This window comes from Pseudoclavibacter sp. VKM Ac-2888 (assembly GCF_015351285.1).
Taxonomy (GTDB): domain Bacteria; phylum Actinomycetota; class Actinomycetes; order Actinomycetales; family Microbacteriaceae; genus Pseudoclavibacter.
On sequence record NZ_JADKSM010000003.1, the window covers coordinates 1 to 56367 of the forward strand.

Annotated in this window: 52 protein-coding genes (1 of these 52 only partly in view); 19 read left to right on the plus strand and 33 right to left on the minus strand. The window is 68.6% G+C overall.

The annotated features are described in order from the left end of the window. Positions 1-630 precede the first annotated feature (630 nt). A complete protein-coding gene (locus ITJ61_RS17365; RefSeq protein ID WP_194686961.1) occupies positions 631-2241 on the minus strand; it encodes an L-lactate permease in 1611 nt (536 codons plus the stop codon). 233 nt (positions 2242-2474) lie between these two features. Here ITJ61_RS17365 and ITJ61_RS17370 point away from each other — a divergent pair, with 233 nt between their 5' ends. Continuing rightward, a complete protein-coding gene (locus ITJ61_RS17370; RefSeq protein ID WP_194686962.1) occupies positions 2475-2990 on the plus strand; it encodes an O-acetyl-ADP-ribose deacetylase in 516 nt (171 codons plus the stop codon). Positions 2991-3011: 21 nt separating this feature from the next. Here the strand turns inward: ITJ61_RS17370 and ITJ61_RS17375 are convergent, their stop codons facing one another. Further along, positions 3012-4163 carry a glycerate kinase gene (locus ITJ61_RS17375; protein ID WP_194686963.1) on the minus strand — a complete coding sequence of 384 codons (1152 nt, stop codon included), beginning with the start codon at positions 4161-4163 and terminating at the stop codon, positions 3012-3014. A gap of 101 nt (positions 4164-4264) precedes the next feature. On the opposite strand from ITJ61_RS17375, the gene ITJ61_RS17380 reads away from it, so the two are divergent. The 4 genes from ITJ61_RS17380 (at position 4265) to ITJ61_RS17395 (ending at position 8705) form a co-directional block, all read left to right on the plus strand. Further along, positions 4265-5302 carry a LacI family DNA-binding transcriptional regulator gene (locus ITJ61_RS17380; RefSeq protein ID WP_104341596.1) on the plus strand — a complete coding sequence of 346 codons (1038 nt, stop codon included), beginning with the start codon at positions 4265-4267 and terminating at the stop codon, positions 5300-5302. A gap of 150 nt (positions 5303-5452) precedes the next feature. Then, positions 5453-6610, plus strand: coding sequence for a Gfo/Idh/MocA family protein (locus ITJ61_RS17385; protein ID WP_194686964.1), 1158 nt, complete (start codon positions 5453-5455; stop codon positions 6608-6610). 14 nt (positions 6611-6624) lie between these two features. Next, positions 6625-7830 carry a dihydrodipicolinate synthase family protein gene (locus ITJ61_RS17390; protein WP_416366862.1) on the plus strand — a complete coding sequence of 402 codons (1206 nt, stop codon included), beginning with the start codon at positions 6625-6627 and terminating at the stop codon, positions 7828-7830. Next, positions 7827-8705, plus strand: a complete 879-nt coding sequence (locus ITJ61_RS17395; RefSeq protein ID WP_194686966.1) for a sugar phosphate isomerase/epimerase family protein — start codon at positions 7827-7829, stop codon at positions 8703-8705. The genes ITJ61_RS17390 and ITJ61_RS17395 overlap by 4 nt, the downstream gene beginning before the upstream one ends. A 258-nt stretch (positions 8706-8963) precedes the next feature. Here the strand turns inward: ITJ61_RS17395 and ITJ61_RS17400 are convergent, their stop codons facing one another. From ITJ61_RS17400 to ITJ61_RS17410, 3 genes are all read right to left on the minus strand, one after another. Then, positions 8964-9788, minus strand: a complete 825-nt coding sequence (locus tag ITJ61_RS17400) for an ABC transporter ATP-binding protein (RefSeq protein ID WP_104240556.1) — start codon at positions 9786-9788, stop codon at positions 8964-8966. Continuing rightward, on the minus strand, positions 9785-10834 hold the full coding sequence (locus tag ITJ61_RS17405) for an ABC transporter substrate-binding protein (RefSeq protein ID WP_104240555.1): 1050 nt from the start codon (positions 10832-10834) through the stop codon (positions 9785-9787). The genes ITJ61_RS17400 and ITJ61_RS17405 overlap by 4 nt, the downstream gene beginning before the upstream one ends. 62 nt (positions 10835-10896) lie before the next feature. Continuing rightward, the gene (locus ITJ61_RS17410) at positions 10897-11745 is read right to left on the minus strand and encodes an ABC transporter permease (RefSeq protein WP_104240554.1); all 849 of its coding nucleotides are present in this window, start codon (positions 11743-11745) and stop codon (positions 10897-10899) included. Between the two features lie 238 nt (positions 11746-11983). Here ITJ61_RS17410 and ITJ61_RS17415 point away from each other — a divergent pair, with 238 nt between their 5' ends. Further along, positions 11984-13294, plus strand: coding sequence for an NAD(P)/FAD-dependent oxidoreductase (locus ITJ61_RS17415; protein WP_194686967.1), 1311 nt, complete (start codon positions 11984-11986; stop codon positions 13292-13294). Positions 13295-13393: 99 nt separating this feature from the next. Here the strand turns inward: ITJ61_RS17415 and ITJ61_RS17420 are convergent, their stop codons facing one another. The 3 genes from ITJ61_RS17420 to ITJ61_RS17430 form a co-directional block, all read right to left on the minus strand. Then, positions 13394-13576, minus strand: a complete 183-nt coding sequence (locus ITJ61_RS17420; protein WP_104240552.1) for an antitoxin — start codon at positions 13574-13576, stop codon at positions 13394-13396. Positions 13577-13672: 96 nt separating this feature from the next. Next, a complete protein-coding gene (locus ITJ61_RS17425; RefSeq protein ID WP_194686968.1) occupies positions 13673-14443 on the minus strand; it encodes an NADPH-dependent F420 reductase in 771 nt (256 codons plus the stop codon). Further along, positions 14436-15524: an LLM class flavin-dependent oxidoreductase gene (locus ITJ61_RS17430; RefSeq protein ID WP_194686969.1), complete on the minus strand. Its 1089-nt coding sequence runs from the start codon at positions 15522-15524 to the stop codon at positions 14436-14438. The genes ITJ61_RS17425 and ITJ61_RS17430 overlap by 8 nt, the downstream gene beginning before the upstream one ends. Positions 15525-15620: 96 nt before the next feature. Here ITJ61_RS17430 and ITJ61_RS17435 point away from each other — a divergent pair, with 96 nt between their 5' ends. The 5 genes from ITJ61_RS17435 to ITJ61_RS17455 are packed head-to-tail and all read left to right on the plus strand — an operon-like array spanning position 15621 to position 18441. Then, positions 15621-16112, plus strand: a complete 492-nt coding sequence (locus ITJ61_RS17435) for a MarR family winged helix-turn-helix transcriptional regulator (RefSeq protein WP_104306163.1) — start codon at positions 15621-15623, stop codon at positions 16110-16112. Further along, positions 16105-17247, plus strand: coding sequence for an NAD(P)-binding domain-containing protein (locus tag ITJ61_RS17440; protein ID WP_194686970.1), 1143 nt, complete (start codon positions 16105-16107; stop codon positions 17245-17247). Before ITJ61_RS17435 ends, ITJ61_RS17440 begins: the two co-directional genes overlap by 8 nt. 37 nt (positions 17248-17284) lie before the next feature. Next, positions 17285-17473, plus strand: a complete 189-nt coding sequence (locus ITJ61_RS17445; protein ID WP_194686971.1) for a hypothetical protein — start codon at positions 17285-17287, stop codon at positions 17471-17473. Between the two features lie 40 nt (positions 17474-17513). Continuing rightward, positions 17514-17816, plus strand: a complete 303-nt coding sequence (locus tag ITJ61_RS17450) for a cupin (RefSeq protein ID WP_194686972.1) — start codon at positions 17514-17516, stop codon at positions 17814-17816. A 22-nt stretch (positions 17817-17838) separates the two neighbouring features. After that, positions 17839-18441 carry an LppP/LprE family lipoprotein gene (locus ITJ61_RS17455; RefSeq protein ID WP_194686973.1) on the plus strand — a complete coding sequence of 201 codons (603 nt, stop codon included), beginning with the start codon at positions 17839-17841 and terminating at the stop codon, positions 18439-18441. Here the strand turns inward: ITJ61_RS17455 and ITJ61_RS17460 are convergent. The 4 genes from ITJ61_RS17460 to ITJ61_RS17475 all read right to left on the minus strand — a co-directional run bounded on the left by ITJ61_RS17460 (position 18438) and on the right by ITJ61_RS17475 (position 20746). Then, positions 18438-18845 carry an SdpI family protein gene (locus ITJ61_RS17460; RefSeq protein WP_194686974.1) on the minus strand — a complete coding sequence of 136 codons (408 nt, stop codon included), beginning with the start codon at positions 18843-18845 and terminating at the stop codon, positions 18438-18440. The two genes, ITJ61_RS17455 and ITJ61_RS17460, sit on opposite strands and share 4 nt — an antisense overlap. A 10-nt stretch (positions 18846-18855) precedes the next feature. After that, entirely contained in the window at positions 18856-19017 is a 162-nt protein-coding gene (locus ITJ61_RS17465; protein WP_194686975.1) for a hypothetical protein, read from the minus strand. 353 nt (positions 19018-19370) lie between these two features. After that, positions 19371-20156 (minus strand): SDR family oxidoreductase, encoded by a 786-nt coding sequence (locus ITJ61_RS17470; RefSeq protein WP_194686976.1) that lies wholly within the window; start codon positions 20154-20156, stop codon positions 19371-19373. Continuing rightward, positions 20153-20746, minus strand: a complete 594-nt coding sequence (locus ITJ61_RS17475; RefSeq protein ID WP_104240542.1) for a TetR/AcrR family transcriptional regulator — start codon at positions 20744-20746, stop codon at positions 20153-20155. Before ITJ61_RS17475 ends, ITJ61_RS17470 begins: the two co-directional genes overlap by 4 nt. Before the next feature lie 149 nt (positions 20747-20895). Between ITJ61_RS17475 and ITJ61_RS17480 the strand changes: the two genes are divergently transcribed. After that, complete coding sequence (locus ITJ61_RS17480) at positions 20896-21267, plus strand: zinc ribbon domain-containing protein YjdM (RefSeq protein WP_194686977.1); 372 nt, start codon at positions 20896-20898, stop codon at positions 21265-21267. A 16-nt stretch (positions 21268-21283) separates the two neighbouring features. Here ITJ61_RS17480 and ITJ61_RS17485 read toward each other — a convergent pair whose 3' ends face one another. The 4 genes from ITJ61_RS17485 to ITJ61_RS17500 form a co-directional block, all read right to left on the minus strand. Then, positions 21284-22366 (minus strand): PLP-dependent cysteine synthase family protein, encoded by a 1083-nt coding sequence (locus tag ITJ61_RS17485; protein WP_104240540.1) that lies wholly within the window; start codon positions 22364-22366, stop codon positions 21284-21286. Positions 22367-22397: 31 nt separating this feature from the next. Continuing rightward, a complete protein-coding gene (locus ITJ61_RS17490) occupies positions 22398-23168 on the minus strand; it encodes an ABC transporter ATP-binding protein (RefSeq protein ID WP_104240539.1) in 771 nt (256 codons plus the stop codon). After that, the gene (locus ITJ61_RS17495; RefSeq protein WP_104240538.1) at positions 23168-24007 is read right to left on the minus strand and encodes an ABC transporter permease; all 840 of its coding nucleotides are present in this window, start codon (positions 24005-24007) and stop codon (positions 23168-23170) included. Before ITJ61_RS17495 ends, ITJ61_RS17490 begins: the two co-directional genes overlap by 1 nt. Before the next feature lie 95 nt (positions 24008-24102). Further along, positions 24103-25107 (minus strand): ABC transporter substrate-binding protein, encoded by a 1005-nt coding sequence (locus tag ITJ61_RS17500; protein ID WP_104330635.1) that lies wholly within the window; start codon positions 25105-25107, stop codon positions 24103-24105. 207 nt (positions 25108-25314) lie between these two features. Here ITJ61_RS17500 and ITJ61_RS17505 point away from each other — a divergent pair, with 207 nt between their 5' ends. After that, positions 25315-26943 (plus strand): amidohydrolase, encoded by a 1629-nt coding sequence (locus tag ITJ61_RS17505; protein WP_194686978.1) that lies wholly within the window; start codon positions 25315-25317, stop codon positions 26941-26943. On the opposite strand, the gene ITJ61_RS17510 is transcribed toward ITJ61_RS17505, so the two are convergent. The 9 genes from ITJ61_RS17510 to ITJ61_RS17550 all read right to left on the minus strand — a co-directional run bounded on the left by ITJ61_RS17510 (position 26928) and on the right by ITJ61_RS17550 (position 36763). Next, positions 26928-27869, minus strand: a complete 942-nt coding sequence (locus ITJ61_RS17510; RefSeq protein ID WP_194686979.1) for a LysR family transcriptional regulator — start codon at positions 27867-27869, stop codon at positions 26928-26930. The two genes, ITJ61_RS17505 and ITJ61_RS17510, sit on opposite strands and share 16 nt — an antisense overlap. Before the next feature lie 56 nt (positions 27870-27925). Then, positions 27926-28870, minus strand: a complete 945-nt coding sequence (locus ITJ61_RS17515) for an ADP-ribosylglycohydrolase family protein (RefSeq protein ID WP_194686980.1) — start codon at positions 28868-28870, stop codon at positions 27926-27928. Between the two features lie 79 nt (positions 28871-28949). Then, positions 28950-29633 carry a deoxyribose-phosphate aldolase gene (gene deoC, locus ITJ61_RS17520; RefSeq protein ID WP_194686981.1) on the minus strand — a complete coding sequence of 228 codons (684 nt, stop codon included), beginning with the start codon at positions 29631-29633 and terminating at the stop codon, positions 28950-28952. 32 nt (positions 29634-29665) lie between these two features. After that, the gene (locus ITJ61_RS17525; RefSeq protein ID WP_194686982.1) at positions 29666-30679 is read right to left on the minus strand and encodes an ABC transporter permease; all 1014 of its coding nucleotides are present in this window, start codon (positions 30677-30679) and stop codon (positions 29666-29668) included. Beyond that, positions 30676-32187, minus strand: coding sequence for a sugar ABC transporter ATP-binding protein (locus ITJ61_RS17530; protein ID WP_194686983.1), 1512 nt, complete (start codon positions 32185-32187; stop codon positions 30676-30678). Before ITJ61_RS17530 ends, ITJ61_RS17525 begins: the two co-directional genes overlap by 4 nt. Continuing rightward, complete coding sequence (locus ITJ61_RS17535) at positions 32184-33131, minus strand: sugar-binding transcriptional regulator (RefSeq protein ID WP_194686984.1); 948 nt, start codon at positions 33129-33131, stop codon at positions 32184-32186. The genes ITJ61_RS17530 and ITJ61_RS17535 overlap by 4 nt, the downstream gene beginning before the upstream one ends. Continuing rightward, on the minus strand, positions 33128-34651 hold the full coding sequence (locus tag ITJ61_RS17540) for an FGGY-family carbohydrate kinase (RefSeq protein WP_194686985.1): 1524 nt from the start codon (positions 34649-34651) through the stop codon (positions 33128-33130). The genes ITJ61_RS17535 and ITJ61_RS17540 overlap by 4 nt, the downstream gene beginning before the upstream one ends. 41 nt (positions 34652-34692) lie before the next feature. Continuing rightward, positions 34693-35736 carry a galactitol-1-phosphate 5-dehydrogenase gene (locus ITJ61_RS17545; RefSeq protein WP_228497185.1) on the minus strand — a complete coding sequence of 348 codons (1044 nt, stop codon included), beginning with the start codon at positions 35734-35736 and terminating at the stop codon, positions 34693-34695. A gap of 55 nt (positions 35737-35791) precedes the next feature. Beyond that, positions 35792-36763: a substrate-binding domain-containing protein gene (locus ITJ61_RS17550; RefSeq protein ID WP_219820181.1), complete on the minus strand. Its 972-nt coding sequence runs from the start codon at positions 36761-36763 to the stop codon at positions 35792-35794. Positions 36764-37198: 435 nt separating this feature from the next. Between ITJ61_RS17550 and ITJ61_RS17555 the strand changes: the two genes are divergently transcribed. Then, positions 37199-37501 (plus strand): hypothetical protein, encoded by a 303-nt coding sequence (locus ITJ61_RS17555; protein ID WP_146080493.1) that lies wholly within the window; start codon positions 37199-37201, stop codon positions 37499-37501. A gap of 153 nt (positions 37502-37654) precedes the next feature. Here the strand turns inward: ITJ61_RS17555 and ITJ61_RS17560 are convergent, their stop codons facing one another. The 6 genes from ITJ61_RS17560 to ITJ61_RS17585 all read right to left on the minus strand — a co-directional run bounded on the left by ITJ61_RS17560 (position 37655) and on the right by ITJ61_RS17585 (position 48284). After that, complete coding sequence (locus ITJ61_RS17560; RefSeq protein ID WP_194686986.1) at positions 37655-38494, minus strand: DUF4352 domain-containing protein; 840 nt, start codon at positions 38492-38494, stop codon at positions 37655-37657. 96 nt (positions 38495-38590) lie between these two features. Further along, on the minus strand, positions 38591-39988 hold the full coding sequence (locus ITJ61_RS17565) for an APC family permease (protein WP_194686987.1): 1398 nt from the start codon (positions 39986-39988) through the stop codon (positions 38591-38593). Positions 39989-40708: 720 nt separating this feature from the next. Then, positions 40709-41521: a hypothetical protein gene (locus ITJ61_RS17570; RefSeq protein ID WP_146081307.1), complete on the minus strand. Its 813-nt coding sequence runs from the start codon at positions 41519-41521 to the stop codon at positions 40709-40711. A 283-nt stretch (positions 41522-41804) separates the two neighbouring features. Beyond that, the gene (locus tag ITJ61_RS17575; protein ID WP_194686988.1) at positions 41805-45212 is read right to left on the minus strand and encodes a helicase-related protein; all 3408 of its coding nucleotides are present in this window, start codon (positions 45210-45212) and stop codon (positions 41805-41807) included. Further along, positions 45209-47077, minus strand: a complete 1869-nt coding sequence (locus tag ITJ61_RS17580; protein ID WP_194686989.1) for a phospholipase D family protein — start codon at positions 47075-47077, stop codon at positions 45209-45211. Before ITJ61_RS17580 ends, ITJ61_RS17575 begins: the two co-directional genes overlap by 4 nt. Beyond that, positions 47070-48284, minus strand: coding sequence for a DUF6361 family protein (locus ITJ61_RS17585; protein ID WP_194686990.1), 1215 nt, complete (start codon positions 48282-48284; stop codon positions 47070-47072). The genes ITJ61_RS17580 and ITJ61_RS17585 overlap by 8 nt, the downstream gene beginning before the upstream one ends. A 70-nt stretch (positions 48285-48354) precedes the next feature. On the opposite strand from ITJ61_RS17585, the gene ITJ61_RS17590 reads away from it, so the two are divergent. Continuing rightward, positions 48355-49266, plus strand: coding sequence for a restriction endonuclease (locus ITJ61_RS17590; protein ID WP_194686991.1), 912 nt, complete (start codon positions 48355-48357; stop codon positions 49264-49266). Positions 49267-50150: 884 nt separating this feature from the next. On the opposite strand, the gene ITJ61_RS17595 is transcribed toward ITJ61_RS17590, so the two are convergent. Both ITJ61_RS17595 and ITJ61_RS17600 read right to left on the minus strand, forming a co-directional pair. Continuing rightward, positions 50151-50819: a hypothetical protein gene (locus ITJ61_RS17595; RefSeq protein WP_146081306.1), complete on the minus strand. Its 669-nt coding sequence runs from the start codon at positions 50817-50819 to the stop codon at positions 50151-50153. 189 nt (positions 50820-51008) lie between these two features. Continuing rightward, entirely contained in the window at positions 51009-52457 is a 1449-nt protein-coding gene (locus ITJ61_RS17600; protein ID WP_194686993.1) for a hypothetical protein, read from the minus strand. A 584-nt stretch (positions 52458-53041) separates the two neighbouring features. On the opposite strand from ITJ61_RS17600, the gene phnD reads away from it, so the two are divergent. The 4 genes in view from phnD to ITJ61_RS17620 are tightly spaced (each overlapping or abutting the next) and all read left to right on the plus strand, a layout consistent with a single transcriptional unit that may run on beyond the window. Further along, complete coding sequence (gene phnD, locus ITJ61_RS17605) at positions 53042-53935, plus strand: phosphate/phosphite/phosphonate ABC transporter substrate-binding protein (protein ID WP_194686994.1); 894 nt, start codon at positions 53042-53044, stop codon at positions 53933-53935. Then, the gene (locus ITJ61_RS17610; protein ID WP_194686995.1) at positions 53932-54780 is read left to right on the plus strand and encodes a phosphonate ABC transporter ATP-binding protein; all 849 of its coding nucleotides are present in this window, start codon (positions 53932-53934) and stop codon (positions 54778-54780) included. The genes phnD and ITJ61_RS17610 overlap by 4 nt, the downstream gene beginning before the upstream one ends. Beyond that, on the plus strand, positions 54761-55603 hold the full coding sequence (phnE, locus tag ITJ61_RS17615) for a phosphonate ABC transporter, permease protein PhnE (RefSeq protein WP_194686996.1): 843 nt from the start codon (positions 54761-54763) through the stop codon (positions 55601-55603). The genes ITJ61_RS17610 and phnE overlap by 20 nt, the downstream gene beginning before the upstream one ends. Further along, positions 55600-56367: the 5' portion of a tyrosine-protein phosphatase gene (locus tag ITJ61_RS17620; protein ID WP_104298398.1), read on the plus strand. The gene runs 6 nt beyond the window's last position; only the first 768 of its 774 coding nucleotides appear in the window; the start codon lies at positions 55600-55602; its stop codon lies off the right edge, out of view. The genes phnE and ITJ61_RS17620 overlap by 4 nt, the downstream gene beginning before the upstream one ends.

A 56367-nucleotide genomic window follows, 5' to 3' on the forward strand; every position in this document is an offset into this window, starting at 1 on the left:
CACAACCCTGCGCGCGGGGACACGCACTCGCCCGCGCAACGCGCGCCCGACCGCACACCGAGGCTGGCTCACCCCGCACCGGATACCGCGCCCGCACCGCCGCGCACCCGCCACCACCGCAGAGTTGTGGCAAAACGCTCCTTGGGAGCTCCGCAACCGCACCCAGCCACAACCCTGCACACCTCCTGCACCACCGCGCGCCGGGCACCACCGCAGAATTGTGGGCAAACGCTCCTCGCAAGCACCGCAACAGCACCAAGCCACAACCCTGCGCGCGGGGACCCACGCACGCCGCCCAACGCGTGCCCGCACCGCCGCGCCCCGGCGCCATCGCAGAGTTGTGGGGAAGCGCTCCTTGGGGGCTCCGCGACCGCACCAAGCCACAACACTGTGTACGTCCCGGCACGCGCCGACCGACACGCACCGGACCAGGCATCGGACCAGGCGCCGAGGCCGGCTCACCCCGCGCGGTCGCGCACCAGACCGGACGCCACACCCGCTCACCCCGCTCACCCAGTAGCGCCGCAGAGTTGTGGCAAAACGCTCCTTGGGAGCTCCGCAACCGCACCCAGCCACAACCCTGCGCGCGTCCCGGCGCGTCCCCGCTCGCGCCAGCGGGCGCCAGCGCACTCAGGAGGGCAGCAGCATCGAGAGGGTGAAGCTCCAGACGCAGATGAAGGCGAGCATCCCGAGGCTGTAGCCGATGGAGCTGCGGAGGATCTCTCCCTCGCGGCCCGAGAGACCGACGGCGCCCGCGGCGATGGCGATCGACTGCGGCGAGATGACCTTCGCCGTCGTGCCGCCTGCCGTGTTGGCGGCGACGAGCAGCGAGGGCGCGACGCCGATGCGTCCGGCCGTCGCGACCTGCAGGGGCCCGAAGAGCGTGTTGTTGTTGACGACCGATCCGGTGAGGAACACGCCGAGCCACCCGATGATGGGCGCGAGGAGCGGGAAGACGGGGCCGACGGCGGCGAGCGCGCTGCCGATGCTCGCGGAGCCGCCCGAGTAGTTCGCGATGTTCGCGAGCACGAGGATGAGCGCGATGAGCACCAGCGCCTGCCAGAGCTCGCGGAACGTGGCGGCGAGCTGCCCCCACAGGTCTGCGGCCTTGAGGCTCGGCGTCGTGAGGAACGACACGATGACGGCGAGCAGGATGGCGGTGCCGGTGGCGCTGATGGGGGCGAAGTCCCAGGTCGTCGCGACGGGGTCACCGCTCGAGAGCGCGATCTCGCCGGTCAGGCCCGGAATCGGGAACTTGATGACCGCGGCGGCGAGCGGCCCGTCGACGGCGAAGAGCTGCTTGAACGCGGGGATGCTCCACACGAGGATGAGGCCCGTGAGGATGTAGAAGGGGCTCCAGGCGACCGCGATCTCGCGCACGCTGTGACGTTCCACGGCCGGCGCCTCCCCTCCGCCTTCGCGGAAGATGCGCTTCGGCTGCCAGACGCGGCCGAACACGAAGAGCGCGAGCATCGCCGCGAGGCCCGACCCGAGGTCGGCGAGTTCCGGCCCCAGGAACCACAGCACGGACGCCTGCACGCCGCTGAAGACGACGCTCACGACGAGGGTCGCCGGCCAGGTCTCGCGGAGGCCGCGCCAGCCGTCGAGGATCATGACGAGCAGGAACGGCACGAGGAATGTGAGGGGCTGCAGGAGCAGCATCATCATGCGGGACATCTCGAGCACCTCGACGCCGGCCACCTGCGCGCCGACGATCACGGGGATGCCGATCGCGCCGTATGCTCCCGCCGCGACGTTCGCGACGAGGGACAGCATGGCGGCCTTCACCGGCTTGAAGCCGAGCTGCACGAGGAGGGCCGCGCAGATCGCGATCGGCACCCCGAAGCCCGCCGCGCCCTCGAGGAACGCGCCGAACGCGAAGCTGATGAGCAGCACCTGGATGCGCTGGTCCGGCGAGATGCCCGAGATGGAGGCGCGGATCACGTCGAAGCGTCCGCTCGCGACGGCGAGGCGATACAGCCAGACGGCCATGACGATGATGTATGCGATGGGCCAGATGGCGGTGAGGACGCCGAGGAGCCCCGACCCTGCGACGGCGGTCCCCGGCATCCCGAACGCGACGAGCGCCACGAGGATCTCGGCGACGACGGCGATGCTGGCGGCGAGGATGCCCTTCATCTTGAGCGCCGTGAGGCAGATGAAGAAGATGGCGATCGGGATCACGGCGACGAGCGCCGACAACCAGGGATTTCCGAACGGGTCGATGTCCTGCATCCACATGAGAAGCTCCGTCCATCGTGGGCTCGAGAGCGCTGGGGAGCGTGCGCTGAGCTCTGCTCGTCACAGTAGCGGGCATGGGTCTCGCGGGGCGAGCGTTTCACCGGCGAAGTGCCGCCCGATCTGCTGCCGCCGCCTCGGCCCCGGCCTCTGCGTTCGCCGCATTCGCCGCGCCCGGCGCTGAGCTGTCACCGCATCCGCCGTTTCATTCGGCGCCGCTGCGACAGACTGCTCTCATGACGCGAATCGTGGCAGTTCTCGGAGACATCACTGAGCAGGCCGTCGACGCGGTCGTGAACGCGGCCAACAACGGGATGCGCGGGGGCGGCGGGGTCGACGGCGCCATCCACCGTGCGGGCGGACCCGCGGTGCTCCGTGAGTGCGTAGCCAGGTTCCCGGACGGCCTTGCGACCGGGGATGCCGGATATACGACCGCCGGGGAGCTGCCAGCCCGATGGGTCATCCACACCGTCGGGCCCGACTACGGCTCGGGCCAGCGCGATCGCACGCTGCTCACCTCCTGCTACCGGCGCTCGCTCGAGGTCGCCAACGAGCTCGGCGCCACCTCGGTCGCGTTCCCTCTCGTCAGCGCCGGCATCTACGCCTGGCCGCTCGAGGACGCGATCGCCGCCGCCATCGACACCATCTCGGGCTCGGGGTCGCAGGTCGAGGAAGTGCGCATCGTCGTGCGCGACCCCGAATTCCTCGCCCGAGTGGAGCGCGAGCTTCGCGATCGCGCCGCTGACGCCTGACGCCCTTCCCGGGCAGGTGGGTCAGAACTCGAGCGTGCCCGCCATCCGCTCTCCCGCGACCTCGACCCAATCGAGCGTCTCGTCCATGGCGCGCTGGCCGGAGCCGGCGAGCTCCGACAAGGACACGATGCTGACCCCGTCCCGCGCAAGCACCGCCCGCTCCTCGCCGCCGAGGCCCACACGGCCAGCGATCACCCCGAAGCGTGCGCCTTCCTCCTGCGCGAGCTTGCGCACGAGCGAGGGGACCTTGCCTGCCTCGGACTGCGCATCGAAGCTGCCCTCCCCGGTGATGACGAGGTCGGCCCCGCGCAGCAGCTCCCGCAGGCCGACCGCCTCGGCGACCGCCACGGCGCCCGCCGAGACCTCCGCGCCGACCGCGAGCAGGCCGAATCCCGTGCCGCCCGCCGCACCAGCACCGGGATGCGCCGCGAGCGCGAGGACATCGCCGCTCGCCTCCGGCGCCCCGTCGAGCACCTGCGCGAGCCGCGTGAGCCCGGCCTCGAGCAGGGGAACATCGTCGGCGGATGCGCCCTTCTGCGGCCCGAACACGGCGGCGGCCCCGGCCACCCCGAAGAGCGGATTCACGACATCGGTCAGCGCGACAAGGCCGTCGGCGGGGAGCCGGACGAGCCCGGAGATATCGACGCTCTCGAGCGAGTGCAGTCCGCGATTCCCGAGCGGGATGTCAGCGCCAGCGGCGTCGAGGAACCGCACGCCGAGCGCCGACAGCATCCCCGCGCCGCCGTCGGTCGACGCGCTGCTCCCCAGCCCCACGAGCACTCGCCTCGCGCCGTGCTCCGCCGCGAACCTGATCGCCTGACCGAGCCCGATGGTCGACGCTCGGGCGCACGACTCGCGGTCCACCCCGTCGAGCAGCGCGATGCCGCTCGTCTCCGCCAGCTCGACGACCCAGGTGCCGTCCGGGAGCTCCACGAGCTCAGCGTCAACGGGGGCACCGAGCGGCCCCTCGACGCGCACCGATGCCACTCGCGCGCCTGGAACCGAGCCGGCGATGGCCGCGGTCGTCCCCTCGCCGCCATCGGCCATCGGCACCTCGACGCACTCGTCCCCGGGCCTGGCGCGAAGCCAGCCCCGCCTGATCGCCGCGGCGACCTCGGCCGCCGAAGCGGTGCCCTTGAACGAATCCGGTGCGATGACGGTGCGGCGCTGCATGCCCCCAACCTACCGACCGGAACGCGCCCGAGGAAAGCGTTTCCCGCTAGGCTCCAGATATTCAGGGCGGCGCGCACCGTCGCGCGCCGGGGAGGAGACACGTGAGTCGACACGGAAACCACGTCACGCTCGGCGAGGTCGCGCAGGCGGCCGGCGTCTCGATCGCAACCGCCTCGCGCGCCATCAACGGCAGCGCTGGCAGGCGCGTGAACGAGGAGATCAAGAAGCGCGTCCAGGAGACCGCCGACCGGCTCGGCTACTCACCCAACCTGAGCGCGCAGGCCGTCGCGAGGGGCGCTTCCTCGACCATCGCCGTGGTCGTGAGCGACATCGCCGACCCGTACTTCAGCGCCATCGCGGCGGGCGTCATGCGCGGCGCCGAGGAAGCCAACCTCATCGTGACCATCGCCGCGGCAGAGCGGAGCGTCACGAACGAGCTCGAGATCGTGCGCACCCTGCGCGGGCAGCGCCCCCGCGCCATCATCCTCACCGGGTCCCGGCGCATCGACGACCCGCAGCAGGCGGCCCTCGAAGAGCAGCTGCTCGCGTACGACGCCTCCGGCGGGCGTGTCGTGCTCGTCGCCCAGGCCCCGTCCCCCTTCGACGTCGTCGAGCTCCGCAACCGCGACGGCGCGCAGGAGCTCGCGCGTCAGCTCGTGAACCAGGGCGGCCGGAGGTTCGGGATCATCACCGGGCCCCTGGAGCTGCTCACCAACCGAGACCGAGTGGATGGCTTCACCGAGGGGCTCGCGGAGTCGGACCTCGGCATCGACGACGACGCCGTCATCTCCACCTCCTTCACCCGCGACGGCGGCTACGAGGCGCTGCGCACGCTCCTCTCCCGCTTCCCGGACACCGACACCATCTTCGCGACCAGCGACCTCATGGCCACGGGCGTCCTCACCGCCCTCCGAGACCTCGGCAAGGAACCCGGCCGCGACGTGTCCGTCGCCGGCTTCGACGACATCGCGCTCGTGCGCGACGTGACTCCTCCCCTCACGACCGTCGTCGCACCCCTGAGCGACATGGGCTACCGCGCCGTGCGCCTCGCCCTCGCGGAGCGCGGCACGGACGGCCCCGTCGTGCTGCCCGTGAACACGGCCGTCGTCATCCGCGAGAGCACTCCGCGCCGCGGCTGACCCGTTGGCGGGCGCGCCTTGGAGACCGCCCTCGATCCGGGCCACAGACCAGGCCGGTACCCCCCGCTTCGATCTCGCGCTTGTTTCGGTAAGCGCTTTCCAATACGCTGGTCGAAGTCTCAACGCCGAGACTCAGACGAGAGGATGGATATGACCACGGACAAGCTCGGGATCATCGTCAACGGCGCGACGGGGCGCATGGGCTACCGCCAGCACCTCGTCCGCTCACTGCTCGCCCTCCGCGACGAGGGCGGCATCCCGCTGTCGGACGGCACGCGTCGCCCGATCGAGCTCTACCTCGTCGCCCGCAACGAGGAACGCCTCCGCGAGCTGGCCGCGAAGCACGGCATCGACAAGTACACGACCGACCTCGACGTCGCCCTCGCCGACGAAGACTTCCCCGTCTACTTCGACGCGCTCATCACGCGGCTGCGCGTCCCCGCGATCCGCAAGGCCATCGCCGCCGGCAAGGCCATCTACACCGAGAAGCCCACGGCGGAGAGCTACGCCGACGCGCTGGCCCTCGCCGAGGAGGCGGAGGCGGCCGGCGTCAAGAACGGCGTCGTCCACGACAAGCTCTACCTGCCGGGCCTCATCAAGCTGCGCCGCCTCATCGAGAGCGGCTTCTTCGGCGAGATCCTCTCCGTGCGCGGCGAATTCGGCTACTGGGTCTTCGAAGGCGACTGGCAGCCGTCGCAGCGACCGAGCTGGAACTACCGCTCCGAGGACGGCGGCGGCATCGTCGTCGACATGTTCCCGCACTGGAACTACGTCATCGAGAACCTCTTCGGCGAGATCTCCTCCGTCTACGCCGAGACGCGCACCCACATCCCCGAGCGCGTCGACGAGGCGGGAAAGCGCTACACGGCAACCGCCGACGACGCGGCGTACGCGATCTTCGACCTCGCCGACGGACCGATCGTGCAGTTCAACTCGAGCTGGACCGTGCGCGTCAACCGCGACGAGCTCGTCGAGATCCACGTCGACGGCACGCACGGGAGCGCCGTCGCCGGCCTCTTCGGCGCCAAGGTGCAGCCCCGCAACGTCACCCCGAAGCCCACCTGGAACCCCGACCTGCGCGACGAGCACGACTACTCCGCGGACTGGATCGAGGTGCCGCAGAACGACGCCGTCGACAACGGCTTCAAGCTGCAGTGGATCGAGTTCCTCCGCTACGTGCTCGAGGACGGCACCCACGACTACGACTTCCGCTCGGGGGCCAAGGGCATGCTGCTCGCCGAGGCCGCACTCGAGTCGAATGCGTCTGGCCGCCGCGTGTCGCTGGCAGATCAGGCGGGTGCGAAGTGACGGTGACGCAGGTGATCGACAGCACGCGGACGGCGACCGGCACTCGTCTCGCCCTGCTCTCCCCCGCTGGCGAGTCGTCGCGGGTCGAGCTGCTCGAGGCCCCCGCCTTCCAGCGCCCGACGGGCGCGCTCCGCTCCCGCGAGCTGTACGCGGCGGCGCACGTCATCCCCCGCGCGACGGCCGACAACGTGCCTGGCGCACCTGCCGACATCGACTGGGATGCGACGCTCGGCTACCGGCGGCAGCTCTGGTCGTGGGGGCTCGGCGTCGCCGATGCCATGGACACGGCGCAGCGCAACATGGGACTCGACGCTCGTGCGACGCGCGAGCTCATCGCCCGCAGCTCCGCGGCCGCGCGCGAGGAGGGCGGCAGTATCGCCGTCGGCGTCAACACCGACTCCCGCACGGAGGAGGTGCTGACCCTCGACGAGATCGAGCACGCCTACCTCGAGCAGCTGGCGTTCGCGGAGGAGCAAGGCGCACTTCCCGTCATCATGGCGAGCCGACACCTGGCCCGCGCGGCGCAGTCCCCCGCCGACTACGCCCGCGTCTACACGCGCGTGCTCGGCGCCGTCTCGTCGAAGGCGGTGCTGCACTGGCTCGGCACCGCGTTCGACCCTGCTCTGCGCGGCTACTTCGGCGCCGACGCCTGGCAGCAGGCGTCCGACCTTGTCATCACCCTCATCGAGGAGCACGCCGATAAGGTCAGCGGCATCAAGATGAGCCTCCTGGATGCGGACGCCGAACGGGCCGTTCGCGCACGCCTCCCCGAGGGCGTCACGATGTTCACGGGCGACGACTTCAACTACGTCGAGCTGATCGAGGACGACGCGGACGGCATCCACTCCGACGCCCTCCTCGGCGCGTTCAGCGTGCTCGCGCCGAGCGCATCCGCCGCCGTACAGGCCCTCGACGCGGGCGACCCCGCTGGGTTCCGGCGCATCCTCGAGCCGACGCAGGAGCTGTCGCGGCAGGTCTTCGCCGCACCCACCTTCTACTACAAGACGGGCGTCGCGTTCCTCAGCTGGCTGAACGGCCACCAGGATGCGTTCCAGATGGTGGGCGGGCTGCACGCGGCCCGCAGCCTCCCGCACCTCTCGCGCATCGTGGAGCTCGCGAACACGTCCGGGGCGCTCGAGCGGCCCGAGCTCGCGGCCGAACGCTGGCACGCGATGCTGCGCCTCAACGGCGTCGACGCCACCTCGGGGGTGCTCGCATGAGCGCGCACCCCCGCCTGTCGATCAATCAGGCGACGATCAAGCACGCCTCGCTGCGGCAGGCCGTCGATGCGACCGTGCGTCAGGGCGTGCAGAGCATCGGGCTGTGGCGGGAGCCGGTCGCGGACGTCGGCCTCGCGGACGCGGCGCGCATGCTCGCCGACTCCGGGCTGCGGTTCTCCAGCCACTGCCGCGGCGGGTTCGTGACGATGCCGGAGGGCGCTGAGCGTCGGGCGGCCATCGACGACAACCGCAGGGCCATCGAGGAGGCGGCAACGCTTGCCGCAGCCGGCGCTCCAGGGTCGTCGGCGTCGCTCATCATCGTCGCGGGAGGCATCCCGGAGGGAAGCCGCGACCTCGCGGGGGCCCGCGGCCGCCTCGAGGAGGCCATCGCCGAGCTCGCGCCCGAGGCGCAGGCGGCGGGCGTCACGCTTGTGCTCGAGCCCCTGCACCCCATTTACGCGTCCGACCGGGCGGTGCTCTCGACCCTCAAGCAGGCGCTCGACCTCGCCGATCGTGTCGGGAGCCCCGCCGTCGGCGTGGTCATCGACTCGTTCCACGTCTGGTGGGATCCGGATGCCCAGGAGCAGATCGCCCGGGCCGGGAGAGACGGCCGAATCGCCTCGTACCAGGTGTGCGATTGGGCAACTCCCCTCCCCGCCGACGTGCTGCTGAGCCGCCACCTCCCCGGCGCCGGCATCATCGACTTCGCCGAGCTCACGAGCTGGGTCACCGATGCCGGCTACACGGGCGACGTCGAGGTCGAGGTGTTCAACGCCGAGCTGTGGGCGAAGGACTTCGACGAGGCGCTCGCCGACACGGTCGAGGCATTCGGAACGCACGTCGGCACCCACCTCGCGCTGCCGGTGCGCGGCTGAGGCCAGACCCGCACGAGCGAGCAGAGCGCCTGCCCCGATCCGGGGCAGGCGCTCTGCTGTGTGCCCGCGCTGTTCTGCCGGGGCCCGGGCGCGGGCGTGCCGGCGCTGCTCCGCCGGGACCCGGGCGCGGGCGTGCCGGCGCACGGTGCCCGCGCTGCTCTGCCGGGAACCGGGGCGGGCGTGCCGTCGCACGAAGAGGCCCGCCCACCTTGCGGTGAGCGGGCCAGGTGCTTCGATGGTCGCGGTTCGGCGGGGCGTTCAGTCGCCGCCGAGAGGGCTGCCGAGGAGTTCGCGGATGCGCCCGGCGACCTTGTGGAAGCGCGGGTCCTCGAGCGTCGGCTCGTACTCGCGTTCGCGCGGCAGGTCGACGTCGAACTCCTGGATGATCGTGCCGGGGCGCGGCCCCATGAGCACCACCCTGCTCGCCAGGTAGACAGCCTCGGGCACGGAGTGCGTCACGAGGAGCACGGTCAGGTCGGTCTGCGCCCAGAGGCGCTGGAGCTCGACGTTGAGGTGCTCCCTCGTGAGCGCATCCAGGGCCCCGAAGGGCTCGTCCATGAGGAGGACATCGGGGTCATGCAGGAGGGCCCGGCACAGCGAGACGCGCTGTTGCATGCCGCCGGACAGTTCGTGCGGGAGGGCCTTCGCGAAGTCGGTGAGGCTCGTGAGCTCGAGGAGCTCGTCGCACCGTTTCGACGCTGCCGCCTTGTCGAGGCCTCGCATCTCGGCCTGCAGCAGGATGTTGCCGCGCACGTCTCGCCACGGCAGCAGGGCCGGTCGCTGGAAGACGAACCCGACGTCCTGCCGCGGCGAGGTGACTCGGGAGCCGCGCAGCTCGATGGTTCCCTCGGTCGGCACGGTGAGGCCGGCGACCGCCCGCAGCAGGGTCGACTTCCCGCATCCCGACGGCCCCACGATGGAGACGAACTCCCCCTTGCGGACGTGCAGGTCGACGTCGCGCAGCGCCTGCACGCTGCGTCGCTTCGTCTCGAAGCGGATGCCGACGTCGTCGATGCCGAGCAGGTAGTCCTGGTGGCCGCCCGCCGAGGAGGGCGCCGTGCGCTCGTTGACCGTCATGCTCATTCTGCCGCTCCGCTCGGCTCGAAGCTCGCGTCGAAGTAGTCCTCGACGGGCTTCGCCTCCTCGATGAGCCCGGCCGTGGAGAGCACCTCGATGGTCGCCTCCCAGTCTCCGGTCGTGTTGACGCCGGGCGCGTTGCCGTCGCTCTCGGGGGATGTGAGGAGCGGGATGGTGTTGTTCCACTGCTCGATGAGCACTTCGGCCGCGGGCATCTGCGGGTCCTTGCCGTCCATGGCGGCGACGGCATCCTCAGGCGCCTCGGTGGCTGCCGCGTACGCCTCGGAGGTCGCGGCGACCATGTTCTCGACGAGGTCCGGGTTGCTCTCGATGAGATCGGTGTTGGCGATGAGGCCGTTGCTGAAGAAGTTCAGTCCGACGTCGGAGTACTTCAGGTAGGTGACGTCCTTGCCGCTCTGCGCGGCGATCGTCGGGCCCTGGTCGTGGGCGAAGCCGATGAGCCCGTCGACCTGCTCGTTGATCATCGCGGCCATCTTGCCGGCGGCGTCGAGGTTCTGCTGCGTGACATCCCCCTCTTCCAGGCCGGCGGCTTCCAGGTAGAGCGGGAACGTCGTCGTCGGCGCGTCTCCCGCGGAGGTCGCGATGGTCTTGCCCTTGAGGTCGGCGGGCGTCGAGATGCCGGAGTCGGTGAAGACCTGCACGGCGGACGGCGTGGTCTGCAGGAAGACCCCGACGCTGCGGATGCTCACGCCCTTGTCGATGTTGGCGAGCACGGCCGGGGTGTCTGCCCAGCCGAAGTCCACCTGCCCTTGGCCGACGGCCTGGGCGGTCTTCGTCGACCCCTGGCCCGCCTGGATCGTGAGGTTGATGCCGTGCTCTTCGAAGATGCCCTGTTCGACCCCGTAGTAGAAGGGGGCGTGCTCGCCGTACGGGTACCAGTTGAGCATGAGCGTCACGTCGGTGAGGCCGGCTTCGCCGTCGGCTCCGGCGGCTCCCGGTTCGGGGGATGCGTTTCCGGAGCACGCGGTGAGGAGGAGCGCGCTGGCGGCGACGGCGGTGACGAGCCCGTTGCGGATTGTCTTCTTTGACATGAGGGGCCTTTCCAGTTGTGGGTCGAGGCGGTGGGGGTCGAGGGGGTGGGAGGTGGCTGCTGTCAGCTCTCGAGGTTGCGACGCGACGCGTGCCAGGGCACGAGGAAGCGCTCGGCGACGAGGATGACAGCGAAGAGGAGGATGCCGAGGAGGGACATGATGATGAGGGCGGCGAACAGCATGGCGGTGTCGACGTTGCCGTTGGCCTGCAGGATGACGTAGCCGAGGCCGGCGTTGGCGCCGACGAACTCGCCGACGACGGCTCCAGTGACGGCGAGCGTCGCGGCGACCTTCATGCCGGAGAGCAGCTCCGGCAGCGCGGCGGGGAAGCGCACCTTCACGAACGTCTTCCATCGTGAGGCGCCCATGGTGCTCGTGAGCTCCAGGATCTCGGGGTCGATCGTGCGGAGGCCGCTGATGCCGGCGATGACGATGGGGAAGAAGGCCATGAGCACGGCGACGAGGATCTTCGGTTCGGGACCGAACCCCATCCACACGATGAAGAGCGGCGCGATGGCGATCTTCGGGATGACCTGCGCGAACAGGATCAGCGGGTAGAAGGTGCGCTCGAGGGTGCGGGAGTAGACCATGATCACGGCGACCGCGACGCCGAGGACCACGGAGAGGGCGAAGCCGATGACGGTCTCGACGGTGGTCACCCACGTGTTGTCCCACAGGTACTGCGGGTTGTCGGTGAACGCCGCGAGGGTGTCGGCGGGCGAGGGCAGGATGTAGGAGGCGACGGTTCCGGTCTCCGTCACCGCCCACCAGGCCGCGAACGCGACGATGAGGAAGATGGCCGGGTAGGTGTAGCCGGAGAGTCCCTTGGCGATGGAGCGTCGCTTCACGGGTGGGGGCGTTGCGTCAGTCGGCGAGCCGATGACTGGGGTGTTGGTGGTTGCGCTCGTCATGCGGAGCTCCTTACAGCGTTGTAAGAGGGGACTCGGTCGAACGCGGCACCCGGTTGAGCTCTCACGGTGGGTAACCGCTTTCCCGATTGCTCCAACATAACGTGGAATGATCCGCGAGACAACCGTCAGTGATCCAGGGAGCGCTTTCCGATTCGCCGCACGCGCGAGCCCGGGCAGCGGGCAACTCCCCGCCCCCGCTCCCAGGCGCCACCCGAGCTCGGTTCGTAGCGTGGAGCACATGAGCGCTTACGACTACTTGATCATCGGCGGAGGAATGGTCGCGGATGCGGCCGCCCGCGGCATCCGCGAACGAGACGACACGGGCACCATCGGCATCCTGAGCGCCGACGTCGACGAACCCTACGCGCGGCCCGCGCTCTCGAAGAAGCTCTGGGTCGACCCCGACTTCACGTGGGAGCAGACGCCGCTCGGCACGAGCGACGCGACGGGCGCCGAGATCACGCTCGGCACGCTCGTGACGGGCATCGACCGCGAGGCGAAGACCGTCACGACCGACACCGGCGAGACCGTCAGCTACGGCAAGCTGCTGCTCGCGACGGGCTCCAAGCCCGTCGAGATCGACGTGCCCGAGAGCACGCGCATCCTCTTCTTCCGCTCGGCGAGCGATTACCGACGCCTGCGCGAGCTCAGCGAGGGGAACACCCACGCGGTCGTCGTCGGCGGCGGGTACATCGGCACGGAGATCGCGGCGGCCCTCGCGCAGAACCACGTGGAGGTCGACCTGGTCTTCCCCGACGAGGTGCTCGGCGCATCCACGTTCCCGCCGTCGCTCGCCGAACGATTCCAGGAGCTGTTCGTGGAGCACGGCGTGGGGCTCGTGCCCGGGCGCCGCGTCGAGCGCGTGCGCGCCGAGGTGCGGGCACCCTACGACGAGGCGACCGCGGAGGCAGCCGAGGCAGCCGAGGCCGTGGAGACCGTGGAGACCGCGACTGGCGCCCCCTCCCCCGACACCACCCCGGATGGTGTGACCGTCGTCTTCGACAACGGAGCGGAGACGGAGGCCGACTTCGTCGTGTTCGGCCTCGGAGCGAAGCCCGTCGTCGACCTGGCGGAGGACTCCGGCCTCGTGGTCGACGACGGAGGCGTGGTCGTCGACGAGCAGCTCCGCACCATCGACCCGTCCATCTGGGCGGCCGGCGACATCGCCGTCTACCCGGACCCGGTGCTCGGCCAGACGCGCGTCGAGCACGTCGACAACGCCACCGAGATGGGGGCGGCCGCGGGCCGTTCGATGGCGGGTGCCGCCGAACCGTACTCGCACACCCCGTACTTCTACTCGATGGTGTTCGGCACGCGGTGGGAAGCGGTCGGCACCCTCGACCCGGAGCTCGACGTGCTGGACGCGGCGCTGCCCGAGTCCGGCGAGTCCGACCAGAGCCGAGTCACCTACTTCCGCGACGAGTCGGGGGCACCCGTCGGCGTGCTGCTCTGGGATGTCGGCGAGAGCGAAGCGCTGCGCGACGCGGCCCGAGCCGTGATCGACGACGGCGTGACGTCGACCGAGGAGCTGCGCACCCGCATCCGCTGACGCCGTCCCACCAGCGCCAGCGACTGCCCGCCAGCAGACGCCGAAGGCCCGCCACCTGGGCGGGCCTTCGTGGTCTGCGGCAGCGCCGCGACGGCAGTGCTACTCGGTGCCGACTGCCGCGTCGGCGCCGTCGCGCATCTTCTGGATGTGCTCGTCGTGCTGGTTGCCGATCGCGGTGTCCGCGTGATCTCCGGCCGCGTCGAACGCGTGGTCGGTGAACTGCTCACCCTGCTCGCTGTTCGCCGCCTGCGCTGCCTTGTCGCCGATGTTCTCGAATACCATTCGGTCTCCTTCACTTCGTCGGTTCGGCGCGATTGCGCCATGCGACGAGTCCAGCATCCGCACGTGGATGCGCGGTGTGCGGTAGCTTGGCGCGACTCAGGCTCGCGGTTGCCCGGCTGGTACCGTGCCCATACGTTCCTCGCGGAGGGCCTCGAGTTCGAGGCCCCGCTCGGTGCTCGGGAAGCGCGCGGCGGTCGAGCGCACCAACGCTGCGGCGAAGTTCGCGCCGAAGAGCTCGCTGCCCGGCTGCAGGGAGAAGCTGTCGTGCAGGGTGCCGACGAGCACGGGGTCGAAGCCGGCGGCATCCACGAGCAGCGAGGCGCCGGCGATGTCCGCGGGGTCGTCGCCCGCGATGCCGATCCCTCGCCTGCCGACAGCGCCTGCGGGCTTCGGCCCCTCGTCGAGGTCGTGGTAGCCCATGTGGTTGAAGGCCTTGACGACTCGCGACTCGGAGAGCAGCTCCTGGATGAGCTCGCTTGTGGCCGTGAACGGGTCGTTGAGGTCGTCGCGCACGCCGTCGATCTCCCACCAGTAGTTCATGGCGTCGATGACGAGCTTCCCGCGCAGCTCGTCGCGGGGAATCGCCTCGTGCCGGTCGAGCGGCAGGGCCTTCCCGAGCGGCAGCGCGAGGATGACGACGTCGGCCTGCCGGGCCACCTCGGCGCTGGTGCCCGTGGTGGCGCCGGGCACGAGCACATCGATGATGAGCTCGATCTTGCTCGGGGAGCCGGAACCCGCGATGAGCACCCGGTAGCCGCTCGCGATGAGGAGGCGAGCGAGGACCGTGCCGACCTTGCCGGCCCCCAGGATGCTGATCGTGGGCAGGCTCGCTGCCGTCCGGCCCGGGGTGGGCTGAGCGTCAGACATCGATGGACTCCTTCGCGAGCAGGGCGCGCACGCGGGGTGCGACCTCGGTGCCGAGCAGGGTGATGGTCTGCGAGCGTGCATCCACCGGCAGGCCGATGACGTCGTACTTGAGGTCGAAGCGGCTGATGCGCAGCGCCTCGACCATGCGCACGATCTTCTTCGCGACCGTGTCCGGGGAGCCGACGAAGAGGGCGCCCGTCTCGAGCTCCTGAAGGTAGCGGTCCTTCGTGGGCGGGTAGAAGCCGCGCTCCCTGCCCATCATCTCGACCATGGGCTTCCACGACTCCCACCAGGTCTCGGCCGCTTCCTCGTCGGTCTCGGCCACGAGGCCGAGCGCGTGCTGGCCGACGCGATTCGCTGGCATCCCGAACTTCTCGAGCGCGCGATGGTAGAGGTCGACGTGGCCGGCGAATCGCTCGGGCTGGCCGCCGATGATTGCGAGCATGAGCGGCAGACCGTAGCGGGCCGCCCGCACGACCGAGTCGGGGCTGCCGCCGACGCCGACCCACGTGGGGATGCCACCGGGGCGCATCGTCGGGTGCAGGGTCTGGTCGACGAGCGGCGCGCGGACCGTGCCAGACCAGGTCACCGAGGAGTTGCGCTGCAGCTGCATGAAGAGGTCGAGCTTCTCCTCGAAGAGCTGCTCGTAGTCGGCGATGTCGTAGCCGAAGAGCGGGAACGATTGGGTCTGGGACGCGCGCCCCACGACCATCTGCGCGCGCCCGTTCGACAGCGCATCCAGGGTCGAGAACTCGGTGTAGAGGCGCACGGGGTCGTTCGTGCTGAGGACGGTCACGGCAGAGCCGAGCCCGATGCGCTCCGTCGCCGTGGCGATGCCCGCGAGGATGACGGGGGGCGCGGAGTCGACGAAGCCCTCCCGGTAGTGCTCGCCGATGCTGAAGACGTCGAGACCGACCTGCTCGGCGAGGCGCGCCTCGTCGACGAGCAGGCGCACCGTCTCGGCGTCGGACATGGGACGGCCGTCGACGTTCGGCACGTCGCCGAACGAGTTGAGGCCGATCTCGAATCCGAACTGGGCTGCATCCACTGCGCTCATCTGCGTGCCCTTCTGCGTGCTCATGGGTCCTCCAGGTAGTTGACGCGTCAATCATGCATCCGAGTAGTTGATATGTCAACTACGTGGCATGATGGGGGCGACACGAACGACGGAGGACCCATGGGCACGCAGAAGCGAACGCAGATCAGCGCCGAGGAGCTGCGGGTCTGGCGCGGGTTCATCGAGACCACGAGCGTGCTGAACTCGCGCCTCGCGAGCCGCATGCAGAGCGAGTCAGCGCTCTCTACGGGCGACTACAGCGTCCTGCTTGCACTGCGCGAGGCGCCCAGCCGCTCACTGCGCTCGTCGGAGCTCGCGGCGACGATCGGCTGGGAGCGCAGTCGCCTCTCGCATCAGCTCGGCCGCATGGAGAAGCGCGGCCTCCTGCGCCGCGACCCCTGCGCCGACGACACTCGGGGTTCGGTGGTGAGCCTCACCGAGGAGGGCGCCGCCGCGTTCCGGCGCGGCTCGGTGCCCCACCTCAAGGCCATCCAGGAACTCTTCCTCGACGCCCTGTCGCCCGAGCAGCTGACCCAGGTGGCGTCGATCACGGAGGCCCTGCGCGAGCACCTGGGGCTCGACGAGGCGGAGGGCGGCGCCGACCGTGTCTGAGGCACCACGCTCCGCGACGGTCGTCGTCATCGGCGCCGGCCAGGCGGGCCTCTCGGCCGGCTTCCACCTGTCGCGGCGCGGCTTCGCGAGCGCCCTCGACGAGCCGAACGCCGAGCGCACCTTCGTGCTGCTGGATGCGAACCCCAAGCCGGGCGGCGCATGGCAGCACCGCTGGGAGTCCCTGACGATGGCGACCGTGAACGGCATCTTCGACCTGCCCACGTTCGCGCGCACCCCTGGCAGCGAGGACGAGCCGAGTCGCGACGCGGTGCCCCGGTACTTCGCCGAGTTCGAGCGCGCGAAGCCCCTGCCCATCCTGCGCCCCGTTCGGGTGCTCGAGGTGTCGCGCATCGATGACGACCCGCAGGGAGCGCTCCTCGTCGCGACCGACGGCGCCGGAGGGTGGCGCGCCGACGCGATCATCAACGCGACCGGAACGTGGAACAACCCGCTGCTGCCGAGCATCCCGGGCCAGGACTCGTTCCGCGGCACGCAGCTGCACACGCGCGACTACGTGTCGGCGTCGGCGTTCGAAGGCCAGCGGGTCGCGGTCGTCGGCGGCGGCATCTCGGCGGTGCAGCAGCTCGAGGAGATCTCGCGCGGGGCGCAGACGTTCTGGTACACGCGACGCGAGCCGGTCTTCCTCGAGAACGGCTTCAACCCGGAGGTGGAGGGGCGCAGCACCATCGCGAAGGTGACGGCCGACGTCGAGGCGGGCAAGCCGTCGAGCAGCGTCGTCTCGTACACGGGCCTCGGCTGGTCGACCTACGCGGTAGCGGCCCGGGATCGGGGCGCGCTCGAGCGGCGGCCCATGTTCACCGCCATCGAGCCGGACGGCGTGCGCGAGGCCGACGGGTCCTTCACGCCGGTCGACGCGATCCTGTGGGCCACGGGGTTCCGCGCCGACCTCGCGCACCTCGACGGGCTCGGGCTGCGCAACCCCCGCGGCGGCATCACGATGCGCGGCACGCAGGTCGCCGACGAGCCGCGCATCCACCTCATCGGCTTCGGCCCGTCGCAGTCGACGGTCGGCGCGAACCGGGCAGGACGCGACGCGGTGCGGGCGATCGAGAAGCTGGGGCTCCAGCGGGGCGAGCGCCCCGCTGACCCACGGGAGCCCGCAGTCCGGCGATGATGTGTGGCCGCCCAGCCTCGGTGCGTACGGTCGCGGCATGACCACCTCACAGAACGCGTCCCCCGCATCCGACGACTCGACCGACGGCGAGAACCTGCGCGACATCATCGAAGAGGTCGAACGCGAACACGGCCGGGAGGGTGCAGCCGCGATGGCCGACAAGCTGCGCGACCGCACCGAGGAGACGAAGCAGGAAGACGAGGACCCGGCAGAGGAGCAGAACTAGGCGCACGCGTGGCACGCAGCGCAGCCGCTAGCGTCGAGACATGACTCGCCCCAGCGCCACCCCAACCATCCAGGTCGACGACGATCGCTTCCGCGTGACCGAGTGGCGGTTCGCGCCCGGAGCGGAGACCGGCTGGCACACCCACGAGCTGCACTACGTGGTGGTGCCGCAGACCACCGGCACCCTGACGGTCGAGACGACGTCGGCGGACCCGTTCGCCATGGAGTGCACGGCGGGTGTCAGCTACAGCCGAGAGCCCGGAGCCCACCACAACCTCGTCAACGACCGCGACGAACCGTTCACGTTCGTGGAAATCGAAGCAAAAGCCGGGCCATCCGCCTGAGTCCCGGTGCTAGGTTGCGGGCATGGCTCCCCGCTTCCTGACACCATCTGTCGTCGCGTGTGCGGCATTGACGCTGGTCGCGCTGACCGGATGCTCGCCGTCGGCGGCACCCGAACCCGCCGCCCCGACCGTCACGGTCACGCAGACCGTTCCGGCGTCGGCACCGCCGGCCACTCCGGCGGAGACGGCAACCGCCACGCCGGAGGTGCCGGCGTGCTCCGGACTCACGCAAGAGGAAGCCGTCTCGGCGTCGATCGGCTCCATCGCCCCGTTCCCGGGCCTCGAGTCGCACGAGTGGGTCGCCGCCACGCCAGACGCGGCAACGTACGACGAGTGCGCGGAACTCTCCTACGTCGTGGTGACGCTGTCTGGCGGCACCGTCTCGACGCCGTGCCACATCATGCTCTTCAACCAGGGCCGCTACCTGGGCACCGCGACCGCGGACGCGTACGGCTTCCTGCCCCGCGTCGCCCGCCTGGACGACGCGAGCATCGAGGTGACCTACACGTACACGCTGCCCGGCGAGGCGAACGCCGAATCGAGCGGGCGGGTCCAGGCGACCTTCACGTGGGATGAGGACACGCAGTCTGTGATCATGGACGGCGACGTGCCACCCACGGACTAGGCGTCAGGCTCGTCTGCAGGCTTGGCGCCGGGCCTGGCGCCGGGAGCCTCCAGCACCGCTTTCGCGGCCTGGACGCCCACGCGAGCGCCGTAGAGCACGAACCCGAGCAGCGCCCCGCATCCGCCGAGCACGACCACCGCGATCCCCCACTCCGGCATCGGGATGAGGACAACAAGGCCGGTCGCCAGCGCAAGGTATCCGGCGATCATCGTTGGGCGCTTCGCCCGCACGTGCGCCGCGACCCACGCCACATCGCTCGACATCGTGCTCGGCGTGCGGATGCCCGCGAGCGAGTTCCGCTGCAGCTGACCGGAGGCTGCCGCGCTCGCCATCCAGACCACGAGGAGTCCGGATCCGATCATCACGATCGAAAGTACGCTTCTGAGCACCAGGGAGTCGTCCATCCGCCCCAGCCTAGCCGGACCGGTCCGCTCGCCCCGCCGCCGCTCGCCCCACCGCCGCCGCCTCCGCCTCCGCCTCCGACTCCGCCTCCGACTCCGACTCCGACTCCGCCTCCGCCTCCGCCGCCGCCGCCGCCGCCGCCTCCGCCTCCGCCTCCGCCTCCGCCTCCGCCAATGGGGCACTTTCACCCCGCTTGAGCGGTGCACACGGCGCCGAAGTGGCCTAAACGCGAGGCTGTGGGAAATGCCCACCGACAATGGGGCACTTTCACCCCACCCGAGCGGTGCACACGGCGCCAAAGTGACCTAAACGCGAGGCTGTGGGAAATGCCCGCCCACAATGGGGCACTTTCACCCCACCCGAGCGCTGCACACGGTACGAAAGTGACCTACACGCGAGGCTGTGGGAAATGCCCGCCCACAATGGGGCACTTTCACCCCACCCGAGCGCTGCACACGGTGCGAAAGTGACCTATCGGCGACGGTTGCCGACGCCCGCTGACGCCTGCCGACGCGAGCGGCCGCCAGTCAGACGAGCTCGGGGCGGCGGATGCTCTCCGCTCCGCCGTCGATGAAGATGACCTGGCCGGTGACGTAGCCGTTGTCCTCGCTCGTGAGCCAGGCGAGGAGGTTGGACACCTGGCGGGGGTCGGCGGCCGGGCCTCCGTATGGCGCCGGGGCGCCAGCATCCAGTGCCGCTCGGCCCTCTTCGGTCTCGAGGGCCGCGGCGGTCATCGGCGTGAGGATGACGCCTGGGGCGACGGCGTTGAGCGCGATGCCGGCCTTCGCCCACTCGGCGCTCGGCGCGTTCTTGCGCACCCAGCGCGCGATGGAGAGCTTCGAGGTCGTGTAGAGCACCGACGAGCCGGTCGCGTTGGCGGTCGCACCGAGCGAGTCGGCGTAGGCGAGGGCGGCGGCCTCGTCGCCGGACTCGATGAGATCGAGCAGCTGCCCGTCGACCTCCTCGAGGGCGGCGAGGGACGCGACGACCGCGGCGCGTGGCGCGTCGGACTTCGCGAGCAGCGGCCGCAGCCCCTCCAGGGTCGCGACGGCCCCGAAGTGGTTCACGGCGACGGTGACGGGGGCCGGGATGACGAGGCCCGCGATGGCCAGCACACCGTCGACGACTCCACCGCTGAGCTCGCTCGCGCGGGTGACGAGCGCCTCCCGGCCCTCGGCGGTCGTGAGGTCGGCGTTGATGTCGGCGCCCTTGAGGTCGACGCCGATGACGGTGTGCCCGTCGGCGCGGAGCTTCTCGGCGGTGGCCTTGCCGATTCCGGAGGCGGAGCCGGTGACGACGTAGGTACGGGTCATGAGGTTGGGTCCTTGTCTTCGTTGATGAGCCAGGTCGGGAGGAGCGCGAGCAGCTGCTGCTGCACGCGCTCGGTGGGTTCGGGGGCGTCGCTGAGCAGCCAGGCGGTGAGCACGGCCAGCGTGCCGCCGGCGACGTAGTCGGCCGCGACCTTCGGGTCGAGGCCCTCCGGCACGGTGAGCTGCATGGTTCCGAGGGCCTGGTCGGCGAACGCGGCGCGCACCGTCCGGTGGGCCTCCGTCGTCGTTCGGCTGCCGAGCACCCCTGCGTAGAGGGTGCGCCGCTTCGCGAACTCGGCGACGAGCTGCGACGTGGTCGCCCTCGCCGTCTCGATGGGGGTCGCGGCTGCGCGGAGGCGCAAATCGAGCGCCTCGATCTCGGCGAACACCTCGGTGAGGATGCGCACGGCAAGCGCGTCGAGGTCGCGGAACTGCGTGTAGAACGTCGAGCGGCTCACGCCGGCTTCGGCGACGATCGCCGGCACGGTGACCTCCTCGCCGAGAGCCGAGAGGCGCTCGACCGCGTCGATGATCGCGGCCTGGGTGCGGGCTGGACGAGGGTCGGGCGAGCGGGGTGTGGCGGTCGTTGGCACACCACAAGCCTAGCAAGTTTAGGACAGTTGTCCAGAAAATGGACTCGCACGGTTGCGCACGCAACGCGGGATCGGCGGGATCGGGCCGCCCGGTGCCCTAACGTGGTCGATGTTCCCTGATCGGCGAGTTCTCCTGGAGGCCACCTTCGATGCCTGAGCAGCTGCCCCCGTGCCCGGAATGCACGAGCGACCTCGCCTACGAGATGGGTGCGCTGCTGGTCTGCCCGATGTGCGGACACGAGTGGGCGCCGGGCGACGCCGACGCTGGCAGCGACCGCGACCGCGACGCGGCACCGGCGATCAAGGATGCGGTCGGGAACGTGCTCGCCGACGGCGACTCCGTCACGATCGCGAAAGACCTGAAGGTCAAGGGCGCGGGCGGCGGAACCGTCAAGGTCGGCACGAAGGTCAACGGCATCCGCCTCATCTCCGACGGAGTCGGCGACCACGACATCGACGCGAAGGTGCCCGGCTTCGGGCAGATGCAGCTGAAGTCGAGCGTCGTCAAGAAGGTCGTCTGACCTGCCGCAGCCGGGGTCAGTCGACCCAGGTGCCCGTGTCGAGGAAGCGGTGCATCCGCTCGAGGTGCGGCTCGAGATCCCACCCCTGGGCCGCAACCCAGGCATCGTCGTAGTACGTGTTCGCGTAGCGCGCTCCCCCGTCGCAGATGAGCGTCACGACGCTGCCCTGCTCCCCCGCGGCGAGCATGCGGGCGATGATCTGGAACGCGCCGACGAGGTTCGTTCCCGTCGATCCGCCCGCCCAGTGCTGCGTCTTCTCACGGAGGACGCGGATCGCCGCGACCGAGGCCGCGTCCGGCACCTGGATCATGTCGTCGATGACCGTCTCGATGAACGACGGCTCCACGCGCGGGCGTCCGATGCCCTCGATCTTGGACCCCCGGCCGGTCGCGTGGGTGCGGTCGCCCGTCTTCCAGGCCTCGTAGAACGCCGACCCCTCCGGGTCGACGACCGCGAGGCGGGTGTCGTGCCCGCAGTACCTGGCGTAGCGACCGAAGGTGGCGGAGGTGCCGCCGGTTCCGGCGCTGACGACGATCCAGCTCGGGATGGGGAAGCGTTCGAGCGACATCTGCGAGTAGACGCTCTCGGCGATGTTGTTGTTCCCTCGCCAGTCGGTGGCGCGCTCGGCGTTCGTGAACTGGTCGAGGTAGTGCCCGTCGACGTCGGCGGCGAGGCGCTCCGCCTCCGAGTAGACCTGCAGTGGCTCGTCGACCAGGTGGCAGCGGCCGCCGTAGAACTCGATGAGCTCGATCTTCTCCGGACTCGTGGTTCGCGGCACGACGGTCACGAACGGCAGGCCGAGCATCCGGGCGAAGTACGACTCCGACACGGCTGTGGAGCCGCTCGACGCCTCGACGAGTGTCGTGCGCGGCCCCACCTGCCCGTTCACGATGGCGTACAGGATGAGGGAGCGGGCGAGGCGGTGCTTGAGCGAGCCCGTCGGGTGCACCGACTCGTCCTTCAGGTACAGGTCGATGCCCCACTCGCGCGGCAGCGGGAAGACGTGCAGGTGCGTGTCAGCGCTGCGGTTGGCGTCGGCTTCGAGCATCCGGATCGCGTTCTGCATCCATCGGCGGTCGGCTTCAGCTTCGTGTGACATCTCTTCAGTATGCCGGGCCGCGGCACCGTCATCAGCCGCGGTGGATGAGGTCGAGGATCTCCGTGTAGTAGCCGTGGAACTCGGGGCTGCCGAGCACGTCGACCTCGCGGGGGCGAGGGAGGTCGATCGCGTACTCGGCCGCGACCTTGCCGGGGCGCGGGGTCATCGCGATGACGCGGTCGGAGAGGAAGACGGCCTCCTCGATGTCGTGGGTGATGAGCATGACCGTCATGCGGTGGCGCTCCCAGACCTCGGTGAGCAGCTCCTGCATGGTGCGTCGGGTGAGCGCGTCGAGGGCGCCGAACGGCTCGTCCATGAGGAGCACATCCGGGCCGTAGGCGAGCGAGCGGGCGAGGGCGACGCGCTGCTGCATGCCGCCAGAGAGCTGCGCCGGGTACTTCGATTCGAAGCCCGTCAGGCCGACCTGGTCGAGCACGTCCCGAGCCCGGTCGATGCGCTGCTTCTTCGTCAGGCCCGGCTCGCCGTCGAGGGCGAAGACGACGTTGTCGATGGCGCTGAGCCACGGCAGGAGCGTCGCCTGCTGGAACACGACGCCGCGGTCGCGGCCCGGCCCGAGGATCTCGTGGCCGCTGAGCGACGCCGTGCCGGAGGTGGGTGCCTCGAGGCCCGCGATGACGGAGAGCAGGGTGCTCTTGCCGCATCCGGATGCGCCGACGACGGAGACGAACTCGCGGTCGCCGAGCACGAGGTCGACGTCGGCGAGCGCGGTCACCTCGCCGAAGCGCTTCGTGACGTCGGAGACGACGACCTTGGGGTCACGGAGGGCGGTTTCGACGGTCATCAGACACGTCCCTTCAGGTAGCGGAAGAAGCGCCGACCGAGCCCGCGCATGACCTGGTCGAAGAGGAGGCCGAGGAGCCCGAGGACGATCACGTAGCCGATGATGAGGTCGGTCTCGAGGAAGCGCTGCGCCTGCGTGATGCGGTAGCCCATGCCCTCGGTCGCGGCGACGAGCTCGGCGACGACGAGCCAGGTCCAGGCCCAGCCGAGGCTGATGCGGAGCGCATCCCAGATGCGCGGGAGCGCGGAGGGGAAGACGATGCGGATGAGGATCTTGGTGCGGCTGAGGCCGAGCGTCGCGCCGAGGTTCTGGTACGACATGGGCACGCGCCGCACGGCGTCGGCGACCATGAGCACCTGCTGGAAGAAGGTGCCGAGGAAGATGATGAGCACCTTCTGCGAGTCGTCGGTGCCGACCCAGAGGATGGTCAGCGGAACGAACGCGACGACCGGCATGTAGCGAATGAAGTCCATGATCGGCTCGATCGCGGCCTCGACCCGCGGGATGGAGCCGCAGAGCACGCCGATCGGTACGGCGATGACGCTGGCCAGGAGGTAGCCGACCATGACGCGGTAGGTGCTGACGGCGATGTCCGACCAGAGCTGGCCGTTGACGCCCTGGTCGATGAGCTTCTCGGTGACCGCGATCGGCGACGGCAGGAAGAGGGGGCGGACGAGGCCGCTGGTCGAGATCGCCGTCCATGCCGCGAGCAGCAGGATGAAGGTGATGACGGACGTGATGAGGTACTGGCGCCTGGTGAGCGGTGCTCTGACCGGCTTCCGGCGCGCCCCGGTCGCGGGCTGCGTGCTCGCGACCGGGGCCGTGCTCTGAACTGCCATGGGGCTCTGGTCTCCTGTGGTTGCTGTGCGCCGGTGGCTACTGGTGCCGGGGGTGCCGGGGGTGCTGGGTGCCTGTGCCGTCGCGGTGCCGGTGGCTACTCGGCGCCGCCGACGAAGGTGAGGTCGACGACGGAGGGGAGGTCGGTGCCGCCCGTGAGGATGCCGATGTCGGTGGCGACGCTGTCGACGCTGGGGAGGACGGTCTCGAGGTAGTGGCCGCCGAGCTCGGTGGCGTTCTCCTCGAGGGTGAAGAACTGCACGCCGTCGAAGGCGCTGTCGAGCGACTCGACGTCGCTGCCGATGTTCTCGGCGATGATCGCGCGCGCCGCATCGGTGTCCGACTCGTAGAAGTCGATGGATGGGCCCCACGCGTCGACGATGCCCTGCACGGTCTCGCCGTTCTCGGCCAGGTAGGTGTTGTCGACGACGAGGACGTCGCTGATGAGGCCGGCGTTCTCGGCCGCCGTGTAGATCTCGGTGATGTCGGGGCTGGAGGACCGGGCCTCGGAGATGTAGGGCTCGTAGGTGACGGCGACGGGGACGCTGCCGCCGATGAGCGCGGTTGCCGCTTCGGAGGGGTCCATGGGGACGGGCTCGATGTCGTCGAGCGAGAGGCCGTTCTCCTGCAGCGCGTAGCCGAGGAGGAGGTTGCTGACGGAGCCTTCCTCGAAGGCGACCTGCTGGCCGGCCAGGTCGGCGACGTCGGTGACGCTGCCGTCGGAGAGGATGGCGTCGGCCGTGAGGGACGCGTCGAGCAGCAGCACGATGCTGACGTCGAGGCCCTGCTCGATGAACTGGAGCGCGCTGTGGCTTGCGACGTTCGCGACCTGGATGCGGTCGGCGGCGAACGCCGCGGTCATGTCGGCGTCGTTCATGAAGTTCGTGATCTCGACCTCGACGCCGGCGTCGGTGAAGTAGCCGTTCTCCTGTGCGATGTACCAGGGGCCGTAGCCGAGCCAGGGCTGGATGCCCATCCCGACGGCTTCCGCGTCGCCTTCGCTCGAGGCTGCCGAGTCCGCCGTGCAGGCGGTGGTGGCGAGCAGCGCGGCGCTCAACGCGAGGGCGCCCACGGTGCGGAGTGCGTTCTTGGTGGTGGTCATGAGGGTCCTTCCGGGACGGATTCGCTGGGAGCGACTTGGGTCAAGAATCGGCAGGTCCTTGGCGACAAGCAAATAGCGAGACTCGAAGCTCGAGATCCAAAAGAGAGATGCAATTGACCAGCAATATCGGCGAAATGCATACGAAACATGGGGTGCTCAGTGTGGCGAGGAGCGTCGGTCACCGCGGCCGCGCGAGACGGGAGCCCCATGGACGCCACCCTCTTCACGAACGGCACGCTGTACCTCGGCTCGGGCGCCTTCGAGCGGGCGTCGCTGCTGGTCGTCGGCGACCGGATCGTCGACGTGATCCCCGACGGCGGCGAGCTCCCCACCGCAGCACACCTGGTCGATCTGGCGGGCGGCACGCTGCTCCCGGGGTTCCAGGACGCGCACGTGCACCCGCTGCTCGCGGGGCTGCAATCGCTCGGCATCGACCTCAAGCCCGTGCACGACCGCGGCGAGTACCTGCGGCTCATCGCCGACTATGCGGCCGCGAACCCGACGGCGCCGGTATTGACGGGCGGCGGCTGGTTCGGCGACGTCTTCGAGGGCGGGTTCCCGACGGCGGCCGAGCTGGAGGGCGTCGACGAGCGGCCCATCATGCTGCACAGCCACGACGCGCACGGCATGTGGGTGAACGCGGCGGCCCTGCGGGCCGCCGGGATCGACGGGGCGACCCCGGATCCGGAGGGCGGCCGCCTCATCCGCGACGAACTGGGCCAGCCGACGGGCATGCTGCTGGAGTCGGCGGTCGCGTTGGTCGAGCACCTCATGCCGGCACCCGACGAGGCACTTGTCGAGGCGGCCCTCGAGGCGGCGCAGCGCGAGCTCCACTCGGTGGGGGTCACGGCGTGGCAGGACGCGGCCGTCGGCGACAGCGACCTCGGCCCGAACCCGCTCCCCGCATACCTGCGCCTCGCAGCCGACGGCCGCCTGACCGCGCGGGTCGTGCTCGCGCAGTGGTGGGACCGTGCGCGTGGCGTGGAGCAGATCGCCGACTTCGAGCGCGTCCGGGCGGAGGCCGCGGAGGTGGGGGTGGATGCGGGCACCGTGAAGGTCATGATCGACGGCATGGTGGAGAACCACACGGCATCGATGCTCGAACCGTTCGAGGGGCACCCGGGAGACGTGGGCATCGCCTTCCTCTCCCCCGAGGCGCTTGTCGAGCTGACGACGGCGCTCGACGCGGCCGACTTCCAGGTGCACTTCCACGCCGTCGGCGACGCGGCGACCCGGCACGCGCTCGACGCGGTGGAGGCGGCGATCCGCCGCAATGGGCGCCGCGGGAATCGCCACCACGTGGCGCACCTCGACCTGATCGACCCGTCCGACATCGCGCGGTTCGCGGAGCTCGACGTGGCGGCGAACGTCACGGCGGTGTGGGCGCGGCGGGACGAGGAGATCGTGCACCGCAAGCTGCCGCTGCTCGGCGCCGAGCGGGAGCTGACGCATTTCCCGTTCGGCGATCTGCATCGTGCGGGGGCGCGCATCGTGGGCGGCAGCGACTGGCCGGTGACCACGCCGAATCCGCTCTGGTCGATTCGCACGGCCGTGACGCGCACGGGGCTCATCGAGGATCCGCACGCGATCGGCGATGGCGTGCTCACGCATCCGCTGCTCGGCGAGCAGGCCCTGCCGCTCGGGGTCGCCCTGGACGCGTACCTCGCGGAGGCGGCCTGGGTGAACCGGCTCGAGGGTGACACGGGTCGGCTCGAGGCCGGCCGCCTCGCCGACCTGGTGTGGGTGGACGCCGACCTCAGCGACCTCGACGCCTACGGTTCGGCGAGCGTGCGCCGCACGTACCTCGGCGGGGTGGTCGTCTACCAGGCGCCGTGAGGCGCCGTCGCGTCCTGCTCGGCGACTGACTTCCTGCACTGGGCGGCGAAGAGCTCGGCCTTCTTGGTGAGCTGCCTCGAGCCTCCGGAGCGGGCGAGCACGAGCTCGAGGGGCGGCAGGTCATCGGTGATGTGCAGGTGCCGCAGTTCGCCGCCGGAGTAGGTGGAGGCGACGCGCGGCTGCTGGTTGAGGAGCGTGAATCCGTGCCCGCTGCCGACCATGGCGCGCACGGCCTCGAAGCTCGCGAACCGGTAGCGCACGTGGGGGCGGAGGCCGGCGCGCGTGAACCACTGGAGGAAGTAGTCGCGGCTGACGGGCATGTCGAGCAGCACCATGGGCAGCTCGGCGAGTTCGGCGAGGCTCACGCTGTCGCGGTCGGCGAGTGGATGGTGCACGCTGACGGCCGCGTAGAGGGGAACTTCGGCGAGCACCTCGCGTTCGACGGAGGCGTCCAAGCCCAGGTCGTAGGTGAGGGCGATCTCGATGGCCTGGCTGGCGAGCGCATCCGGGACCTGCTCGGCGGTCATCTCGGTGACGTCGACGAGGAGTTCGGGATGCTCGTCGGCGAGTCCGCTGATGACGGATGGCAGGTAGAAGGGTGCGAGGGTGCGGAAGCAGCCGACGGTGAGGCGGCCGGCGGTGTTCTCGGGGCGGAGGGCCCCGAGGGCGTCGTCGACGGAGGCGAGGATGCCGCGCGCGCGGACGAGGAAGTCGGCGCCGGTCGCGGTGAGCTGCAGCCCCTTGGCGCGGCGGCGGATGAGGAGTTGCGCGCCGACGGCGGTCTCGAGGTTGGCGATGGCCGTGGAGACGGCGGACTGGGCGACGAACAGCTCGTCGGCGGCCCAGGTCATGCTGCCGTGCTCGGCGGCCGCCACGAAGTAGCGGAGCTGCGTGAGCGAGACGTCGCTGCGGCCTGGTGAGCGCATGGCCCCTCGTTTCGAATATGTTACGGAGATATTGCGAACAGTTTTACATCTCCATTTTAGATGACAACCGCGGCGTCGACGAGCGCTTCGAGGTCGCCGCTGCGGAGGCCGGGCCAGCCGTGCACCGTCTCGACGAGTGCTGCGGGGAGTGCCCGCGAGCCGTGGACCGCGCCGGCCAGGGAGCCCGCGATGGCGGCGACGGTGTCGGTGTCGCCCCCTCCCCGAACTGCCCGTTCGAGTGCGTCCGTGAGGGAGCTGGCTCCGGCGAGGGCCGCGAGGGCGCCCTGGTAGGCGCGGACGACCCAGCCGTTCTGCTGCGAGAAGTCGCGTGGATGCGCACCGGGTGCAAGGGCTTCCTCGGTGAAGGCGCGCCAGCGGTCTCGACGCTCGGCGGGGATCGCGTCGAGCTGGCCGAGGAGGTCGAGTTCGCCGGTGAGGATGGCGTGGCGGATGCCGAGGCACCAGAGCACGCAGGCGTCGGCGTTGTCGCTCTCCCAGTGGGTGAGCTCGGCGATGCGGGTCGCGGCTTCGACGAGGGCGTGTTCCTGCCCGTCGGCGAGGTGGCCGAGGGCGACGGGGCCGGTGCGCATGAGGGCGCCGTTGCCGCCGCTGCGGCCGGCTCGCGTGTGCACGTCGTGGGCGGCGTCGCGAGCGCGATCTTCCGTGACGTCTCCTTCGAGGGCGGAGAGCACAGTCCCGGTCTGGGCGCCGACGTCTTTCGCGTCGCGAGCCCACTCGCGCCAGGCCACGACGACGCTGGCGAGGGTTGCCGGGTCGTTCAGGGATGCTCCGCCCGAGAGCGCCTGGAGGATCGGCATGGCCATGGAGGTGTCGTCGGTCCACTCCCCCGCGCCGTGCCCGAAGACGCCGACCCCGTAGACGACGGGTGCGTCGTCCGAGAGCGGCGGCCCGAACTCGTACTGGGAACCGAGGGCGTCGCCGACGGCGGAGGCGAGCACGGCACCGTGGGCACGGTCGAGTTGGGCTGGCGTGAGTGTCATGGCTCCAGTGTCCAACGAACCGCCGACAAAGCGGTGGCCAGCGTCGACTGGCCACCGCTGTCGGGAGGGGTCGGGGACGCTAGTACCCGGCAGGCGCCGTGGACTCGGCGTCGTCGTTCAGCAGCGCTCGGCTGCCCGAGACGCCGAGACGGGTCGCTCCCGCCGCGATGAAGGCATCCGCTTCAGCCCGCGTCCTGACGCCTCCGGAGGCCTTGACCTCGAGCCGGTCGCCGACCGTGCTCTTCATGAGCTCGACCGCGTGCACGCTGGCGCCGCCGGCGGGGTGGAACCCGGTGGAGGTCTTCACGAAGTCGGCACCGGCGCGCTCGGCCGCGCGGCAGACGGCGACGATGGCGTCGTCCGAGAGCGCCGCCGATTCGATGATCACCTTGAGCACGATCGGAGCCGGTGCTGCGCCACGAACCGCACGGATGTCCTCTTCGACGGAGTCGTAGTCGCCGTCGATCGCCGCCCCGATGTCGATCACCATGTCGATCTCGTCGGCTCCCTGCTCGACGGCCGTCTTCGCTTCGAGCGCCTTGACGTTGCTCTGGTGGCGACCGCTCGGGAACCCGCAGACGACGGTGAGCTTGAGGTCGGAGCCGTTCGGGAGGGTGACGGGCAGCACGGAGGGCGACAGGCAGACGCTGTAGGCGCTGAGCTCCGCTGCCTCGGCGATGGTGGCCTCGACGTCGGCGCGGGTGGCCTCGGGCTTGAGGAGCGTGTGGTCGAGGTACGTGGCGAGGGGGCGTGCACTGGTCATGGGTTCTGCTGTCCTTTGCTGGTTGGAGGTCGTCACGCAGCGGAGGCCTGCGCGCGGCTGTCGAGGAACTTGTTGAGGATGAGGGCGAGCACGAGGATGATGCCGGTCGCGATCATCTGCACGAAGGACCCGATTCCCATGAGGTTGAAGAGGTTCTTCAGGACGGAGAGGAGCAGGACGGCGATGAACGTGCCGCCCACGCCGCCTCGACCGCCGAAGAGGCTCGTGCCGCCGAGGACGACGGCCGCGATCGCATCCAGCTCGGCTCCCTGGAAGGCCGTGGGCTGGCCAATCGTGAGGCGGCTCGTGAGGAGCACCCCGGCGAGCGCTGCCGTGAATCCGGAGAAGCCGAAGACCGCGGCCTTGACCCAGTTGACCGGGATGCCGGAGAGGCGTGCCGCCTCTTCGTTGCTGCCGACGGCGTAGATGTACTCGCCGAAGGTCGTGTAGCGGAGGATGACGGCGGTGAGGAGGGTGACGCCGATGAAGATGAGGCCGGTGAGCGGGAGCAGCCCGAGGTAGCCGCCGCCGATGATCGTGAACTCGGCCGGCAGGTTGGTGCCGGCCGGGCGCCCGTCGGTGAGCGTGTAGGCCCAGCCGCGCACGGCGGTGAGTCCAGCGAGCGTCACGATGAAGGCGGGGAGTCGCACCCAGGACGACACCGCACCCATGAGGAGCCCGATGCCGATGCCGGCGGCCAGGGAGATGAGGATCGCGAGCACCACGGGCATGCGGCCGTCGAGCAGGATCGCCACGGTCATGCCGCTGAAGGCGGCGATCGAGCCGACGGCGAGGTCGATGCCGCTCGTGAGGATCACGAGGGTCATGCCGATGGCGATGATGCCCGTGAGGCTCGACTGCTGCAGCAGGTTGGAGACGTTCCGGACGGTGAGGAACTCCGGGCTGAGGATGGCCGCCAGCGCGCAGATGATGACGAACACGATGAGCAGGTTGCCCTTGATGAGCCAGCTCGAGCTGCGCTGCTTCCAGGTCTGCGCGCTCGCGCGCTCCTCGGTTGGAGCCGGCGTTGTGGTGGTCGCGTTCATGATGCCTTCCCGCTGATGATTGCGTGACTGATGCGTGCTTCGCTCGAGACGAGCGGGTCGAAGTCCGCGACGTTGCGGCCCTCGTGCATGACGACGATGCGGTCGGCATTCGCCATGAGTTCGCCGAGCTCGCTTGATGCGACGAGCACGGCGGCGCCCTGGTCCGCGAGGATGCGGACCTGGCGATAGAGGTCGGCCTTGGCGCCGATGTCCAGGCCTCGGGTGGGCTCGTCCAGCAGCAGCACTCTCGTGTCGCGAGCGAGCCACTTGGCGAGGACGACCTTCTGCTGGTTGCCGCCCGAGAGGAGACGGATCTCCTGGCCGGGCTTGCCGAACTTGACGGAGAGGCGTTCCAGGATTGGGGCAGACGTCGCCCAGGACCGTTCGCGCGGCAGCACCTGGGAGGAGCCGCGGAGCGAGGCGATGCCGGCGTTTCGGGCCACGGAGAGCCCGAGGAACAGCCCCTCCGTCTTTCGGCTCTCGGGAACGAGCCCGAAGTGGTGGTTGACCGCGGCTCGCACGGAGGTGAGGGTCGCCTGCTTGCCGAAGACCTGGACGTCGCGCTTGGCCTTGCGTGCTCCGAAGAGCGCGGAGAGGAGCGTGGTGCGCCCCGCCCCGCCGAGGCCGGCGAGCCCGACGATCTCGCCCTTGCGCACGACGACGTCCCGAACGTCGATGAGCCCGTCGATCGACACGCTCCTGATGTTGAGGGCCTCGACGTCGCTGAATTCCCGTGCATCCCGGTGCTCGGTCAGCTCGGCCTTCTTGTCGCCGATCATGTCGCCGATCCAGCGATCCGCGTCGGTGTCCGCGACGGCGTACTTGGCGGCGTTGTACCCGTCGCGGAGCACGGTGATGCGCGTTCCGATGTCCCGGATCTCGTCCATCCGGTGCGAAATGTAGATGACGGCGCGGCCCTCGTCGGTGAGGCGGCGGATGACGTTGAAGACGTTCTCGACGTCGGCCTCGCCGAGCGTTGCGGTCGGCTCGTCCATGACGATGATGCGGGCATCCGTCGTGAGGGCGCGCGCGATGGCGGTGAGCTGCTGGTCGGCGAGCGGCAGGGTGCCGACGACGGCGTCCGGCGAGAACTTCGCCCCGACGCGCTTGAGGTAGTCGGCGGCGAGGCGCCGCCTCGTCGAGCGCTTGACGAGGCCGCCGATGCTCGGCGTGTGGCCGAGGAACAGGTTCTGGGCCACGGTGAGGTCGGCGAAGAGATCGAGCTCCTGGTAGATGACACTGATGCCGGCGCGGATGCCGTCGAGCGGACCGGAGAACTTCACCTCCGCGCCGCCGATGGAGATCACTCCCGCGTCCGGCGTGTAGGAACCGGCGAGGATCTTCATGAGCGTCGACTTGCCTGCCCCGTTCTCGCCGAGGAGGCAGTGGACCTCGCCCGGGTAGACGTCGAGGTCGACCGACTTGAGGGCGAGCGTGCCCGGGAAGCCCTTGCGGATGCCGCGCATCGTGAGGACCGGAGGCGTTGCTTCTTCAATGACAGCAGTCATCGTTTCCTCGCTTCTCTGAGGTAGTTGGCGCACTCGTCGTCCGTGACGAGCACTGAGCAGAATTTGTTGTCGACGACCGCGTGGCAGACGGGCCACTTCTCGCGCCCCGAGATGACCGCGACGGCGGTGCGGGCGCTGCTGAGGGTGTCGAGTTCGAGGCCGAGTGTTCGGGCGTCGAGGGCCGGGTCGACGATGTGTCCGTCGGCGTCGATGTACCGGCCGAGGACGTCACCGACGGCGCCCTTGCGTTCGAGCGTTCGCACGTCGTCCTCAGTCAGGTAGCCGCTCGAGACGAGCACCGACTTCGTGTCGACTGGGCCCGCGCTGAAGACGACCGTCGAGGCCTCTCGCGCCTTGTCGAGGATCGTCGACACGAACCGGTCGTTCTCGATCGCCTCGCGGGTGGCCGCCTGCTCGAGGATCGCGGGGCTCGGGAGGAGCGTCACGGTCCCCCTGCCCTTCGACGCGATCGTGGTGGCCGTCATCGATGCCATGCCCACCCGGCGGTTGACGGTGACGCCCCCGTTGACCTGCACGACGTCGACCCCGTCTGCCCACCCGTCGGGCAGGGCGTCGGCGACCTGCTGCAGGGTGCGCCCCCAGGAGACGCCGAGCGTTCGAACGCGGGGTCGGAGCGTGGCGAGGTAGTCGGCTGCCGCTTCGGCGACTCGGATGCGCGTCTCGGCGTCGTTGTTCGAGCTCGGGACGACGATCGCGTCGGCGAGCCCGTAGAGCTCCTGCAGCTCGCGCTCGAGTGGCAGCCGCCTGGCCTTGGGGTGCACGATCTCGATGCGCACGAAGCCGCGTTCCTTCGCCTGCGCGAGGAGGCGACCGACCTTCCAGCGCGTCACGCCGAGGCGGGCGGCGATCTCCGATTGGTTCTTGTCGTCTTGGAAGTACAGCTCGGCGGCGCGGATCGCGAGGAGCTCGTCCTCGCCGTTCATGCTGCGCCGACTCTCGCGGTCGTCTGCGTCGATCTCACGAGCTCGTGGCTCATGCCGGTGAGCAGCTGCGTCGACCGCTCGTACCGCTCGTAGGCGTCCGCGAGCGGCTGGGTCGCGGCTGGGTTCGGTTCCACGATGACGTGGTCCGGGGCGAAGCGTCTGGCGACCTCGGCGCGGTCCTCGCCGGTGTCTGCGGCGACCCCCAGGATTCCGAGCGCGAGGGTCGTGAGGTTCTCGCCCGAGACGAGGTTGACGGGGCGGCCGAGTGCGTCCGCTGTCGTCTGCAGCCAGAGCGGGTTGTGCCGGATGCCGCCGGTCAGGAAGACGTCGTCGGAGTCAACGCCGACGGCCTCGAAGGATTCGAGCACCTGTCTGGTGCCGAAGGAGACGGCTTCGACCGTGGCCCGGTAGAGCTGGGCCGGGGTCGCGCCGAGCGAGAGGCCGAGCACCGCGCCGCGGAGGCTCGGGTCGCGGTGGGGTGTGCGGTTGCCCATGAAGTGGTCGAGCACGAGGATGCCGTGCTCGGCTGCCGGCACCTCGCTCGCGCCGGCGACGAGCTGACCGAGCCTGTCGCGCGGCACCCCGAGGATGCGCTCGGAGAGCCACGAGAGCGCTGACCCGGCAGACACCTGGCCGCCCTCGATGAGCCAGCGGTCGTGCGTGAGCGCGCCGGGGTACGGCCCCCAGATGGTGGGCGAGAAGACGGGCTCGTCGAGTTCCGCGATGAAGGCGTTCGACGTTCCGGCGACGATCGCGACCGGGTTCCTGCTGACGCCGCTGAGGGCGACGAGCGCGAGGTGGGCGTCGATGCCGCCGGCGAAGACGATGGCGCCCGGCTCCACTCCCAGCTCGGCGGCGGCCGCGCGGCTGAGCTCGCCGACGATGTCGCCGACCGCGGCGATGTCGTGCGGCAGCTTCTCCGCGAGGTCGGGGATGCCGAGCTGCGCGTAGAGGTCGGACGGGAGTGCATCCTCTCGGTGGTCGTAGTTCCACTTGCAGGTCGCGTTGAGCCGCGAGCCCACCCAGCGTCCCGTAAGCCGGAGGGTCATGTAGTCGACGGATTCGCCGATGTGCGTCGCTGCCGCGTAGTTCTCCGGCTCGTTGCGGGCGAGCCACATGGCCTTGGGGACCAGCCATTCGGAGCTGTCGGAGCCGCCCGCGAACCGCAGCGACGGGTGGTCGATCTCGGCGGTGCGCTCGGATTCCGCGCCCGCTCTGCTGTCCATCCACAGCAGGGCGGGGCGGATGGGGGCACCGGTGCCGTTGAGGACAACGACGGAGGAGGAGGTCGTGGCGACGCCCACGGCGCGGACGGACCGCACCGAGGCCGTCTCCAGGGCTTCCCTGGAGGCGCGCACGGTGGCGCTCCACCAGTCGCGTGGGTTCTGCTCGGCCCAGCCCGGGTGCGGGTACGCGGTCTGGTAGGGGGCCGACGCGGTGGAGACTCGTGTCCCCGCCTCGTCGAACACTCCGGCGCGCGCGCCTTCCGTACCGATGTCGATTGCCAAGTAGAACGCCACTGTTCTGTCCTTCGTGTTGTGTTGGGGTGCGCGGGCGGGGGTCAGTCTCGGTTGGGGAGGAAGAGCACCTTCGAGCTGAAGATGGAGCGCTCACCGAGCTGCTTCATGGTGAGGGGAAGCTCGTCGAGGCTGAGCTCGTGGGTGATCATGAACTCCCACTTGAGGCTGCCGTCCGCGAAGGCTCGCGCCGACTCGACCCATTCTCGGCCCGGGAAGGGCGCCGAGAAGGAGTTCCAGCTGCCGTGGAGCGACACTTCCTTGCGGAGGAAGTGGCTGAAGACCGCCTTCTCGAGCTCCACCGTCTTGTGGGGGATGCCGATGAAGGCCGCCTCGCCGTGGCGTGCCGTGAGCTTCGTCGCGAGGGCGATCGTCGCTGGCACGCCGGCGGACTCGATGATGACGTCGAAGCCCTTGCCCGCGTGGGCGATGGCTTCCTCGTCGTTGACGGCCGTGAGGGTGGCCCCGGCTTCGAGCGCCATGTCGGCCTTCTGCTGGTTCACGTCGACCGCGAGCACTTCGCTCGCCCCCATGAGCTTCGCCCACTGGATGGCGAACAGCCCGATGGGTCCTGCCCCGATGACGGCGACTCGGGAGCCCTCGCCGAGCTTCGTCTTGTAGATGGCGTGGAGCGCGATGGCGGACGGATCCATCATGGCCGCCGCCCGCGGGTCGACGCCCTCCGGCATGAGGAAGATGTTGCCCGCGTTGACGACCACGTACTGCGCGTAGGCGCCGTCCTGGCGGCTGCCGAAGTAGCCGTAGTTCTCGCAGAGGCTGAAGTGCCCGTCGAGGCAGCTCTCGCATTCGTTGCACGGGATGAGCGGTGGCACGGTCGCGAGCTGGCCGATCTCGAGGCCTTCGACGTCAGCGCCGATCTCGACGATGTGGCCTGAGAACTCGTGCCCGCAGATGATGGGCAGCAGGTAGGCGCCGGCGAAGTTCATGCGCGGGATGTCGGAGCCGCACACGCCGCACGCGGCGACCTTGAGCAGCACGTCGCCGGTGCCCGGCTTTGGCACATCCACGCTTTCCACGCGGATGTCGCCCGGCGCGTGCATCACTGCCGCGGTCATCGTCTCGGTCATTGTCGCTTCCTCCAGGAATCGATGGTGGTTGGTGGTGTCGCTCGGGGCGAGAGGATTACTTGCCGCCCTGCGCGAAGAGGGTGTCTCCGACCAGGTCGCCCGCGTTGTCCTTGGTCACGAGTTCGGTGCCCGCGTCGATCTCCGCTTCCACGTCTTCGCCGGCCGCGGCGCTGAGTGCGGTCTCGGCCGCAACGGTGCCGAGGGCGATCGGGTCGTTGAGCGAGGTCGCGACGTACTGCTCGCCTTCGGCGATCGCGTCGACGGCTTCCATGAGTCCGTCGACTCCGGCGACGAGGACGTCGGTGCGTCCGTTCTCCTGGAGCACCTGGAGGGCGCCGAGCGCCATGTCGTCGTTGTGGGCGTACACGACCTTCACGTCGGAGTTCGACTGGAGGAGGTCCTGCATGGCGGTGACGGCGTTCGAGCGGATGTACTCCGCGTACGGGCCAGCGACGATGTTCACCGACGAGTCGCCCTCGAAGACGCTGTGGAAGCCTTCCGAGCGGTCCATGGCGACGGTTCCGCCGGCGTCGCCCTGGATCTCGATGATCTTGCCGCCTTCGGCGCCGAGCGCTTCCTTGACCTGCTCGCCGACGAGCTTGCCCATCTCGACGTTGTCGCGACCCACGTGGGCGATGGCGCCTTCCGCGGAGCGGTCGACGGTGACGACGGGGATGCCCGCGGCCTCGGCGGAGGCGATGCTCTGCGCGATGCCCTGCGGGTCGACCGGGTTGATGAGGAGGACGTCCACGCCCTTGGTGATGAGGTCTTCGATGTCGTTGTTCTGCTTGGTGACGTCGCCGTTGGCGTCGACGTACTCGAGTTCAGCGCCTGCCGCGTCTGCGGCTTCCTGCACGCCGACGCCGAGCTCGACGTAGAACGGCGACTGCTGCGTGGCCTGGCTGAAGCCGATGGAGATGGTGCCGTCGTCGGCTCCACCTGCGCTGGCGCCTTCCCCTCCTGGGGTGGTGGTGACAGAGCAGCCGGTCAGCAGCAACGATGCTGCGGCGACGGTGGTGAGAAACAAGCCCGATTTCTTCATTGAAATGACCTCCTTGGTCCGGATGACTGAGGACAAGGTAGGTCGGCTGCGAGGCCCTCGGCAACAGCTGAGCAGTGCTTTGCTCATGTGAGCACTGCCACTCGCGAAACGTGCTCACATGCGCGCTCAGAAGAGCACTTCAGGGGCCGAGCGGAGGCTGTGCGGAGGCGACCGTGCCGAAGCGCGTGGAGTGCCTGCGTCTCTGAGGACGGGTGGAGGAGCACTGACACCGCCTGTGACCGGTCGGGGTAGTTGGGAGGGAGCCGCCTGGGCCAGGATGAGCACATGAGGTCGACAAGAACAGCCCTGACGGCAGTCCTGCTCGCGTCAGCTGCTTTCTCGCTTGCCGCCTGTCAGCAGATGTCGGCGCCGGCGAGCAACGGTGAACCAGCGACGTGGCATTTGGCGGACCCGACCGCGGTGACTGCTGACAGCGAGCAGATCGATATCGAGGTGACTCGCCTCGGCTGCGCGAGCGGCACCACCGGGGAGGTCCTCGAACCCCAGGTCACCTACGAGGCGGAACAGATCCTGATTCGCGTGGACGTCGCCCCGGTCGGTGGGGGTCCGCAGAGTTGTCCGGGCAATGACGCCGTCCGCATCTCCGTCGCCCTGACCGAGCCCCTCGGTTCGCGTGCGCTTGTCGACGGTGGATGCGCGCTCGAGGGAGTCGGCACGACCGCGGAATGCGCTGAGACGGCGATCAGGTTCGACGGTGTGTAGTCGTGGCGGCTCGGACGCAGATGCTCAGCGCCCGTTCGGAAGCAACATCCCGATCACAGAGAGTCCGGCGAGCACGGCACCGCGGGAGCGGTCGAGTTGAGCCGGGGTGAGCGTCGTGCGGTGAGTTCCCCCCTGAACATCCGACGAGCTCGCTCAGACCAGCTGAACGACGATGTCCTGTCCGTTGAAGTAGTTGGTCTGCAGGTGCACGGTTTCGAGCTGCGCGCCGACGGGGATGTCGATGACGGTGACGCCGCTGACAGTTAGACCCGGGTTCACGGTGCTGAACCAGGAGTCCTCACCGACCGTGCTGAGCGATGACTCTGCCTCGTAGTACGCGTCCCCGATGGTGCCGGAGACGCTGTCGGAGTAGAAATCGAACGGCGACGTGCTGCCGTTGAACGTGGTGAATCGAATCTCGCAGAACTGACCGAGCGCGGTCTCCTCCAGGTATCCGCTGGCATACGAGTACGACGTCATGCCGCACGTCACAGCGTCAACGGTGAACGTGACGCCGTAATGGCCGGTGACGGTCTGTCCGATCCCGACCGGAGCCAACACCTCAGGCTGCGCCTCTGGAGTAGTTTCCGGTTCTTCGACCGATGCGGCGGGGGCTGCGGATTCTGCGACTATCTCCGGCTCCGCGACGATCTCAGCTCCCTCGGTGCCTGCGCTCCCCAGAGTCGCCATGGAGACGATGACGGCGGTCACGAAGGCGACGGTCGAGAGCCCCAGCGAAACACCGGCGACTGCCTTCGCGCGGTGCTTTTGGGCGAGCCCGACGATCGCGAGAACGAGCGCAACCAGGGTGAAGATCCAGGCGAAGAAGGACACCCCGGGAATGATCGCTGCCAGCATCCCCGTGATGCCGAATCCAAGCGCCGTCCAGGAGATCGCGCTCGTGGTTCGCGGCTGAACCGGCGCCGGCGCGAAGTACTGCTGCTGCGGCTGGTTCGGGTGGCCGTAGTGAGGGGCCGGTGGCTGCATCGACATCGGAGGCTCGCGTTCTCTCGCTGGGAATTTCCTGAATGATAGGCCAGCTCGACCCCTTCAGGACTCCCCGGGGAATCGCAACCGGTCACACCGAAATCAGGCGTTCTCCTCGACCCGTTCCTTCACCGCGACTCGAGCCGGCAGCAGCATCCCGATCGCGAAGAACCCGGCGAGCACAACACCCCAGATGATCGCGGCGACGATTCCGCCAACGAGGAACGGGAAGTTCCAGATGGCGATGATCAGCACGAGGACAAGCCCGATGCCACCGGCCAGGGACGCGACGGTGACCCACGACGAGGCTGTTCCCTCGGCGGCATCCCGCTTGAGGCGCGCGCGGAAGGCGACGACGGCGAAGCTCGCGAGGGTCATCATGACGATGACGCCCACCGCGCCTGCGCCGGAGTACCAGGTGTAGATCTGCAGCACGGGGTCGAGCTGCGCGAGCGCGGAGACGACGACCACGACGGCGGTGATGATCGTCACCCACAGGGATGCGCGGGACGGGGCCGAGTGCTTCGGATGCACGGCGGCGAGGGTGCGCGGCAGCACGTCGCGCTCCCCCAGCGTGAACAGGTAGCGGGTGACGATGTTGTGGAACGCGAGCATGCACGCGAACATGCTCGTCACGACGAGAACCTGCACGACGTCCGCCATGATCGGCGCGACCACCTCGCCCGCGAGGCCGACGACGACGCCGGCCGGGTCCTCGTTCGAGAGGGCAACCGCGTTGTCGGCGCCGAGGCCCGCGATGACGAGCCAGGACGAGACGAAGTAGAGCGCGCCGACCGCGATCACGGCGATGTAGGTGGCGCGGGGAACGGTGCGCTCAGGATCGCGGGCTTCGTTGCGGAACACGGCCGTCGCCTCGAACCCGAAGAAGCCGAGGAACGCGAACAGCAGGCCGAGGCCCGGGGTGCCGGAGACGGCTTCGCTGATGCTGAACGGCAGCGTCGTGAGCTCCCGCCCTGATGCGAGCACGCCCACGTCGATGACGACGACGGCGACGACCTCGAGCACCAGGACGACACCGAGCACCTTCGCGGAGAGGTCGATGTTGCGGTAGCCGAGGAACCCGACGATCGCGATCATGAGGCCCGAGATGAGCCACCAGGGCACCTGCATCCCGGTCCACAGCTCGAAGAGGTTGCCGGCCTGCACGCCGAGGTAGCAGGTCATCGACACGGTGAGCAGCACGTACGAGAGGAGGGCGATGGATGCGGTGCCGAGCCCCAGGCGTCGCCCGAGTCCACGATCGACGTACGAGTAGAAGGCCCCAGCGTCGGGCACGTGCGGGGTCATCCACGCGTAGCCGACCGAAAACAGCAGCAGGATCGCGGTCGCGACGAGCACCATGAGCGGTGCGCCGACGGAGCCGGAGACACCGAAGATGATCGGGAAGTTCGCGGCGACCACGGTGATGGGCGCGGCGGCCGCGATCACCATGAACACGATTCCGGGCACGCCGAGCTTGCGGGTGAGCGTTTGCGTCAAGGGAGTAATCCTCTTCTCGGGCGAGCCGAAGAAGGGGGTGGGGCTCGCGCGGGTACCTGAGAACTGTAGTGGGGTTGCACCCCTAGGCGAGCAAGGGCTTGCGGGACTCAATCAGGTGCGGGAGAGACGAGAGGTCGCTCACTCCGCCTCTTGCGTCTCGGGAGATTCAGTGCGAGCGCGCGATCGCGGTGAAGCGCGCGAGCGCGCCGAGGTTCGCGTTGCGCCGCTCGATTCCGAACGAACTGTGCTTTCTGTAGCGCGAAGGCTACCCGCGTTTGCGTTTGCGTCCCACTGTGTTTCCTTGCGGAAAGGCCGCCCTCGTTGCTGGAACCCAGAGCGACATAAGGTATCGAGGTTCACGGACGTCGAGATTCGACGCAGCCCATGCTCTCACTCACGAGCCAGGGCGTTACGGGCCACAATCTCGCCCGGCACTTCGAGCTACATTACAAAATCGCGCTCGGTTACGGCACCAAGAGACCGAGGCAGAAGTCACGGTAGTGGCCGGCGCATAGGGCGCTGATCCCTCGCCGTGTTACGCGATGCAGATATCGGGCCAAAATGCAGACGGAACCTCAGCTGTGATCCGCCGAAGCCAAGCTAGATAACGGACACCTCACGGGCCGTGTGGGCGCTGGTTAATTCGACAGGAGCCGACTTCGGACCAACTCGGCCCGAAGTGAGGACCGTCGCATCACATGAAACGCGCAAGATCCGGATCTAATTGAAAACGAGCGGAACGCCACACGAGCAAGTGCTCTTGATCGCGGCTAGTTCACGCAACTCACTGACTAGCGCCGTCGCTAGTGCGTCACCGCTTGCGTTGTGAGCCTCCAGTCGCCTCTTGAATGCGCCGCTCTTGGACGAGTTGAGTTCGCAACCCTTACGCCCTACATGAGTCACAATGGCTGGCAGATTCCCTTTGCCGTTACCCGCAAACCAGATCAGATTCTCACCGTCGGGCAGCGTTATCTCCGTCGCTTGCCCCGGCCCAGTGACGCGAAGCTCTTTGAACAGATCCCGATACTGTGGTGCCACTTGCGAAGAATCACCGCGCGCCACGGGCTTTCCTGACAGGTGGCTCGCAAACTTGAGAACCCGAGACTGCACTGTCGAATCCTTCTGATGATTTTGAGTTCGCTGGGCCTTTTCGTCGAAAACATGCTGTGCAGTACTAGTTTCCGCGGGTAGTGCTTCATTGATGACCCCGAGTTCTTCCCGGATAATCAATTCAACTTCTTCCGGAAGTTCGAATTCCTTGGAGAAAGCATCAAAGCGATAGCTCGAACGCGCATGAAGTGCAGTTAGAAAGCGCCTGGCTTGCTCATCATCAGCACTCCTATTGAGGGCCTCAAGCACCACCGGATCAGTGAGCGCCGCATGGATATTGAACGCCTCTTGGAGCTCTTCGTACTCCTGCCGCTTCTGCAGCTTCTCACGCTCCCCCTGCCTCATCAACCATATGGCAAACGGTATGACAATAGCCGTAACGAGGCCAAGAACGAACGAACCAATATCGAGAGAAATATCCACGAACTGAGTGTAGTCGAATCGAGCTCAGCTCGGCGACACTTGCAACAACACCCGGGCAATAGGCGGATTCCCCGACTATTACCCAGACAACCTGGCAACATCGGCCTTGAGTGCAACAATCCCGCCGCAAAACTCTGCCAATAGCTGGCATCGAATACACCTTTAAAGCACACGAATCCTCATTGGCGTCCTAAAGCGGGAGCTGCGAGCCCCGGCGTGGCCTGCCCATGAAACGCACATCCATCAGCGATCACGAGCAAGGCTATTCAGATAGTCACCAGCACTAGAGTCCTGCCAACCCCGGCGGCCGCAAATCTATCGTCGGCATCGCACCCGCATCCGCCCCGCGCTTCGCGAGCAGCTCGAGCATGTCTTCCTGCCGCGGCTGCCCGAGCGTGAGCCGGTACATCGTCAGCGCTTTCCGCAACCGCTCGTACTTCACCGCGTCGCGGCTGAGCGGGTACTGAGCGATCACACGGTGGATGCGCGCGTCTCCCGGGTACATCCACCACGGCGAGAACTCACCCAGGCCATTATCGACCCCCTCGGCCGCATCGAACGCGGCCCGCCAGGCGCGCGCATCCGTCGATGCGAGGGCATCAGCCCAGTGCGCGGCGGCGACGTTCTTGCGCACGGCGTGGCCGGCGAATCGGTTCACGCGCCCTTCACGCTGCTCGAAGTCGACGGGGTTCGACGGCAGGTTCCAGTGGACGACGGAGTGGCTCCACCAGTGGAAGTCGATGCCCTCCTGCCCGACGCTCGTCGAGGCGAGGACAAACGGCGCGAAGGGGCTGTTGAAGGCACCTCGCACGTCGCCCTGGCGGGCACCGCTCTTCGCGTCCGCGTCGGTGTTCTGCTTGCCGCCGTAGCGCAGCGCAAAGCGCGCCGTGAGGGGAATGTCGCCTCGTTCGAGGGTGGTGTCGTGGGCCACGTACCGGGCTGGGCGCAGCGTCATCGCCTCAACCGCGCGCCTGGCCAGAGCGAGCAGCTCATCGTCGCCCACCTCTGCCCCACCGTTCTCGCTGTGCAATTGGAAGAGGTACTCGTCGAGTACGGCGCGCAGGTTGCCGTCGGCGCAGTAGTCGAGCACGCGGCGCCACCGCGTTTCGTCTGGGTCGCGGGCACCCTCCCCGTTCCTGCCATACAGGGTCTCGAGCAACGCGATGCTCTCTGGCCGGTTGAAGAGCGAGCGGATCCCCTCCGCCAGCGCGAATGCCGCCAGCCATGCGCCGCCCTCAGTGACGAGGGGCCCGGCGACCGACCGGATCGCGCCGAGTGCCGCATTGCCTGGCCCGAATGCGGCAAGGCGGGCAAGGTCAGTTCCGCCAGCGCTCGGGTCCACCACTGCCCTGTGCGCGCGACCAGTCACCTCGTCGCTCGTCGCGCACGCGCGCGTTCGAGCGAGGTCAAGCGCCTCCGCGACGTGCAGCGTGAGCCCTTTGGAGCCACGTTCGATCCCGCGGAGTTCGCCATGGCCTTCGCCATCGTCGCCTGGGTCGTGCAGCTCGCGGATGAGACTCGACGCCGACGCTGAGGCGAGGTCGCTGGGCACGGCGCCGGGATAGACGAAGTAGGCGTTTGCCCCGGTCGCGGAGCTTCGCCCGGCCAGTCCGCGTCCGACGCGTTCGAGCAGCTCGTCTGCGCCGAGCAGCGTCCCAGCGGAGCCAGCAACCACGGATCCTGAGGCGCGTGCGCCGGCGAGCGGGTCGCCGATGCTCGCGAGGGCGGGATGCGGCCAGAAGAGCGCGAGCGTGGACATCGCTGCGGGGCGCTCGCCTTCGCTGAGGCTGTATGCGAGTCGTCGCGCGGCGACTGCCTTGCGCCCGTCGGCCGAGTTCTCGCGGAACAGCGAGCGTTCGCCGGCCATGCGTCGCTCAGCTTCGTAGCTGAGGAGTCCAGCGACGGCGCCCGGCACGGCGGACCAGGCCGAGAAGATGACCTGCTTCGTCACCGAGCCGTCGGCGAATGGCTCGTAGACCACGCCGGGGGTCACGTAGGGCATCGTCGGGGGCACCCACAGCAGCTGCCACCAGCCGCGACCGACGGTGTCGTCGGCGAGGGCCCTCAGGTGGCTGTTGCCGAGGTCGACTGGGTCGAAGCGACGCATCGCGTCCGGGTCGAGAGAGCGGGTCGCGGCCAGGGCAGCTGCGATGGCGGTGGGGTCGATGCTCTTTGCGCTGCGAGTGGATGCGCCGCTCCCGAACGCGGCGCCCCTGCCGGGCCCCGGGTGCTGGATCACCTGCGCGTCCTGCGCAACCGGGGCGTCGGCCCGTGCCGACGTGCTGGTGGGAGCCGCCGCGCCCGATGGCTCGGCCACCGTCATCACTTCGTTCCGAGCCGCATCCCGCGCCGCCGTAAGCCGGGCTGCTGGCTTGTAGCCGTCCATGAAGTTCGAGAAGTACGGGATCGACTTCCAGTACTCGAGGTCGATGGGCGCTTGGAGCGCACCGCCGAGCCTCTGCAGGGTCACCCAATCGAGAACGTCGGCGGCGGTCGGGTCCTGCGAGTCGAGGTGTCGGACCTGCACGAGGTCCTCGCGCTCGCCGAGCGCGGGCCGTTCCGAGCGAGTCATTACGGGGCGCAGCGCAAGTCCGACGGCGGTGGCAGCCACGGCGGCGTCTCCCCCGCTCGTGAGCGCGTGACGGTAAGACGCGAGGGCGTCCGCGATTGGCGCATCCGCACCCACCTGACCTCCCATGAGGAAGCGGATCGTCGCGAGGAAGTCGGCGCTGTGGTCCTCGTCGTCGTCGGCGTTGGTGAAGGGCTTGTACGGGGTGGCCGAGAGCAGCAGCACCTTCGCGGCCGGGTGCTGGAAGAGGGCGTCGGCGAGTTCGCCCGCTTCGCCGCTCTCGGGGTCCAGCAGGTGCTTGAAGCGCTGGAACTCGTCGAGGATGATGAGGTCGGGTTGCAGGGTGTCAACGCCGGCTTTGCCGAGCGCGTGGCGCAACTTCGCGATGGAGTTCTGCACTCGGTTCCAGATCTCCGACGGTATGCGCCTGAGGCCGCTCATCTCGTCTCGGAGCTGCTCGAAGCGGGCCAGCTCGCCTGACTGCTCGATGTCGGCGTGGAACGCAGTCGTGATGACCGCGTCTGGCGCATTGCCCAGCTCGCGTCCGAGCCAGTCGACGCGTCGCGCGAAGGCATCCGTGCTCTTGACTGTCCCGGTGAGCATCACTCGCGTCGCCCTGCGTTGCGCTGCGTCCGCCCCCGTCAGGTGGTCGAGCATCACGGCAAGCATGGCGCGCTCGTCGGCGTTGCCCTGCCGCCAGCCGCCGCCGCTGAAAGAAGTTCCGGGGGTGAAGGAGACGAGGTTGACCTTGGAGTTGCCGGCGTCGCCGCCGTCGAGTTTCTTGCTCTGCTTCGCGAGCAGCGTGAGCCGCGTGGTCATCTCGATCTGCGTCTCGCCCGTGACGTTGAGGCGCTTTAAGTTCTGTCTGGCGAGGTCCTGGTTGCTGCACACGTAGACGATGTCGATGCGTGGGATGCGCCTGCGCTCGAGTTCTTCGATGCTGCGTGCGACCACGCCCCGGGCGATGATGCTCTTCCCGAGGCCGGTCTCGTCCGCGACAAGGAAGCGCCCGGAGGCGGCGGCGCTGTCTGGACCGTAGAAGCGATCGATGACGTGGGCGACGGCGTCTCGCTGAAACCCCTTGAGTCCGTCCATCACGGCGTTGGCGTCGACGGCGCTCATGCCGCGGCTCCCGTGAGTTCGAGGTGCGCGGCCCACACCTGTTCCCAGAGGCTGTCGAAGCCTGGCGGCATCATGGCTTGGTCTTCGCCGTGGCTGGCGAGGTAATCGATGATGCGCTTCGCATCGGCGAGCCCGTCGTGTCCGGCGGCGACGGCGCGGAGGAGCGCTTCGAAGAGTCCGGCCCCCTCGACCACATCGCTTCCGGCCGCGGTGCCGAAGAAGCCCGTCGCCCCGGCCCCCGCGACGGTGGGCGTCGCGACGCCCGAGAGTTCGAGCAGGAGGGTGAGGAGCCGCACGAACGACGCCCGGTCGGTGAGCTGGCTGGCGATGATCGCGTCGCGCCGCTCGGCGATGTCTCCCGCGAGCTCTGCGACCACGATGGTGCTGCGTTCTCGTCCGTCGGCGTCGCGTGCGGTGAGCACCACGAAGGGGCTGATGTCGGTGAGCGCCACCTCGTCGAGCGTCTCGCCCTGCGGTTTGGTAAGGGTGGATGCGGCCCGCCGCAGGTCGGGCCGCGGCAGGAGGTGCCAGTGCAGCGTGGCTCCAGTTTTCGCGATGCGGCGTTCGAATGATGCCCGGTCGCCGTCGCCGACCTGGACGCGCATCGAGTACGGTCCGTCGCCGCCGATCTCGATGTGGATGCGGAGGCCGGCGAGTCCGCGGAGCAGGTGCTCGAGTCGAGCTTCGGCCGCTTCGTCTTCGGGCTCTGCTGCGCCGCCGTCGCTCTGGTAGGGCTCGGTGAGGTTGCCGAGGGCCGAGAGTGTGGCGTCGACACCGAGTACGGAGGTCTTGCCGATGAGCTCGACCATGACTTCCACGTTTGTCCCCCAGCCGGGGCTTGTGGCATTGGCGGAGCCGAGGAAGACGCGTGAAGTGTGGTCGCGGTCGACGATGACGATCTTCGCGTGGAGCCCAACGAGGCGGTCGGCCGCGCGCACGGGCGTGGCGGCGACGACCGCGGCGGCGGCCCCTGCGGTGGCGTCGGTGGTGTCGTCGTGGCCGGTCTCGATCTCGGCCGTGTCGTTGGCGGCTCCGTCGAGCACGCGCGTCTGCAGCTTCGAGCTGCTCAGCGTCGCGGGGTCGAGTCGGTCGATGGTCTCGGCGCGCGAGATGAGGTGCGTCTCACCCCAGAGCTTGCCGCGGAGTGCGGCGAGACCGTCGTCGGTGACGAACGGTGAAACCACGAGAGCTCTGCGCCCTGGCAGCTCTGGGCGGGTGGATGCGCCGACTCCGAACGCGTGGAACGCCAGGTCTCGAACGCCGGTCGGCAGTTCCCACTGGACGGTGCCCCAGCGGTCGGCGAGCGCGTCGATGCGTGCGATCCGGTCGGCGGCGACGGGGTGCACGGCGAGCTTCGGAAGCGTCTTGAGGAGAGTGACGAGCGGTTTGTTCTTGCGTCGCGCATCCAGCTTCTGGCCCGCCGGGGCAGGGGTGCCGTCGAGGCGCACGAGAGTGTCCCAGCTGCGGTCGGCGGTGAGGTTGCGGCTGGCGGAGAGGAACCGGTAGCTGCGGTGCTCGCCTGCCGCGTATTCGAGGTACCAGACCTTGGGGTGGAAGATCCCGCGGCGGGCAGTGACGGGGTGGAGCATCGGCTCGAGGAAGGCGACGAGCTTGCTGGTGGTGCCCATGGAGATCTCGCCGGCTTGCGCGAACACGTCGACGCGGTCTGCGGCACGGCGGATGGCGTTGAGGATGCCGAGCTGGTCGTCGGCGGCGCTCACCCGGTGCGAGGCGAAGCAGAGGGGAACCGTGAGTGCCGTGGCGAGGTCGAGTGTGAAGGTGGTGCCGACGGCGTGCACGAGTTCGTAGCCGGGTGGTGGGGCGAGCTGCTCGGTGAGTGCGGCCCTGGTCTGGGGTTCAAGCATCGTTCGCTCCGATCTGGGTGTTGAGGCCCGCGTGCAGGTCGACGAGCATCCGTCGCACGCTGTTCCACCGGTAGGCGAGGGCTCCCGCGCCGGACCCGCCGCTCCAGTTCACCAGGCGCTTGGCGTCGCCGATACGGGCTTGGGCGCCCTTGCTCTCGCGTTCGGACCTGGTGACGAGTGCCCTCGCTTCGCCGTTGTCGGCGAGGTCGCCGAGTGTGCTGTGTCGGAGAAGTGCGGTCCAGGCGGTGACGAAGCGGCGCGTGCGAGCGGGCACCATCTGCCCGCGCTGCAGTTCGACTCGGTGGATGAGCCCATCGACGCTCCAGGTTCTGAGGTCGACGTGCTCGGGGAGCCTGGTGGCCCAGGCGGTGAGGCGCTGCCGGTAGTGGTCGACTGGGTTGGTGACGGCGTCGTAGCCGGCGGCTTCGTAGGCTTCGGCGAGTATGAGGTTGTAGAGCAGTTGGGCGCCGTGGACGACGGCCGAGAATACGCGTGCGTGGTCAAGTACAGCGCGCGCGTCGCCGGTGGCCCGGAGCACGGCGGGGTCCTCCCAGGGTGCGCGGCTGTCTTCGCCGGGGCCGTCTTGAGTGAGGTGCGCGAGGAGTGTCCCGGGCGTCGTGGTGAGGATGCGTTCGCGAAGCCATTCGGCTTCGCCGCGACGGAGGGCGAACCCGCCAGGCAGCTCTTTCGGGAAGCCTGGCGGTGGTTTGGGGATGCTGGTGTGCCAGGCGCTGTGCTGCGTTCCGACTTCGTCGAGGTCTCCCCCGCCGTTAGCGGCAAGGTGCTCAGCGAGGGCGTCTGCTCGGGAGGCGCTGGGGTCGGTACGGATCTGGAGGCGGCCGAGGAGGCCCCAGTACATCGACGACGGGAGGGTGCGCACTGCCGCGCCGGCGGTCATACCGATGAGACCGCCGTTGTCGTCGGTCTTCCTGATTGCACCGATGAGCGTGCGCTCCAGGTTGTCGGCCTCGGCGGCAGGGTTGCCATGGGTGGATGCGCGTGCGTAGACCCACGGCACGAGCAGCAGATAGCGGGCTCGCGTGTGGAGGACGGAAGTACCGGGGAAAAGCATGTCGCCAAGCGGGTCGCGGATCGAACTGAGCCCGAGCTCGTCGCGACTTTCGCGGTCGGTGAACAGTCCGATGATGTCGCGCATGCGACGCTGCTCCTCGGAGGAAGCGTCGAGCCAGGCTACGAGGGAGGGCACCCGTTCATTGTGCCGTTGACTAGCCTGTCTTGAGTGGCTTTCCTCCGCGCCACTTGTCGAAAGGATGCTCATGAGCGACGTTCCGATGTGGCATGAGTTCATGGCGCCGACGCTTCGCGTTCTGAGCGATGGCAGGCTCCGCTCCGCGCGAGAGACCCGAGACGAGGCGGCGCGAGTTCTTGGCGTGACCGAGGAAGCGAAGCTCGAGGTCATCCCGTCCGGTCAGTTGCGTTGGGAGAATCGGGCTCTCTGGGCATTGTCGTACCTAGCTCGCGCCGGCGCGCTTGATCGACCAACGCGTGGCCAATACCGCATCACCGGCGAGGGACAGCAGTTGCTTGCCGGGCACCCCACGGGTATCGCGCAGAGCGCTTTGAAGGCCTGGAGCGAACGGCGCGGCGCGACGCTAGGGAGCACGCCCGCGGCCCATGCCACCTCCGCGGAGACGCCCCCTGACCTCGCGACATTGTCGCCCCTTGAGCAGGTCGAGGATGGCATCTCGAGCCTGCATTCGGCCGTTGCCTCTGAACTCCTGTCTAGGCTCCACTCGCAGCAGCCGCAGTTCTTTGAGCGCGCTGTGCTCGATCTATTAATGGCGATGGGCTACGGCGGCACTCAGGGGCGCGCGACGCCGACGCAGCTTTCTCGCGACGGGGGCATTGACGGTGTGATCGATCAGGATGCGCTTGGACTAAGCCGTGTGTACGTTCAAGCGAAGCTCTACGACCCCGGGGCTGCTATCGGGCGTCCCGCAATCCAGGGCTTTGTCGGCGCGCTGCATGGCCAGCAGGCGAACCAGGGGGTGTTCATCACCACGGCTCGCTACTCGCGTGAGGCGATCGACTACGCGGCGAATATCTCCACTCGGGTGGTGCTGATCGATGGCGAGCGTCTCGCGTCGCTGATGATCAAGTACCGCGTGGGCGTGCAGGTGCGCCAGCGATACGAGCTCGTCGAGCTCGACGAGGATTTCTTCGAGTAGCCAAGCTTTGTGAACCCATGCCACTCGCATTATTCTTGCGTCTTCCGCATGGGGATCGCCGCTCAGGAGAGAGCCCACTCGGCGAACGATCGCGCGGCACACTCGACCGCCTCGCAGCTGGTGTCGCATCATCAGATTCCCCCAAAGACTACTGCTATACCAGGGGCGACAGGAGAACTCAATCGGTGGCCAGCAATGCAGGCAGAGGATGCAGGTGCGGCCAGCCGTAGAATCGCTACCAGCAGAAGAGTCCTCGGACAGGCCTTTTCGACCTATCTGATGGCGGCGGTAATTACCTGTGTTCGAAGAAATCAAGAGAGAAGTTCAAGGGCGTTGAGACCCGCCGCACAAGGAAGCCACCACGCTCGGGGTAGGCGAGAACCAACGAGCGGAGAGCAACAGTTGAGCATGGGTCAGCTGCTCGCAAGCGACGAACTGCGTTCGCAGGCCAACGCGAATACCCGCGTCGACTTCGAGTTCTTACCGAGCATTAACGTCGAACTGAAAGACGCGACCTACGCGTCCGGCACCCAGCAGAATCGGGCATCTCGGCACCTATCTTGCATTCACGGGACTGGGATCGCGTCAAGAAAATGCTGCTCGCGATGAATATGAACGAGAAACGCAGCGAGCGAGCCTCCGATCCGCGCTGAGCCGGCGCGCCTGACGGCATCAGACGGCTTGCAAAAGCGAGCCAACAATCCATACGTGTTGCCGGAGCCACGAGCCATGGAGTCCTCAGCACCGCCGTGGGAGCGTCCTGCTTGAGCCATTGGGACTGTCTGCAGTTTTTGACGGCTGACCCCTGTTGGCTGTGGCCGCGAAACCAGGACCACACCTCCGAGTCCTGACAACAGAGTTACATGGCTTGCCGCTCCAGCTCACTACTGCCCGGCACTTTCGAAATCGACATTGACCTCCGCCAGGCCCGCCCCCGAACTCCACTGCCATCTGGCCCCAAGACCATCTGAGTACCGAATTTCTTCGACTGAGCGGTCTCCTGCAACCGTGAACGGCTCCAGAGCGTCGTCCTCCTGGACCGGGTGTGGAATTCTCTCCAGCTGTATCTTGCCGTTGATCTTGCTCTGCTGCACGAAGAACCTGCCCGGCGGCAGAACTTTCATGCGGAGCGACTGCTCTTGATCCTTGAAACACTTGGCGCGGACTTCCACGTCGAAGAACACCGCGTTGGTCGTGCTCTGGTTAGACACGACGATCCCGTATCGCGGCTCCAGCTCGCTGTAAGAAGCCGCCCACCAGGCAGCAACGCTTCCAGCAAGTTCTCGACGTTCGCGATCTCGATCGCGTGCATCGCGAGCCTGCTCCCGAGCATAGTTCCGCACATCCCGTTCCTGATCTCGGGCGTCTCGATCTCGCTCCATCGCGTGAGACTTGTCAGAGGCGTCCTTTGTCTCTTGCCGCGCCATCTCAGCGGTCCGGTTAGCGGCCAATGCGAACTTGATCGCGAAGATACTGAGCACAGTTCCCGCTAGTGCGGCAATTGCAGCCGCCCATTCAGCCCAAGATCCGAGTTCTAGCCCCACGAAAGTCATGACTGAAGATATCGCGAAGTGGAACCTGACCTAAATTAGGTACGCCATGGCACGAAAAACTTCTCCCGGGTGAAAATGCGCTAAATCGACGACCGCCCCGAGCCGTGGCAGGACACCCAGACCGGGACTCGCCGAGACCCTGGACCGAGAGGAGAAAGTGACTGCCGGGCATGCCCCGCAGTGGGAGATCTAGGAAGAACTTTCGTCTTCCGCGGTGTCACTTTGCACCTCGCGCCGCCCTGCGCGCCCGAAAAATGTCTTGAACGCTCCCGAGACACCGGATGCGGCGCCCTTCAGCGCATCTCCGGCCTGCTCCGCCGCGACTGCTGCCCGAGGTCGGTCCGCGACGCCGTCGCCGTCAATGTCCACTGCACGAAACGGCTGTGTGACCTGGTCAAGACCCTGCACGCCAGCCCGCCCAGCCGCGCGCACTCCAGCTACCCCGCTGGTGACCGCTCTGTCCCCCGTCTCAGCGACGGCTGTCCGCCATCTGCGCGCATCTGAAGACTCGTGATCGGCATCGAGGCCCACCCCGTCAAGGAACTGGACCACCGCGCCAGAGACCACGTTGCTAGACCGGACAGCGGCTGGCGCATCGAACGGGTTCAGCAAGACCTGGGAATTCGCCCGATCGACCGTCGCGCCCATCTGCGCGAGAAGCCGCATAGTCGTCCGCCCGACGAGTTCGATTCGGTTCGCGCGCGCCGCCGCGAGCCCAGCGCGATGAGCTTCCATGTCCGCCCCATTGCCATCCAGCACACGGTCAAGCTCCAGCACCCAGACCGCGTCCTGCAGCTGCATCGTGCGCGCAAGCACTGCCAGCCATTCCCGCACCCGAGGCTCCGCCTCCCGAGTCGCCTTTGCGGCCTCGCCGAGGTCAGCCTTCTCGGCAAGTTTCTCTGCGATGGTGCTGAGCTGGCGGATCGCATAGGCCTGCGTGCGAGCGATCGTGAACGCCGCCCCCTGCACCTTCGACCACGTCACCTCCGACACTCGGCCTGTGTGCTCGCGAACCGTCATCGCTTCTTCGACAATCACGTCAACGCCGACCATGTCCGCGAGTACCGCGTCAGTCTGAGCACGGAGGATGTCGTCGACCTTGTCGCTGATCTCCTCGAGATACTCGGTGATCTCGTCCATTTGTTGCTGCATGGCACGCTGCTGCATCATCGTGCCCAATGCGCTCAACGCGAACGGCCCGGCCAACAGCGTCGACGGGGTCTGGGCAATCTGTACCCAGTTCTTGATGTCGCCCGGCCTGCCGATCATGGCGTGGCTGACACCCGGGATCTTGGTCGGCGTCAGACCATACTTCTTGACCTTCGCCGCCGATTCGGCCGTGAGCTTCACCCAGCGACCTGAGTTCTCCAAAATGCTCGCACCAACTTGAGCGGCTGCACCAGCCGTGGTGGACGCCGACCAGACCGCTTGCAGCGAGAACTGGCGTGTCCGCTCACCTTGAAGGCTCGAGGAGACCAAGAAGCGGTCGATATCCGCATCGCGGCCGATGATGGTCAGACCGTCATTGTCACCGATGATCTCGAGCTCTTCGCCCATGGCCGACTCCTCAGAAGTGATCATGGCGTCCAGGCACGCCATTGCAGTACCGTACCGCGCCAATTCCAGCGGTGAAGTCATCCCATCGTTGGTAGGGGCGAGCTCGTGAAGTCAGCGCTGCCAGACAGGCGACACCGCGCATAGCGACGTAAGAAGTCAGCAGCCGCCGGGGCTCTTCCAAGACACAGAGCCCACCAGGGCTATCGCCTTGTCTGCGAAGTTGCGTACACGAGCCATGAGGGGATCACCCGCGATGCGTGAACGAAAATGTCCCCGCCGGCAAGAGCGCGATCAGTCCAGGTCATCCCGAACACCCCCACTCCGCTGCAGAGGGAGCGCGGACTCCGTGAGGCATGCACTCCGCGAGCGGCAAACCGTGGCCGCGCAAACCTTGTTCCCGCCGCACACGAAGCTCATCGTTGGCCACCGAACTATTAGTGCTAACGACATGGCTATTCCTAGTTTCGCCGATCCTAGATGCGGCTGCCGACACCCTCGAGGCTAGCGCCGACCACGGTCCGAACGTACCTCACACCCACCCACCCCAACTGTTCACCTCCGCGCCAATTTCCAGTCCACCGGTCTCGTAATTGCCGGTCACCTTCGCGAGTTTGCATACCGGTGTTCTCGAAATCCCGGGAGCATCCCTCGGAAGGACCCCGAACATGCGCCGTTCACCGCTCCTCGCCTTCGGCATCATGGGCGTCAGCGCCCTCGCCCTCACCGGCTGCCAGACGGCCGAAGCCACCGCGGACGACACGACGATCACCATCGCCACCATCCCCCTCGGCGAAGACCCCACGCAGGCGAACCCCATCGACGCCCTCGTCGATCTCCTCGAAGCCGAGACGGGCTACACGGTCGAGGTCACCGACGTGCCCGACTACCTCAGCGTCGTCGAAGCCATCCGCGCCGACCACGTCGACATGGGCATCATGAGCGGCTTCCCCTCCGCCCTCGCCGTGAACACCGGCGAGGTGGATGCGCTGCTCGCCTGGGAGGGCAGCGAAGACCCCGTCTCCACCTGCGTCGTCTTGAACGACTCCCCCGTGCAGGAGCTCACCGATCTTGAGGGCAAGACCGTCGCCTTCGCCGACCAGGCCTCCAGCTCCGGCTACTTCATGCCCGTCCACATGCTCCACGAGGCCGGCCTCGAGCAGGGCACCGACTACGAGGCGATCTTCGCCGGCGGACACGAGGGCTCCTTCGCGGCCCTCGAACAGGGCCAGGTCGACGCCGCCTGCACAGCCATCATGCTCACCGAACTCGGCGAACCCATGTTCCCCTTCGCCGATAGCGAGTGGCGCGGCGTCGGCGAGAGCGCACCCATGCCAGTCATGGGCAGCGTCCTCGGCAGCCCCGAACTCAGCGATGAGAAGCGCACGGTCATCCAAGACGCCATCCAGGCGGTCTTCGTCGAGGAGAACGCCGAAGCCCTCGGCGCCCTCGGCTCCGGCTTCATCGGCCTCCCCGTCTCCGTCGATCCCGACCCCTCCGTCTTCGATGGCTTCGTGGAGATCGCCGGCGTCGCTGGCGTGAAGCTCGAGGACCTCGAATGACGAACCTCGCCCCGGCAACCAGCGCCACCACTGCGCCGTCAGCAGCACCCACCACCAGCGACATGGATGCGCTCACCCGCCTCCCCCTCGTCACCGTGCGCGACCTCCGGGTCGCCTGCGACGAGACGACCGTGCTCGACGGCGTCGACCTCGACCTGCACCCCGGCGAGATGGTCGCCCTCCTCGGCGCGTCCGGCTCCGGCAAGTCGACGCTCATGCGCAGCCTCACCGGCTTCGCCCCCATCACGGGCGGCACGGCCCGCGTCGCCGGGCACGACGTCACGAACCTCCGCCGGGGCGAACTGCGGCAGTTGCGCGCAGGCGTCGGGCAGGTGTTCCAGCAGTTCAACCTCATCCCCCGCCTCAGCGTGCTCACGAACGTGCTCACCGGCGCCCTCCACAGCGCGGGCCCCATCAACCTCGTCGGCGGCTTCAGCAGCGAGCACCGCAGACGCGCGATGGAACTCCTCGACCGCGTCGGCATCGCCCACAAGGCGAAAGACCCCGCCCGTTCGCTGAGCGGCGGCCAGCAGCAGCGCGTCGCCATCGCCCGCGCCCTCATGCAGCAGCCGCGCGTGATCCTCGCCGACGAACCCGTCGCATCCCTCGACCCGAAGCTCGCCGACTCCGTGCTCGAACTGCTGCGCGACATCGCCACCCGCGACGGCATCCCTGTACTCGTCAGCCTCCACGTGCTGCCCCTCGCACTCCGCCACACCGACCGCATCATCGGCCTCCGCCACGGCGAGATGCTCGTCTCAGCCCCCACCGGCGCGCTCGATGCCGAGAAGCTCTCCGTGCTCTACGACGCCGAGGAGGCCCACGATGACAACCACCGCGCCTAAGCCGCCCCGCGCATCCACGGCCCCCTCGCTCACGACCGCCGAACGCGACCGCCTCGAACGGGCCTTCTCGGTCCCGCGAGCGCGCTTTCTGCTCGGCATCCCCGTCGCCATCACCGTGCTGCTCTGGTCGTTCGCGGGCGCAGAGTTCAACTTCTCGAAGCTCGGCGACGGCGCCATCAACATGGGCGAGTTCCTCTCGCGCCTGTTCCCGCCCGACTTCTCGAAGTTCGGCACGATCTTCTCGCTCCTCATCGAGACCCTGCAGATGGCCATCGTCGGCACCGTCCTCGGGGCCGTGCTGTCGCTGTTCATGGCGTTCGCCGCATCGTCGAACATCGCCCCGAAGTGGGTGTACTACCCGGCCCGCTGGGTCATGAACATCATCCGCTCGGTGCCCGACCTCGTGTTCGCGCTCATGTTCGTCTCCGCGGTCGGGCTCGGCCCGTTCGCCGGCATCCTCGCGATGACGCTCGGCTCGATCGGCTCCATCGGCAAGGTCTACGCCGAGGCCATGGAATCCGTCGACCGCGGGCCCATGTCCGCCATGCAGGCGGTGGGGGCGTCCCGGCGCCAGCTCATCCAGTACGGGGTGCTCCCGCAGGCCGCACCGCTCCTCGTGTCGTACACACTGCTGCTCTTCGAGGGCAACGTGCGCGGCGCCACCATCCTCGGCCTCGTCGGGGCAGGCGGCATCGGCCTCGAACTCACCACGGCGATGAAGATGTACGACTACGGACACCTCAGCGCCATCATCATCTGCATCATCGTGCTCGTCACGCTGATCGACCAGGGCAGCGCCCTCATCCGAAAGCGACTCACATGACCACCACGCTCGACATCACCCTCTCCGCACCCGTCAACCTGCGCGACCTCGGCGGCACCCCCATCGCCGGCGGCCCCCTCCGCGAGGGGCTCGCGATCCGCGCCGACGACCTGTCCGTCATCACCGAAGCGGATGCGCGCGAGCTGACCGCGGGCGGGCTCGCCTCGGTCATCGACCTCCGCACCGCCGACGAGGTCGCCCTCACGGGTCGGGGCCCCCTCTCGGCGCACCCCGTCGCCTACCACCACCTGCCCCTCATGGGCAGCGTCGGCGGCGGGCTGCCGACCGCCGACGAGCACGGGAGCGCGCACGCCGGCATGGGCGAGATGTACGCGCTCATGGTCGAGTCGGCCGCGCCGCAGCTCGCCGCGGCGCTCGGCATCATCGCCGTCTCCCCCGGCGCCACGGCCTTCCACTGCGCGGCCGGCCGCGACCGCACGGGCGTGCTAGCCGCCATGCTGCTCCTCGCGCTCGGCGCAGCAGACGACGACATCGTGCGCGACTACGCGAAGACCGACGCCAACATGGGCGCGATTCTGGCCCGCATCGGCCCCACCATGAGCGTGCTGCTCGCGAAGTTCGGCATGGACCTCGAGGAGGTGTCGAAGCTCAACGGCTCCCTCACGGGCGACGCCGAACCCATGGACGTGTCGATGCGCATCCTCCTCGCCCGCCTCCGCGAGCGCCACGGCGACCCGCTCGCGCCGCTGCGAGCGGCGGGGCTCACCGACGCGACGATCGCGCAGCTCCGCGAGCGGGCCGCC

Bases quoted from the DNA above. Each gene is read 5' to 3' on its own strand.
- ITJ61_RS17365 (WP_194686961.1), bottom strand. From the start codon at position 2,241: ATGTGGATGCAGGACATCGACCCGTTCGGAAATCCCTGGTTGTCGGCG.
- ITJ61_RS17370 (WP_194686962.1), top strand. From the start codon at position 2,475: ATGACGCGAATCGTGGCAGTTCTCGGAGACATCACTGAGCAGGCCGTC.
- ITJ61_RS17375 (WP_194686963.1), bottom strand. From the start codon at position 4,163: ATGCAGCGCCGCACCGTCATCGCACCGGATTCGTTCAAGGGCACCGCT.
- ITJ61_RS17385 (WP_194686964.1), top strand. From the start codon at position 5,453: ATGACCACGGACAAGCTCGGGATCATCGTCAACGGCGCGACGGGGCGC.
- ITJ61_RS17395 (WP_194686966.1), top strand. From the start codon at position 7,827: ATGAGCGCGCACCCCCGCCTGTCGATCAATCAGGCGACGATCAAGCAC.
- ITJ61_RS17400 (WP_104240556.1), bottom strand. From the start codon at position 9,788: ATGAGCATGACGGTCAACGAGCGCACGGCGCCCTCCTCGGCGGGCGGC.
- ITJ61_RS17405 (WP_104240555.1), bottom strand. From the start codon at position 10,834: ATGTCAAAGAAGACAATCCGCAACGGGCTCGTCACCGCCGTCGCCGCC.
- ITJ61_RS17410 (WP_104240554.1), bottom strand. From the start codon at position 11,745: ATGACGAGCGCAACCACCAACACCCCAGTCATCGGCTCGCCGACTGAC.
- ITJ61_RS17415 (WP_194686967.1), top strand. From the start codon at position 11,984: ATGAGCGCTTACGACTACTTGATCATCGGCGGAGGAATGGTCGCGGAT.
- ITJ61_RS17420 (WP_104240552.1), bottom strand. From the start codon at position 13,576: ATGGTATTCGAGAACATCGGCGACAAGGCAGCGCAGGCGGCGAACAGC.
- ITJ61_RS17425 (WP_194686968.1), bottom strand. From the start codon at position 14,443: ATGTCTGACGCTCAGCCCACCCCGGGCCGGACGGCAGCGAGCCTGCCC.
- ITJ61_RS17430 (WP_194686969.1), bottom strand. From the start codon at position 15,524: ATGAGCACGCAGAAGGGCACGCAGATGAGCGCAGTGGATGCAGCCCAG.
- ITJ61_RS17435 (WP_104306163.1), top strand. From the start codon at position 15,621: ATGGGCACGCAGAAGCGAACGCAGATCAGCGCCGAGGAGCTGCGGGTC.
- ITJ61_RS17445 (WP_194686971.1), top strand. From the start codon at position 17,285: ATGACCACCTCACAGAACGCGTCCCCCGCATCCGACGACTCGACCGAC.
- ITJ61_RS17450 (WP_194686972.1), top strand. From the start codon at position 17,514: ATGACTCGCCCCAGCGCCACCCCAACCATCCAGGTCGACGACGATCGC.
- ITJ61_RS17455 (WP_194686973.1), top strand. From the start codon at position 17,839: ATGGCTCCCCGCTTCCTGACACCATCTGTCGTCGCGTGTGCGGCATTG.
- ITJ61_RS17460 (WP_194686974.1), bottom strand. From the start codon at position 18,845: ATGGACGACTCCCTGGTGCTCAGAAGCGTACTTTCGATCGTGATGATC.
- ITJ61_RS17470 (WP_194686976.1), bottom strand. From the start codon at position 20,156: ATGACCCGTACCTACGTCGTCACCGGCTCCGCCTCCGGAATCGGCAAG.
- ITJ61_RS17480 (WP_194686977.1), top strand. From the start codon at position 20,896: ATGCCTGAGCAGCTGCCCCCGTGCCCGGAATGCACGAGCGACCTCGCC.
- ITJ61_RS17485 (WP_104240540.1), bottom strand. From the start codon at position 22,366: ATGTCACACGAAGCTGAAGCCGACCGCCGATGGATGCAGAACGCGATC.
- ITJ61_RS17490 (WP_104240539.1), bottom strand. From the start codon at position 23,168: ATGACCGTCGAAACCGCCCTCCGTGACCCCAAGGTCGTCGTCTCCGAC.
- ITJ61_RS17495 (WP_104240538.1), bottom strand. From the start codon at position 24,007: ATGGCAGTTCAGAGCACGGCCCCGGTCGCGAGCACGCAGCCCGCGACC.
- ITJ61_RS17500 (WP_104330635.1), bottom strand. From the start codon at position 25,107: ATGACCACCACCAAGAACGCACTCCGCACCGTGGGCGCCCTCGCGTTG.
- ITJ61_RS17505 (WP_194686978.1), top strand. From the start codon at position 25,315: ATGGACGCCACCCTCTTCACGAACGGCACGCTGTACCTCGGCTCGGGC.
- ITJ61_RS17510 (WP_194686979.1), bottom strand. From the start codon at position 27,869: ATGCGCTCACCAGGCCGCAGCGACGTCTCGCTCACGCAGCTCCGCTAC.
- ITJ61_RS17515 (WP_194686980.1), bottom strand. From the start codon at position 28,870: ATGACACTCACGCCAGCCCAACTCGACCGTGCCCACGGTGCCGTGCTC.
- deoC (WP_194686981.1), bottom strand. From the start codon at position 29,633: ATGACCAGTGCACGCCCCCTCGCCACGTACCTCGACCACACGCTCCTC.
- ITJ61_RS17525 (WP_194686982.1), bottom strand. From the start codon at position 30,679: ATGAACGCGACCACCACAACGCCGGCTCCAACCGAGGAGCGCGCGAGC.
- ITJ61_RS17530 (WP_194686983.1), bottom strand. From the start codon at position 32,187: ATGACTGCTGTCATTGAAGAAGCAACGCCTCCGGTCCTCACGATGCGC.
- ITJ61_RS17535 (WP_194686984.1), bottom strand. From the start codon at position 33,131: ATGAACGGCGAGGACGAGCTCCTCGCGATCCGCGCCGCCGAGCTGTAC.
- ITJ61_RS17545 (WP_228497185.1), bottom strand. From the start codon at position 35,736: ATGACCGAGACGATGACCGCGGCAGTGATGCACGCGCCGGGCGACATC.
- ITJ61_RS17560 (WP_194686986.1), bottom strand. From the start codon at position 38,494: ATGTCGATGCAGCCACCGGCCCCTCACTACGGCCACCCGAACCAGCCG.
- ITJ61_RS17575 (WP_194686988.1), bottom strand. From the start codon at position 45,212: ATGAGCGCCGTCGACGCCAACGCCGTGATGGACGGACTCAAGGGGTTT.
- ITJ61_RS17580 (WP_194686989.1), bottom strand. From the start codon at position 47,077: ATGCTTGAACCCCAGACCAGGGCCGCACTCACCGAGCAGCTCGCCCCA.
- ITJ61_RS17590 (WP_194686991.1), top strand. From the start codon at position 48,355: ATGAGCGACGTTCCGATGTGGCATGAGTTCATGGCGCCGACGCTTCGC.
- ITJ61_RS17595 (WP_146081306.1), bottom strand. From the start codon at position 50,819: ATGACTTTCGTGGGGCTAGAACTCGGATCTTGGGCTGAATGGGCGGCT.
- ITJ61_RS17600 (WP_194686993.1), bottom strand. From the start codon at position 52,457: ATGACTTCACCGCTGGAATTGGCGCGGTACGGTACTGCAATGGCGTGC.
- phnD (WP_194686994.1), top strand. From the start codon at position 53,042: ATGCGCCGTTCACCGCTCCTCGCCTTCGGCATCATGGGCGTCAGCGCC.
- ITJ61_RS17610 (WP_194686995.1), top strand. From the start codon at position 53,932: ATGACGAACCTCGCCCCGGCAACCAGCGCCACCACTGCGCCGTCAGCA.
- phnE (WP_194686996.1), top strand. From the start codon at position 54,761: ATGACAACCACCGCGCCTAAGCCGCCCCGCGCATCCACGGCCCCCTCG.